The sequence below is a fragment of the Alteraquisediminimonas sediminicola genome (assembly GCF_019740335.1).
Taxonomy (GTDB): Bacteria; Pseudomonadota; Alphaproteobacteria; order Sphingomonadales; family Sphingomonadaceae; genus Alteraquisediminimonas; species Alteraquisediminimonas sediminicola.
Window position 1 is genome coordinate 57,672 of the sequence record NZ_JAHXZS010000008.1, and the last position, 57,671, is coordinate 115,342.

Here is a 57,671-nt window from a genome sequence, read left to right on the forward strand (position 1 = left end):
TTTGGGTCGTATTCCCGAACCGATATGATAGTTCAGGTCGCCCCCTTATTCTTGGGGCATCCAACTGTGCCTCTCCGGCTCTTGTTTAGCGTTTCGCGTAATAATCAGCGCGTGCCAAAGCGCATTCATGAAACATGTCGAATGCCCGGCGAGTGCGTGACACAGACGTCACGAATGGATTGATTTGCGTCGCCCCGCTGGCGAGCCTCGCTAATTTGACTTCAGTGTCATCGGCACTGGCATGGTTGGACAAAAACACATCCACGCCGCGTCTTTGGACCTGACCCTTCATGAGCGCCGCCGAGCGCGCATACGCCATATAGTCTTGGCGGATGTCAGTCCCTCCCCACAACACGGCCAATCTGGATCGGGCCCCCTCCCTTACCGGGAAAATGAGCGACAATGTCCCCTCTGTATGACCTGGCGTCATGTAAATATCGACTTTCGTGTCACCGAGAGTCAGCGATTCATTCTGTTGGATTGAACGATCCCGCTCCAGCCGGTCGGAAGCAGGCAAATCCTTCTGCAAATCAGCAAGGGCCTTCCAATCAGCATCGCCCATGACCACCTGCGGATGATATTTGCTCGCGATATACGCGGCTCCACCAGTATGATCCTTATGATAATGTGTCACGATCATCACCTTGATCTGACCCGGATCCAGACCGAGACTACGTAACCCGCTTTCGATATAGTCCTGAGCTTCTGCAGGACTATCGAGCGCATCAATAAGGATCAGCCCAGCCTTGGTCTCGATTACCCAAGCCGAAGCTTTCGCATGACCAACGAAATAAAGGTTATCAAAGGCTTTTCCGGCCGGAATCCGATGTGGCGGCGGTGGCACATCCACTCCGGAAATGGCTCGGGGGCGAGGCGGCGAACAAAGATAACGCGATAAAACGGGAAAATCTTGTGCGCCAGCCTGCAACCCTCGCGAAACATGGGGCGAGTTATACTGTCCTGCAACATTCTGAGCCGGTGCAGCAACGCAGGGCGCGTAGATCGCCAACATTGCCGAAAGGGCGAACTTCAACGTGCACCTTGTCATAACCACTCCAATCCTCACGACCAACATGACGCGCTGGCAAGATCAATCCAGCAAACCAGCGACATGGCGCCCTGCGACATAGCCGAACGTCAGGCCCGGCCCGAGCGTTGCCCCCGCGCCCGGATAAGCCCCACCAAAGACATTGTATTGATCGTTGCCAACGGCATAGAGGCCTTCAATCGCCGTCCCGTCCGCACGCACGGCCTGCGCATATTTGTTGGTACGGATACCGGCAAAAGTCCCAATCTCGCCCGCGAATATTTTCATCGCATAGAACGGCCCCTTTTCCAGAGGAGCAAGGCAATGGTTAGGCCCGGTGTGTTCATCATCACCCTGATAGGCATCATAGGCATTGGTGCCGCGCTGGAACTCTGTGTCGACACCCTTGCGCGCATCAGCATTGAATTTCTCAACTGTCTGAGCAAGAATCTCGGGATCAAGACCAAGCTTAGCAGCCAGAGCCGCCATCGTCGGCGCTTCGATCAAATAGCCCGATTTGATATATGATGCGCGCGGGAATGGGCGCGGACGCACCCGGCCGATGCCCCATTTGTTGACGGCACGACTGTCACCGATCAACCAGGCATAGGCCAGCGGATCCTTTTTGCAGGCCTCGATAATCATAGGGACAAAGGCCGAATAAGCAGCCGATTCATTGCCAAATCGACGGCCACGCGGATCGACCGCAATGAATCCAGGCTTGAGCCGATCAACCAGATGCGGCCAGACACTTTCCTGCCCCTCGACTCCGGGTACAACCGAAGTCGGCATCCACGCGCCGGCATTCGAAATTTCAGCACTGAAAACACCGCCGACATCTTCAGCCATGCGCGCACCATCGCCTGTATTGCCGGGATTGGCGACAGAACGGCACTGGCCATCATGGGCATTGGCGGGATAAGCCTCTTCGCGCCGCTTGTTGTCATGCGGAAAGCCACCACTACCCAGAATCACACCCTTACGCGCACGCACCAGACGCTCGCCTTCAGGTGTTTGTATCCGTGCACCGACAACGCGCCCTCCTTCGCTCAACAGACCGCGCGCCGGAGACGACAACATGATAGGCACGTTGCGTTCGAACAGTGACTGGGCCAGTCGCGTGATCAACGCCCGACCACGCACGACCCGGCGCGGCGCACCATGCAGGGCAGTATCAAAAAGGTGCCGGGCCATTTTGATGGCTACTGCCGCCATAGCCTTTGGCGAGCGTCCCGCCATGAAGAACTGCTTCATTTCCACGGACGAACCAATGGCAAAGCCGAAAAACAGCAATTGCGGCAGTTCACGTTTCAGCAACAGGTGCTTTTTCCCAAGCTTTGACGAGTCGTAATCCACCGAAGTCAGCGAACGAACCCGGCGCGCTTGAGGATGATCCATATTATAATCCGGATATTCCCAAGCCGCGAAACGAACATGGGAATTATCTTCCAGAAACTCGACCATCTCAGGGCCATAACGCAGAAACGCATCAATCCGATCGGCTTCACCGAAATTGCCAGCCTCTTCCTGAATATAGCGCCGAGCCGTCTCAAGATCATCGGCTTCGCCCAACTGCTGCTGCAAGGCGGCAGAGTGACGATTGCCCGGAATCCAGAGCATCCCCCCCGATGTCGCCGTCGTGCCGCCGAAAACAGGCTCTTTCTCGACCACCAACACATCTAGTCCCGCATGGCTGGCAGTGAGGGCGGCCGTCAGAGCGGCGCCGCCCGATCCCACCACCAACACATCGCATTCAATCGGTGCCACTGCGCCTTGTAGTGCCTGTTTCGTCATCGTCATCCTAATCCTCATTAATTATATAGCTCAAATTGCAGGAAATCCGCCCTGCATCCGAATTTCGGCAATCGATCTCGTGCCTGACAGAGCCATCGCGATCCGCAAATCAGCCTGTAGGTTGTCGACCATTTTCTCCACGCCCACCCTGCCTGCGGCCGCCAAGGCGAACAGCCAGGGACGTCCCACCATGACGGCATCAGCACCACGCGCCAGCGCCCGGTAAACGTCCAGTCCAGTGCGAATGCCACTGTCTACCAGAACCACGCCACGGCCCGTCACCGCACGGGAGATACGTTCAAGAACCGATGCCGTACTGGGCACCCCGTCGAGTTGGCGTCCTCCATGGTTGGAGATGACGATGCCGTCGGCCCCCGCTGACAGCGCGGCAAGAGCATCAGATTCGCGCAACACCCCCTTAACGAGAAGATTTCCACACCAGAGCGAGCGAACCCACTCGATCGTCGCAGGGCTTAGGTTGGTTTCAAGCGAACTGCTCGTGTACGCCATGCACGCAGCCAGCGACTTGCCGCCACCCAGCCCATGACTGATGTTGCCAAGCGTGTGTGGCTTACCGCCCAGACCCACCGACAAGGCCCAGCCCGGCCGCATGGCAATCTGTCTCGCGCGCCATATCGCTCCACCTATCCCGCGCTGATTCAGCCCGGAACGGGCATCGCGCCAGCGGGTGCCCAGAACTGGCAGGTCAACCGTCAACAGCAGCGTCCGGCAACCTTGCGCCTGCGCCCGATCTATCATGTCTGCCATGAACGCACGATCACGCATCATATACAGTTGGAACCACGGCGGCGCGATGTCTGCCACTTCGGCCATGTCACAGACCGATGTAGTTGATAGGCTGAAAGGCACTCCTTTGGCTTGCGCGGCAGCGGCGGCGGCCACTTCACCTCGCCGCCAAGCCATGCCTGCGAGCCCGATCGGGCTGAATGCAAGCGGCAAGGCGCATGCCTCGCCCAGCAAGCTGGTTGCAGTCGATACGCCACCAACATCGCACAACACCCTCTGCTCCATCGGCAAGAGCGAAAAATCGCGGACATTGGCCTCTGCCGTGCGGCCATCAAAGGCCGCGCCATCATAATATTCAAACAGGAAGTGCGGCAGACGCCGTCGTGCTACATCGCGGAAATCCACATAGCTGGGCAATGCGGTCATGGCGACGGCCTAGGCTTTCCGGTCGCCGCGACCACCGCGGCGTCCACATCTGCTCGGCTGGGGTTGCCGCGCAGTGTCAGGCCGCCGTTCACCTGCAGATTCTGTCCGGTCATAAAGCATCCGTCACCCGCCAGCCAACAAACTGCATCGGCAATGTCATTGCTGGTACCAATCCGCCCCAAAGGGTAGCGCGCACGATACGTCTCGTAGACACCCGGGATGCTCTTGGCCCCCGCCGTCATCGGCGTGTCAGTAAGCCCCGGCGACACCGAATTGGCGCGAATACCGCGCGGGCCACCAACCAGCGAGATGCAACGCATAACATGATCGAACCCGGCCTTGGTCCCCATATAGGGCGCGTGGTCATCAAGCATGATCGTGGCGGTTGCGGAACTTATCTGGATGAGGGAGCCGCCATCGCGAACAACCGGCAGCAGCGCCTGAAAAAACAGGAATGGACCGATGAACTGCAATTCGACAATCTTGCGAAGGTCCTCTTCAGTCACTTCCTCGAAAGGCCCTCGTAACCCCCAGCCCGTGGCATTGACGATAACATCCAGTCCACCCGCATCGCGAAAATAATCGGCGAGACGCAGCGAATCATCGCGTGAAGTAATGTCGGCAACCATGGCGGCACCGCCGATCTCGTTAGCCAGTGCATCGAGCGATTCCCGGTGACGTCCTGAGACGACCACATGCGCGCCTTCCTCGGCAAGGCGACGAGCGATAACCTGCCCCATATTATCGCGACCAGCCGCCCCCACAACCAGCGCAACCTTTCCCGACAAAGGCAATGTATCGCTCATATCGCAATCTCCCACTTCATGCTTTACCTAAGCGATACAAAGGTGCGCCGATACGGCAGATGTCAAATTTGGTATCTCGTGATACTTTTTGACATCGCCGGGCGCAACACCTCCTATACCTGACCGCGAAATTATACTACACAAGCTGAAAATTGCAACATGCATGAAAAAGAGGATGCGAGATGAAGCCTAACCGAGAACCGGTCACCAGCGAAGCAGGTTGGAACGACCAACCCCTTCCTGGTGCGTGGCGAAGTGTCGCAATCCTGACGTTGATTTACGCGTTTGGCACACTCGACCGCCAGCTCGCAGCCCTGCTTGTTCCGCATATCAAGCGCGATCTGGCCCTCAGCGACCTTCAGGTCTCGCTAATACAAGGGCTTGCTTTTGGATTGTTTTTCATGCTGGCCAGTCCACTGGTCGGCTGGTTAGTGGACCGCATAAATCGCCGCAAAGTGCTGTTCGTCGGAGTCACCGGTTGGTCTATCGGCGCTATGGTCTCTGGCCTGTCTAACTCTTTCGGCCAACTCTTCGGCGCCAGAGCGACCGTCGGCGCCTTCGAATCAACAATCAACCCCACCGCTTACTCCCTGCTGGGCAACCTATTTCCGCCACGCAAGCTGGCGCTGCCGCTCTCACTCTTCGTGCTTGGCGGTAATCTCGGCAGCGCCCTGTCGTTTGTCGCCGGTGGTGCGATCATCGCCTGGGCTGCGACCGCCCCGCAAGTCCTGCCTATACTTGGCTCTCTGCACGGCTGGCAGCTAGCCTTCATACTGACCGGCCTGCCAGGACTGCTGCTCGCCCCGACAATCATGTTCGCAATCGAACCGGCGCGCAAATGGGCCAAGTCTGGCGTGAATGAAGTGATCACCCATACCGGCTATGCCGATTTGTGGGTCTACATGCGCCGTCACAAAAGATTCTACACCGGCCATATTCTCGGTTTCGCACTTGTGATGGCGTTCATTGTCGGCCTGCAATCCTGGAACGCGACCTTTCTAGCGCGCACCTTCGGCTGGGACCTCTCACGGATCGGCTATATCATTGGCTGGACGCAGTTTGGGTCAGCGCTGTTCGGCCTCGCATTACATGGCTGGATCGTGGACAAGCTCTATTCCCGGGGCATCGCCAATGCGCACCTGCTCTACTTCGCAGGGGTAACGCTGCTGGCAGCGCCGTGCGGAATTTTCGCCTATCTCTCAGGCAGCGCGATCGCGATGGTGGTGCTGTATAACCTCGCATATTTCTTCGTGATGGGCTTCGCCGGCATCGGCCCGGCCGCGCTGCAGATTGCCACCCCTGCAAATTTGCGCGGCAAGGTATCAGCGGTTTACATGGTCATCCTGTCCATCGTTGCGAGTGTGCTGGCGCCGATCGTCGTTGCGTCTTTCACCGATATCCTGTTCGCCGATGAGGCAAAGCTGGGCCTGTCGATGTCCCTATTCGCAGGGCTTACCAGCATCATCGCCGTGTGCATGTTTCTCTGGGCTGCAGGTGCGATGCGCCGCGCCATTGCTGATGCCAGAGAGCAAATTGAAGCTTAGGTATTTTGCGCTTAGATCCTCATTGAACCGGTATGGATAGAGGCGTGGCACTCACCCTTGACCAAGGCTTAGAGATAGATGGGCGGGCTATTGCGCGCGCTATCAGCCTCTACCTTCTGGTAGACACTGACTCACAAATCACACAATCTGGACATCTTATTGATGGGTTGGTGACTTCGCTATCCGCATCTGCAGTTCGCAACGCAGAAACCTTGGCGCCGGAGATATTGCATCCGGCGCCAATACTCACGCCTCGCAGACGATCCGACGAGCAACTTCCCAGGCAAATGCCGTGGCTGGCGCATGCGTATTTCCGGATACCAGACCGGGCATGGCGGAACAATCAACCACACGCACGCCATCTACACCACGCACCCGACAATCGGAATCGAGTACAGCCTCCAGCCCACCCATGGCACAGCTGCCAACAGCATGCGTGCCGCAGCGCGAATAGCGACGGACGGAGGTCAGGATATCTTCGTCACTTTCGATATGCTTGCCCGGTGCAAGCTCAGCGACCAACAAGTCCTTGAGTGCCGGTTGCGAAGCGAAACGGCGCAGCATCTTGAACGAAGCAATCGCACATTCCTGGTCTTCCGGCGTGGTCAACCAATTGGGCTTGATCACGAGGCCGTCGGACATTGTCGCCCCACCGATGTCAATCGACCCGCGAGAGGTGAGCTGCAGCATCTGACCATAGACGGTAAATCCGGGCTCGCGTTCAACAACGCTGAGCTGGACAGGAAACTTGGGGTCGCCCGCTCGTGCGAATGTGAAGGCGCCTGCATATATCTGCAAGTCGGGATGAGGGAGATTCGGACGTGAACGAACAAACGCGCCAACCTCATACGGCCCCGTCGCCAGAGGCCCGCTGCCAAACATAGCGTATCGCAGGACGTTGGCTACCAGGCGCGGACCACGAAACTCGCGGTTATTGCCCGGCACGGACAAACGAAACGCAATCGAAAGACCAAGGTGCTCACGGAGGTTACGCCCCACCGCTGCGCGATCGGCCACCACCGGCACGCCCGCGCCTGACAACACTTCGCCTGGCCCGACGCCGGAGCGCTGCAAAAGTGCGGGGCTTTCGATGGCCCCTGCCGACACAATCACCTCGCCAGCTACGCCTATGCGCTGCACACCTGCAGCATTCTCCACCTCAACAGCAACCGCCCGGCCTTGTTCGAATATGATGCGGCGTACTAGAGTGTCAGTCATGACACTGAGGTTCGGACGTCGACGCGCCGGTTCAAGAAAGGCCTTGGCAGAGCTGACCCGTCGACCGTTGCGGATATTGTGGGCATAATAGCCTACGCCTTCAATGTCCTCTCCATTAAGGTCGTCGCGGCGCGGGAGGCCCATGCTCTCGCCTGCAGCAATCGCAGCCTCTGCAGCAGGATAGCGAAATTTACCGGGAGAAATCGTGACCGGCCCACCAACACCTCGTCCCCCGCCCAGTCCAAGCTCGTGATTCTCAACGGCGGCGTATGCATCCCGCATCACTGACCAGTTCCAGCCTGTAGCGCCAGCTTCGCCCCAGGCATCGAAATCCGAAGGCTGCCCACGCGACCAGATCATGCCGTTGATCGCAGACGATCCCCCCAAACCGCGCCCACGCACCCAGACTTCACTCGATGCCTCATCGGGTAGACGGGCCTGTGACACCGGATAATGCCAGGCAAAGCGAGGATTGAGCGCAAGCTTGCCGATTCCCTTGGGCATCGTCACAAGCGGCGAACGATTGTCCCCGCCCGCTTCGATCAAAAGGACATTGTTGCGCCCATTACGCGAGAGGCCCTCAGCCATAACGCAGCCGGACGAACCGGCGCCAACCACAATATAATCAAAAACAACGTCGGTCTGCGTAGTCACAAGATAATCGAAGACTAGGTCGGTCTTTACGGTCACAAGCGATCCTCTCGTCTGCGAGATGCAGGACATTATTATGCCATTCGCATCCGCCATGGCAGGGCAGCGACCTTAAATCGCGCCCCGATCCCCGCAGGTCCTCGCCCTGCATCTGGCACTTTCTAAGACGCGCCTTACAATAAAGCAAGCAAGCTTGACCTTATTTATGATGCGCGTGATATTTTTATGTTCACAGCCGGATCATCTGTCGTTATCAATACCGTCGAATCCCTATCTGAGCGAGGTCCGCAGTGCTAAACCAAGACGCCCAGGCTCGAGTTGGTATCGATGCCCTTATCGCAACCTACAGCGACGCGGTGAATCGCCGCGACGCCGATGCATGGGCGGCGTGCTGGGCGGAGGACGCGATCTGGCGTTTTCACGGCCACGAACTGGTGGGCCGCGACGCCATTCTTGCCGCCTGGCGCAAAGCGATGGCTAGCTACGAACATGTTTGGTTCATGGCCTTTGTTGGCCATATCGAATTGCACGGCAATAACGCCAACCTGCGCACCCACACATTCGAATATCTACACCCGGCCAGCAGCTCACCGAAGCTTCAATCCGGGCTGTATGATGACAGCGTCACCTTCCTGGATGGCCGCTGGATCTTCACCATTCGTAGTTTTTCATCTCAGGAGTTACCATTATGACCATTATCGTCTCTGCCGTTATGGAGCTTGATCCGGCGCATGCCGAACGCATCATTCTTGAAGCGCGGCCCCTGATTGAGGCCTCGCTCGATGAGCCGGGATGCCTCGCCTACAGCTGGTCGCTGGACCCGCTCAATCCGGGCACGATCAACGTTTTCGAAAAATGGACTGACGAGGCCGCGCTCGCCTATCACTTCACACTGCCCAACTACACCGAAATGCGCCAAGTGTTGCGTTCAGCCGGGCCAATCAAATCCAATAGCTGCAAATATCTGGTTGCCCGCGAAGAGCCTATCTACGATGCGGATGGAAAACCCCGCGCGGACTTCTTCAGCCAAGTCTAAAACCGTTCAACACGGAGGGCGGACAGAATATTCTGTCCGCCCTCCCGTCAGATTCAGCCCTCGTTGCTGCTGGCGAGAATAGCTTCCATTTGCGCGTGCTGCTTCTGCAACACAGCCTCATTGGCACCAAAGACCATGCGGAAACCTTCCGGTGCCCAAGCAAGGTTGCGCTGCCCTTCTGCCGAGACGCTATAGTCTTCTGTCGTCACCACACGCTCAACAAAATCATGTATATCCGCCCAATCCTGATCGGGGCGATCTTCGGTGGCATGCGCCGGACGATAAGTTGCCATCAGCGTAACGCATTCCTGCGGCGTTTCACCCGGGAACACCCGCGATACACCATAGAACATGCCGCCGCCTGGCAGGGTATTCACGTTGATGCTGACATTCGGAAACAGCATGTAGAGACCGCCATAATCAGACTTGGGCCATGTCTCTTCCGGCTGGCTGCCATATTCGATGAAATCAGCACGCGGAAAGCCGATACGCACGTGCAACCCTTGCGGGCTATAGCTCATGGTATTGGAAAAGGCCAAAGAGCCGATCGTGCTTGGATGCAGTGTCGCGAAATGATAGCTCTCGCCATAAGTATCGAATGCATATTTCCAATTGGCGCCCGTATGGACGACCGAGGACTTGATCGGCCGCGCCTTGCCCAATTCAAGATGCGCCAGTTCATCGCCCATCGGCCCCAGCCAGTCAGCCACATCGATAGGATCCCCACCCGGGGTCCCCCGGACAAAAATCATCCCATGCCATTCGGCAACGGGCACCGGAATAAGCCCGAGCTGTTCGCGCTCGATTCCCTCAAAACCTTCCTTGCCCGGCTGCCCGATCAGCTTGCCGTCAAGATCGAAGGTCCAGCCGTGAAATTTGCATGTCATCCGCGTACGTGCATCGCACTCGGTAACAAGCCGCGCAGCACGGTGCGCACACATGTTGAGAAAGGCGTTGAGCACGCCCTCCTTATTGCGCACAATCAGGATCGCCGGGCCAAGCACGTCGAACAGCAGCTTATCGCCGGGATTGGGGACATCGAGCGAGAACCCCGCCAAAATCGGCCGCTTAAGGAACAACTCCCGTCGCTCCGCCTGCGCCCGCTCGGGGTCAGCGTAGATGGCAGGATCAATACGTCGCGGCCCGTCCGACAGATCGGTAGTCTTCCCGAGCATGTGCGCGATTGTCTTACGGCGTAAATCTTGATGAGAGCGATCTCGGCGCTCTGCCATGCTCTGGGCTGTGGAATCAGACATATTGATCTCCTAAGGATCGATTGACGGAACTTTATGCAACTTGTATCAAAATTTCAAGCACACTTCTCCCAAATGAGCGAATGACTCATTGATCGACATCAAATCTGCGGGGGTGACGCCCCTTATTAAGAGACACAAAATGACCAAACCACCCGCGCCCCCCCCGATCACTTACGAGACTGACCAGCCGGTATTATATGAAGTCATCGACGGCATCGCCTGGGTCACGATGAACCGGCCCGATTTCAAAAATGCACAAAATGGGCAGATGACCTATGCCCTTGATGATGCGTTCATGCGGGCAGTTGCCGATGATGAGGTGGGATGCATTGTCCTTGCTGGGAACGGTAAGCACTTTTCCGCCGGGCACGATATCGGCACGCCGGGCCGGGATCTGATGCGACAGTTTGACAACCGATTAATGGTCCCCCCCCATGTCAACAAACCCGCCGCCGAATTGCTCTATACACGCGAACAAGAGCAATATCTGGGCATGTGCCGGCGCTGGCGCGACATCTCCAAGCCGACAATCGCTATGGTGCAGGGGGCCTGCATCGCTGGCGGATTAATGCTTGCCTGGGTTTGCGACCTGATCGTCGCCTCAGAAGACGCCTTTTTCCAAGACCCCGTCAATCGCATGGGCATCCCCGGAGTAGAATATTTCGCCCACGCCTTTGAACTGCCTCCCCGGGTGGCAAAGGAATTCCTTTTGCTGGGTGAGCGGATGACTGCCCATCGCGCCGAGCAATTCGGCATGGTCAACAAGGTCGTCTCACGTGACATGTTACGTGAAACCGTGGCTACCATGGCAGCAAAACTTGCTGCCCAGCCGCGCCTTGGCAATTGGTTGACCAAGCAGGCAATCAACCACGTGGAGGAATTGCGTGGCAAGCGCACCGCGATGGACGCCGTATTCCACATGCATCACTTCGCCCACGCCCAGAACGATCTGGTCCACGGCAGTGCGCTCGGCGGTTTCAGCGCCAAGGCCATGGCGAATACCAACAAGCGGCAAGCTGAAAAGCCCTGAACCCCATACCAACCAACATTCCCGAAACGCACAATCAAAGGATCAGCCATGCGCGCAGTTACCATTGAAGGGGGCAAGGGTCCCGCCGAAGCCATGCATGTGGCAGATGTACAAAACCCAACTGCTGGCCCCGGGGAAATCCTCATCAGGGTGATCGCTGCCGGGGTCAACCGCCCTGACATCAGCCAACGCGAAGGCAATTATCCCCCGCCGCCGGGCGCATCCGACATCATGGGCCTCGAAGTTGCCGGCACTGTCGCAGCACTTGGCGAAGGTGTGACGCAATGGCGTATCGGTGACCGGGTTTGCGCCTTGCTCGCTGGCGGCGGCTATGCCGAGTTCGCCCGCGTCGATGCCCGCCACGCCCTGCCTGTCCCGGCTGCACTAACGCTGATCAATGCGGCTGGTCTGCCGGAAACACTGTTCACCGTCTTCACCAACTTGTTTGAACGCGGCCATCTTGTCGCAGGTGAGACTGCTTTGATCCATGGTGGCAACAGTGGCATCGGCGTCACAGCCATCCAGATGGCCAAAGCGGCCGGTGCAAGGGTGATCACCACGGTCCGCGGCGCTGACAAGGCGGCTCGCGCCAAAGCGCTGGGCGCAGACATAGTGATCGACGTCACCACAGAGGATTTCGCCACGCGTTGCCGCGCAGAAGGCGGCGTCAACGTTGTGCTCGACATTATCGGCGGTGATTATTTCGCACGCAATATCGAAGCCCTTAACCCCGATGGGCGACTGGTCCAGATTGCAACAATGGGCGGGGAACTGGTCCAGACCAACCTGTTGACCTTGATGTTCAAGCGGCTGACATTGACCGCATCCACCTTGCGTGGCCGTCCTGACGATGAAAAGGCGCGGCTCGCAGCGGAAATTCGCCGACAAGTCCTCCCCTGGATTGAAACCGGTAAGGTGCGCATCCCGATCGACAGCATATTTCCGCTTGAACAAGCCACTGAAGCGCATCGCACCCTCGAACGATCACAGCAATTTGGCAAAGTGGTCCTGCTGGTAGCAGAGGATAATAGCTGAGCTTCACAGCACCGCGAAACGATGTCTCGCCGCGACGCCAAAATCGCTTGACCGTGCGCCCCGACAAACTTTATGCAACACATTATACTTTTTACCGAGCAGGACTCGGAATAGCTTGAACTCCGGAGAGATCGCAATGCCGCAGATGAAGGTTCACCAAGCAATCGCGCACGCACTTCACGATAATGGCGTGCGTGACCTGTTTGGGCTGATCGGTGACGCCAACCTCTATTTCTCAGACAGTTTCGTGCGCGATTGCAATGGCCAGTTCATCTCATCGGCCAATGAGGACGGTGCCACGCTCATGGCATTGGGCTACACCGTGGCGACCGGCAAGCTCGGCTGTTGCAGCGTCACGCACGGCGCGGCCCTTACCAACACACTCACCGCCCTTACCCATGGCACCAAAGCGCGCACGCCGATGCTCTTGCTGTGCGGCGACACGGCCGTGGCAGATCATGAAAACTTTCAAAACACCCCGCAACGCGATCACGTGCTTGCGACCGGTGCCGGCTTCGAGCAACTGCGCACGCCAGAAACCGCTGCGATCGATATTGCCACCGCTATCCGACGGGCATGGACCGAACGACGCCCCATCGTGCTGAACATCCCGGTCGAGTTCCAATGGCTGGACGTCGATTATGCGCCGGTCGTCTGGCGCAAACCGGAAATGCGCACCATTGTTCCCGAAAGCGAGGATCTCGACAACGCCATCGGCATCATCGCCGCTGCACGCAGGCCGCTCGTTCTTGCTGGGCGCGGCGCCATCGACGAAGACGCCGCTGCAGCCATCCTCCGCTTCGCCAAGCGGCTAGAGGCACCGGTAGCCACCACCTTGCAGGCCAAGGACTTGTTTGCCGATGACAACTGCAATCTGGGCATTTTCGGCACGCTCAGCCAGGATGTGGCGATTGAGCAAATTCTCGAAGCCGATTGCGTGATCGCCTTTGGTGCCAGCCTCAACCCCTTTACCATGTCGCAAGGCGCCTTTGCCAAGGACAAGCGCATCGTCCAGATCGACATTGATGCCGCCCAATTCGGGCGCTTCCTCCAGACCGACGCTAGCGTCCTTGGCGATGCTGGTCGGACCGCCGATTTGTTCACCCATTGGCTCAATGAGGCGGAAATTCCCGGATGCGGGTGGCGCGGAGACGAACTCGCCACCACCTTGGCAACGGCAAGGGCCGCCGTCATTTCTATCGATCCGCAAGATAGCGATCCCATCGACATGCCGCGGGCTATCAAGATTTGCAACGCCGCACTTCCCGCCGATCGAGTGCTTGTAACCGACGGCGGCCGCTTCCTCGGCGAACCTTGGAAAAATTTTCGCGTCTCCCACCCCCGCAATTTCACGATCACGCTGGCATTCGGATCGATTGGCCTCGGCATGGGCTATGCGATTGGTACCGCCGTCGGTCGCCCTGGCGAACCGGTGGTCCATTTGACCGGCGACGGTGGCTTCGTGCTGGGCGGGCTGACCGAATTTAACACGGCAGTACGCCACGGCCTGAACTTCACCACTATTGTGTGCAATGACGGCGCCTATGGCGCAGAGCATATCCAGTTCCGTCGCAAGAATATGGACCCCACGCTTTCGACCTTTGAATGGCCCGACTTCGCCAAGGTTGCCGATGCGCTCGGCGGCAAGGGCTTCCGGGTCACCACTTGCGGCGAACTGCGTCACGCGTTGGACGCAAGCAAGAACGCCACGGTACCGGTCTTGATCGACCTAATCCTCGACCCGGACAATATGCCCGAATTCCCGTGATCGCCTGAAAAGCCAGAAAGCCATGACCATGACAGCAAACCCTGAACTCCTGCGGGATGAACTTTTCGCTATCCTTGGCAGCCGTGGCTTGCTGGAGCCGGATGACTTTGCCGGAAGGTCCTGCGATCCGTTCCTGCATGAGCCGATTGCCTCGCCCTTCGTCACCCGTCCGGCCAATGCCGCCGAATTGTCTGAAGTGATTAAGGTTGCGGCACGCCATGACTGGCGCATCGTCACCCATGGCGGTGTGACGGGCATGTCCGGCGGTGCTTTCACACGGCCAGACACGATCGTCGTCTCGACCGAACGGATGCGACAAATCGAGGAGATCAACGAGATCGGTCAGTTCGCCGTTGTCGGTGCAGGGGTTTCCGTCGAAGAACTACAGAACGCGGTCGAAGAAAAGGGGCTGTTCTACCCCGTCGATCTTGGTTCAAAAGGATCGGCAACCATCGGCGGTACGATTTCGACCAATGCCGGCGGCAACCATGTGATCCGCTGGGGCATGACCCGGCAAAGCGTACTCGGCATCGAGGCGGTTCTGGCAGATGGCACGGTGGTCAATGCGATGAACCGCCTACTCAAGAACAATACCGGCTTCGACTTGAAGCATTACCTCATCGGTAGCGAAGGGACGCTGGGGATCGTCACCCGTGCCGTGGTGCGATTGCAGCCCTTGCCCACCAGCCAAGAGGTGGCGCTGCTCGGCGTGGAATCCATGGAAAAGGTGCTCAAACTGCTCATGGCAGCGCGCAACATGCCCTCGCTAAGCGCCTTTGAAGTCATGTGGCATGACTATTACGCACTGATGGCGGAAAGCGGCACTGGCCGCCGACCGATCGAACCCGACTTGCCATATTATGTGCTGATCGAATCCATGGGCTATGACGCCGATGCGGATCGAGCGGCATTTGAACGATTTATGGAATTGGCGCTGGAGCAGGGCCTTGCTGCCGATGGCGTCCTCGCCAATTCTGCACGTCAGAAACAAGACCTGTGGCATGTCCGGGAAGGCTCAGAAGTCACCCATCGCGAATTCGGTGCAATCGTCCCCTTCGACGTCTCAGTCGATCTTGAACATGTCGAAGCCTTTGTCTCAGATGCCTATCGGCTGCTGAGGGAACGATTTACCCATGTGCGCGGCGTCACATTAGGACATCTAGGCGACAACAACATCCACTTCGGAATCAACGTTGGCCCACAAACCGTGGAGCAGTTCCACGCCGTCGAAGATGCGGTGTTTGAAGCGCTGGCCCCCTATGGTGGCGCCATCACCGCCGAACATGGCATTGGCAGTCTAAAGCGCGAATTCCTGCACAAGTACAAAAGTGAAGGCGAATTGGAGATGATGAAGCGAATCAAGGCCGCGCTCGATCCGCATGGACGCCTCAACCCCGGCGTCATCTTCGAGGAATGATTGAAACGCGATACCGCCCCGGCCTGACAGGCTTGCTGTCCAATTCAATGGCTTTGCCAACGAATTAAAAACTGAATTACCGGAGGCCGCAACACACATATATATATGTGTCGTAGCTAGGGAAAAATAGGAGGCAAATAGCCAATGGCGCCGCGTTCGACTGACGCTATGCAGATCGTCCCATCTGGTGAGTTTACCATGGGCTCCGATAGCTATTACCCGGAAGAACGCCCGCTTCGGAGAGTTCAGGTCGACAGTTTCTGGATGGATGAAACGCCTGTCACCAACGCCCAGTTTTCCCGCTTTGTCAACGCCACAGGCCATGTAACCGTCGCTGAGATTGCACCAAATCCTAAAGATTATCCAGATATGCTGCCCGGGATGAATCGACCGGGTTCACTTGTATTTACAGGGACTGATGGTCCGGTGGATTTATCGCAGGCGCACCTCTGGTGGCAATTCGCCTTCGGCGCTGATTGGCGCCATCCCCTTGGCCCTGAAAGCTCACTGGATGGCTTAGCAGACCATCCAGTTGTGCATATTGCGTGGAGCGATGCCGCAGCATATGCAAAATGGGTCGGCAAAGCTCTGCCGACAGAGGCGGAATTCGAATTTGCCGCTCGGGGCGGACTGGAAGGAAAGGAGTTTGCTTGGGGTGATGAGCTTGCTCCGGCTGGCGCAATGATGGCTAATTATTGGCAGGGTACATTCCCTTATCATAATAGCTGCACCGATGGCTGGGAGCGTACATCGCCGGTTCGAAGCTTTCCTGCTAACAGCTATGGCTTGTATGACCTTATTGGAAATGTGTGGGAATGGACCCAAGACTGGTGGTCGGAGCATAGTGGCGTCGCCAAGGCCAAAGATTCCTGCTGTGGGAAGAAAAATCCCCGAGGCGGCAATATGCGTAATAGTTTTGACCCATCCCAGCCAGATATAAGGATAGGGCGAAAAGTAATAAAAGGTGGATCGCATTTGTGCGCCATCAATCACTGCCAACGTTTTAGACCAGCAGCACGTCATCCAGAAATGATTGATACTTCGACTACACACATTGGTTTTAGGTGTGTCATCCGGCGGAAGTGAGCGCCCACACCCCGAATCGTCCACATTTATTGGATTTGCGCTGGTTATCTGACCGAAGGTTGTCGAATTCGAACCTTTGGCACCCAATCCATTATTATTCTGTACCAAAGGTTCATTTTTGCCTTTTACTCAACCCGACAGCCCCCTGCACCATGATCGCACTGGGCAGTTCCGCTGTTCCTCATCTTTCTGCGCAATAGCCGAGAAGGTCAGCAGTTCAAACGTCGTCAATTCTGACACATGTCCGATCATATCGTCTTCCTGCAGACGTTGCATGACAATCCGACCGTTCTGCTTATCGTTGAGCCGCATGAACAATGTATGGCGCGCCCAATTATTAGCCCGTGTGCGCACAGTGGCGGACAACGCCTCCTCCGGCTTCATCAGAGCATCGACGATATCCCACCGTACCGCCGATCCACCTATTGGCGTCGTGCGATATCGAGATAATGTCGCAAGTTCCCAGCATCAACGGCGGCAAGGAACTGGACGACGCTATCGACCTGATCGTCATGCTTGCCCTGTGGGAAGGCGATCAATTCATCCTCAAAGGCGCGGAGCCAGGGTGCCTCAACAGGGATCCAGACCTCGCCGCGCTCGAACTTGGGCGACTGCTGGGAGGCTCGGTCCTGCTTTGACCCTAGAGGCGCAAGGTAGGTGATCCAGAAATTCCCGCCGTTCCTGCGGATATTCTGAAAGATGCTGATCCCCGATCCGGCTCTTTCCACGACCACAAGATCTGCTTTCCATTTTTCGCGCTGTCGATAGACGGCCTTTTGGAGTTCGGGGAAGGGTAGACGCTCACGATAGATATCGAGCAGGTAATAGCTTGTGCCTGAGAGCGCCCAAGTCGAACAGACGCTGTAATCATTGTGGCTCTCCGTCTCATAGGCCGTGTCCCAGCTCTGGATGATCGCTTCGACCTTATAATGCTCAGGCCGCGTCTCGTAGCGGCGCAGCCAGCTGAGCTGGAAGAGCGTGCCGCCACCTGCACATGGGCGCTGATTATATTGCGCTTCGAAGTCCCGCTCTCCCATCGCATGGCGGAGCCGGTCGATTTCCGCTTCATCGAACCGCTCTGGATGCAGGATACTGCCTGGAAAGCGCGTTATCTCACCGCCGTCCGATACTGGGATGGTCTGCTGTCGTGGTGCAATAAGTGGTAGGCAGAGCTCATCCCATCCACCGCCAGCCGCGAGTTGTCCGGGCAGGTCCTCCAGATGCAATCGCTGGGCCACCAGAAGGATTCTACCCGTCTTTGGATTGTTGAGACGACTCAGCACGGTACCGGTGAACCAGTCGATTGCGCCTTGTCGCGCGACCTCGCTATGCGCGTCCTTGGCCTTGATCGGGTCGTCGATAATGATGAAGTCACCACCCCGTCCAGTTAGCGTACCGCCGGTCGAGGTGGACATACGATAGCCGCCCCGTGTGGTCGCCAGCAGATTAAGAGCCTGCCGCTTGGGTTCAAGATGGGTGTAGGGGAACAGCCGCCTGTACCAACTGGTCTGCATGAGTTTACGCGTTTGATGCGCAAAATCTTCGGCAAGGTCCTGATTGTAGGATGCACAAATGATCTTTGCCCCCGGTTTATGACCGAGAATCCACGCGGGCAGACAAATGCTGGCGATGAAGCTCTTCATCGTGCGCGGCGGCATGGTGATGATGACCCGGGTCTTATCCCCACGCACCATGGCCATCAGCTGGGTACAGATTGCATCAATATGCCAGTTGGGCAGATACTCATCGTCATAAAGCTGACTGAACGCACCGGCGACAAACAACGTGAGTTCCGTGCGTGCGAGTTGGTCCAGCAAGGGCGAATAAGTCTTTTGGTCAAACATCATCATGCTCCCCATCGTCCGTATATGGAATGTCGCCCTGCATCTTCAAAAAGTGGATGAGATCCTTGGTGCTGACTGGTGCCTGGGCATCCGATGCAGAATCGTCCGTTGCAACCGGCCCATAGCGCTCATGAAGCTCAATGAGCTTTGCTATGGCCTTGAAGTTGCCGCTACTCGCCTGATTGGCCAATTGGTGTAAAGCCAGGCCGATCTTTGAGATGTTTTTCGTTTTACCATTGATTTTGGCAGGAACCTTGACGCTGAATGCCTCGTTGACGAGCGTCTTGATGTTCTTCGCGCCTTTTGGTCGCCCCTTACCCGGACCATTGCCTTTCGGGAATTGGGTGTGTTTAGGCGGTTTGCCATAACCAACCTCATAGGGTGCGGCTTCGCCCTCAATATTCTCGCTGCCGTCATTTTCCGGCGGCCCATCGTGTCCAGATATTGTCATGATCGCCTCCCAGAAACCTATGCGGCAGTCGAAGAACCCTCGATCAGCTCTTCATGCGCCCGGATGGTTGCCACTTCATCGAATGTTTGACCGGTTGTGATCAGGATCGGCATTTGACCTGTCAGTCGTTGCCATCGGCGCAGGCTGACATCGACAAACTGCGGTTCGAGCTCAATCCCAAAGCAGCGCCGACCTGTTTTCTCCGCCGCAATCAGTGTCGTCCCGCTGCCCATGAACGGATCGAGCACCGCCTCGTTGCGATTGGTCACATCAAGAATGGCGTCGCTGCACAGTTCGACGGGTTTGGGCGTGGCATGCTGTCCCAGCATTTCATGGGCCGAGGATCCCGGGCGATTGGCACCCGGCATGGACCAGACATTGGTGCGATCACGGCCATGTTTACCAAGCTGGACATTGTTGTTGCGAGGCGTGTCCCCGTTGCACATGACCGCTATCAACTCATGCGCGGAACGGTAAAAGCCGCCCATGGCACCAGATTCCTTGTACCAGACGATGAGGTTCAAGAGGCTGAGTTTGGATGCTGCGCCAGCGCTATAGAGCAGATCGATCGATCTCCAGTCCATGAACCCGAACAGGATCCCGCCATCCATCAGATGCTTTTTGGCACAACGGATCGCGGTTTCGAGGAACTGCGCGAACTCCTTATCCGACATCTCGCCAGACGCCATTTTGAATTCGCCATGCTTTTTCTTGCCGAGCCCACTGACATTTCCGCCGATACGGACATTATAGGGAAAGTCGGCGATGATCGCCGCGAGGCCCTCTCCTGACAGCAATTGCGCATAGGTTTCTGGCTCAAGGGCGCTGGCGCAGATGAGCCGATGATGACCCAGTTGCCAAAGGTCACCGGGCAGGGAGACGGGTGCGCCAGTTGCATCTTCCTCCGCTTCTTCTTCGGTCTGGCTATCCGCCGGATCCAGCAGGATGATATCCTGCTCTTGCAGGGTAAATCCTGTTGATGTCAGGTCGACATCCAGATCGATCAGCTCCTGAAATTCAATCTTGAGCTGATCCATGTCCCAGCTGCCGAGTTCGGCGGTCCGGTTCAGTGCTAGGGCCAGCTTGCGTATTTCAGTATCCGTCAGGTGCTGGCAGTCGATTGTGGGAATATGGGTCAGGCCCAGCGCCTGTGCCGCTTCCCACCGGACATGGCCATCGATGATTTCAAGGCCCTTGACCAGGATCGCGCCGCAGAAGCCAAGATCAGCAATCGAGGTCGTCAGTCGACCCAGCTGCTCCGCATGAGTGCGACGGGTGCGGTGTCGCGAGGGCTTTAGCGTCGCGATCTCGAGGCGCTCGATCTGGAGATCTGGCAACAGATCGTTCCGCCGCCGCTGGCGGATCGTTTCGGTCATCTGCCGATCGGCTGCCATGGCCTCACGCCGGTGCCGGGTCTTGCTCAGCTTCTGATTTTTAAACGCCTCGTTACCTATTTTCACCCCATGTTTCATCTCGACCTCCCAATACAAAAAACCCCGCCACCGCTAATGCGGGACGGGGTTTTCCAAGGAAGGAAACAGACCCGTCACGCAGCAGCGCAAATTCAGGTCGGCTAGTTCCATCCGTGGATTGCCGAGCGTCCATTTCTGGACTTATTACCAATGGATCATAGGTCCTATTTTGACGCAACATAAAAAATCATGTTCAGTTGAAATATTGCGGAGGGGTGATTTCAACAAATTGAAATGTATGGACTTCATCTGAAATTCGAGCAAACCTCGTCCGTATGAAAATAACTTCGAATGATGGCATCAGTGCCTTGGACGGGCTCAAAGTCCGCTGGCACCGGAAAAAGATTCTCAGTTTGGCTTGGCCATGCTTGGCCTAAAGCCTTTGGACGACGTTGACGCCTTTACCTGGCTGCAATTTACGTCTGCCGCACTGGAGGCAATGGAGTTGCCACTCGGCAAATATCCCATACGGACATCGCGTATGGAGGAGTCCATCCAGCGAGGGGGCAATCTTTCTGTCCCCGACCTCATGCGCGGCCTCATGGACTGGATGGATGTCACCGATGACCCCGTCTCGACCTCGCATAGCCTGCGCCAAATCCTCGACCGATATTTTCCTGACAATGGAGAAACGGCGCCATCATTTACGTTTGAGAATGAGCATGGCGGCAAGTTCAGATTTGGTCTTGGAATCGTCGACCAGGCGCAACCGCTGGTGGCCTGGCAAAGGCGCCAATGGGTGGTCGCGATTGGATGTCCACGCAAGATCGAACCAGGTCGTATGACCTTGGCGGCGCCGGGCCCCATTACCCTGCGCGTCGCCCAATCCATCATAGGGCATGCCGCGCTAATCGATATAGGCGGACCTATCGATAGCTATGAGACCGCACGCGCGAGTAGCCGACGCACCGGCAGTTTTTATAATTGGGAAAGCACAGCTGCGACAATTGTCGATTGGGAATTTGGCTATGCCATTACTGACCGCGACGGTGTGTTGGAACCTAACGACGCGATGGTGGCATTGCCGCCGGCCCATGAGTGGCTGTGCCCGCATCAACTGGCCACCCTCATCGCTATCGGGAACGGATATCTCTAGAACCTGCCACAGGCGAAGCGCGCGTTGTCAGCTGCCGCAGGGCATCGGTTTCGGGGGCTCGCAAGGCCATGCAGGCACCTCGGTGGCGGACCTTTCGTTATGGCGCACGCTGTCTGTTAAGTTGGCAGTCCGGAACGACACCTTTCAAAGCAGAAGGGGGGGTAAGCTGCCATGCCGCTATTCGATTCGGTTGCAGGCGCGCAAAATGCGGCCGCAAAGCTGCTAGCATCAGCAGGGTATTTCTGGTTAGCTTCCGCCCATCAGGCGGCGCGTCATCGTATCGAAGGAGTCCTCGGCATTCTCTGCATCATCAAAGCGGGTCGCGCGGAGCATTCGCTCAAGGTGCAACAGCGAGATGGTGAAGTCGTACCGGTCGGAAGCCAGTGCAATTTCCTCGCACGGCTCGGCAAACCAGACATCGCTGCCATGCGTCATCTGTCCCCGACTTTTCTCTAGAAGGTCAGACTGTGCCGCGAGCGATTGCGCGGGCACTGCGATGGGCGGCCGTCCTGCCGTCTTGATATAGACCCCTGTTCGCAGGGCTGCGGGGCTCGACCTAGCCCACAGGATGAAGCCATCGCGCGACACCACCATCACCGACCGGCGCTCAGTGTATTGCAGCCAGCGCAGCGTGACTGCGACCAGCGAGACGCCGTAACGCTCGGCACAGCCGCCGAGGTCATCCAGTGCCGGTTTGGCCTTGGCATCGATCTGGCGGCGGAAGTCGTCCAGCGGCATCAGCAGGCTTGCAGCGAACTCGTTGGCCTGTGCCTCAATCTGCCGGTATTCGCTTTCCCAGCGCATCATATCCTGCTGGCCGCATTCTAGGCCATCGGGAAAGCGCAGGCGGTGTAGCAGGTAGTGCCCGAACCGTGCTTCGCACATGGTGAGAATGTGCTGCGTGGCACGGCCCTAATGATATGCAAACACAACGCGAAGATCTGCTGCCCGCGCGAGGCATCGACTAGCAGGTCTCAATGAGTGAAGCCATGGCTGTCCATCGCTTGCCACCGCCAGTGAACAGGTAGTTTTACGACCGAGCGCGACGGGACGGATATGCGGCCAGCAAGCAGTGAGCGTAATCTTGCCGGCGGCGGTCAACTGCTCAGAACCTGCATATGCGCCTGCTATAGTCGTGGCACCAGTTGCTGCGCACAGGCCGCTCAGCCATCGGCGAAACCTATACCCGACAGCCCCCCCCCTGCATGATGATTGCGCTGGGCAGCTCCGCCTCGGTGACCAACAATGAACCGCGCCGGGGTTGCCCGAGGCCAATTGGTTTACAATACGCATAACGGGCTGGATGACTTGCGAGGGCGGGGCATGAAAGTGATCTGCTACCCGCCTTCTTAATAGCTGACTCTCGCACTGAAAATCATACGCCAGTCACCCTCATTGGTGCGCGGCGCAGATGTCATAGCGCGCGCAGCATAGACGCTACCCGCAAAAGCCCTGCCAAGCTGGTATTGCGCGCCCGCCCCCAGCGAGAAGGGGGTCATGTCTTTTTGGGTCCGCCACTGGCGGGCATATCCAGCATCGACAAAAAGATAGGGCTGCACAACCTGCTGTCCCGGCATCGACCACGAAGGCGCATAAAGCGCATTGCGCAAGACGACAGCGGCATCATAACCACCGTCATCAAGCGAATAGCCACGCACATAGCCCGATGCGCCGATGCCGAACTGCTCGCTGTCGGGCAACGGCCCGGTGGCCATATGTCCGATCAATTCGGTACTCAATCGGGCGCGCCCAAGCCTGATCGACCGGGCGTAACTGCCTTCCACATAGCCATAACGGCTATCCGTCACCCGACCATTGGTATGAATTGTCAGGGCCTTTGCACCATTGCGGCGACCGATCCCGCCTGGACTAACATGCACAGTCAGGCTGAGATAGGACGTGCCAAGCCGATCGGTCATGGCATTTTCAACATTTGCATAGAGTTGGATGACATCTATTTGAGCCGTGCTCAGCGCAATATCGCCAAAGGCCACCTGTCGCTTGCTGCGACGCGCCTCAACGCCAAATTCAAGGTCGCCCCATGCGCCGCTGGCCTGCCGCCAACCCAGCACAGCCTCACTGGTCTGTTGCGTGATATCAAACGGCCCATTGGCCTGTCTGGTCTCGATGTGCGCCAGCGTCAGGTCGATGGACTGCCGTGGCGCAATGCCGAAATTGACGATGCCGGCATGGCTGCGATAAGCGCCTGCATCACCGTCAAGCAGATCATCCGACCCAGTAAACTGATAGGCAATCCGCAAGTCAGGTGCCATGCGCACAGGTGCTGCTTCAAAACCGGCAAACAGCCGGTTCCTGCCTGTGGCCGACGATCCGCTGTTAGAAATACCCGCATACACACGCCAAGGCTTAGTATCGGCCACGGAGAGCGTAAGGTTAGTGCGGCCAAGCCCATCGCCCGGAGAGAACAGCGTCTCCACATTCCGAAATGGATTGCGGTTGAGCCAGTTGAGATCCTGCGAGAGTATCCGGACATCAATCGGCGCATTTGTACGCTGACGAATATGGTCCTTGATATAGCTGGCCGATGGCCTCGGATTGCCGACCACCTCGATCTCGCCAGCGGTAAATTCAATCACCCTGATCTGCAATATGCCTTGGGTTACCTCTTGTTCAGGGATCGACACCGACAGGAATGGAAAACCACGCGCGCGATAATAACGGGTGATGGCGATCTGCAACTCCCCAATCAGGCGGCGCGACAGCGGACGACCGAGATAAGGGGCCAGTATCGCGCGGGCAGCCGGATTGTCGAGACGCGCAACCCGATGCGTGTCGATACCCGACGCAGCGTCCACCAGCACATCACTGGACGTCGCCAGCAGGACGACCGCCTTCAGCGCCGCCCCAATCGGGCGATCGTCCTGATCGGAGGACAGCGGGCTGTCAGGCCCCATCGGCTGGCCATGAAGTGTCGGCGCAGGCGGCAGATTGCGTTCAAGCACCTGTGCAGCAACGCCGCTGCTGCCCAGCGCCAGCACCACGCCGGAGCAGAGCAACATTGAACGCAACACCGACCCCTGCCACGCGGCAGGCGGGCGATCATGCGTCATATCATTCATAGCCGATCCATTATGAGCGTCCGCAAACATGATCATCGAACGTCGCTCCAGCTCATTTTTGTTGGCGCCTTCATGGAAGGCATCCCCGAATTACGTGCGGCGGGCCCATATTGCGGACTCTGCCAGGGCTTCAGGCGCAAAGAACTGCCCGGCGCTGTCAGCGTGTCGGGCAAAATGGTCAGCAAGTCGAGCAAGCTGCCTTGGGTGGCGCGATGCGCACCCGTAGCGGCGTTGATCGTGACCGCCGTATACATTGTGCCGGTCAGATGATCATCATGGGCCAGACATGCATCGCCGATTGGACAGATCATATCCCGGTTCGCATCTTCATAAGAGCGACCCAAGCCATCGGCGGTGACCGTGATCGGCCGCACCGTGACCGTGAGCGTGCCATTGACGAAGCTAAGCTGATAATTGGCCGATGCGGCCAAAGTGCCTTGGGTAATATCATATGTGCCGATGGCGGCGCTAAGGTCGGCCAATGACGACAGTTCGCCGCTCAGCCTGTCCCCGTTCACAAGGTTCCCAGCAATGATATTGTAAGTCAGCTGCGGGTTCGCATCCCCGTACGCACGACTGAGATTATCCGCACTCACCGTGATCGGTCGGGCCGTGACCGTGAGCGCGCCATTGACCAAGCCAATCTGATAATTGGCCGATGCCAGAGTGCCTTGAGTAATATCATATGTGCCGATGGCGGCACTAAGGCCAGCCAATGACGACAATTCGCCGTCCAGACTGTCCCCGTTCACAAGATTCCCAGCAATGATATTGTACGTCAGCTGCGGGTTAGCATCCCCGTACATACGACTGAGATTATCCGCACTCACCGTGATCGGTCGGGCCGTGACCGTGAGCGTCGACGGTATATACACAATCCGGGCCGCGCCACCTTGGGTGCGCGTGGCGCTAGCGCCAATGCCGGAAATGTCATAGCTGCCGACATTGCTGGTTGCATCTGCGCTGGTGGCGATGGCCGGATCACTAGTCAGTGTGTTCCAATAGCCTGTGCCCAATATGCTGTAGGATAGACCGCCAAAATCAGGGTTGCTGTCACCATAAGTACGTGAATAATCACCGGCGAACTTGATCCCGACGACCCCAGATACGCCATAAATCTCAGGGTGATAGCCTGCGCTGGCCGGTGCCCATATTGTGTCAAAGTCGAAGCCCGAATAGGCGGAGGACTTGAACGCGTAATTGGCCGCAGCCGACTGGGAAGGATCACTGGTCACAGCGGCAACACCAGCTACCGAACCGTTACCCACGCCATTTACCTGCCCGGTCGTATAGCTATCCCAAAAAGCGTTGCTGATCGTGCCCGGATTGTAGCCAACAAGCCCGCCAACATTAGAGCTTCCGCTGACCACGCCAGTCGCATAGGCATTGTTGACCATGCCGCCAGCGTAATTCCAACCAACAAGCCCTCCTACTTTATCGACCCCGCTGACCACGCCGGTCGCATAGGCATTGCTGATCGTGCCATTATAGTCATTATAACCAACGAGCCCACCGATACTGCTCCATCCACTGACCGCAGTTGTAGCATAGGAAGTGCTAATCGTGCCGGGGTTCACACCGACTAGACCGCCAACAGAATCAGCGCCGCTGACCACGCCGGTCGCATAAGTGTTGCTGATCGCGCCTGTGTTGAAGCCAGCCAACCCGCCGACAAAATATGACCCGCTGACATTGCTATCCTGCAAGCCTACATCGTCAATGATGCCGCCATTCCAACCGAAAAGACCGACATAATTCTGTGACGACCGCGCAATGGTCAGGTCGTTGATGACATGGCCGCCACCCGACAGCGTTCCCGTAAAAGGATTGCCCATACGACCCAGCGGTGAAAAACCGGATGCATTCCACATACCCGAATGGTTCGTGGCAAAATTACCAGTTTCCGAAGCGTCAATATCATTTGCAAGCGTGTAGCTCGCGCCCAGGTCCATCTCCATGAGCTGAAGTTGGTGGGCATTGGTAATTGTGGTCGACCATTCAGAACGCAAGAACGGCCGCGTGCCATCCGCCATGAACCACGTATTGGTAAAGTCGAAGCCCGAATAAGCGGCAGGATTGAACGCGTAGTTGCCGTCTTCGGATTTCGTCGGATCGCTGGTTATGGCTGTAAGGCCCGATGACAAATTATACCCGGAGCCATTCAACCGCCCAGTCGAATAGCTGTCCCAATATGCGTTGGTGATGTTGCCATAATAAAGGCCGACCAACCCGCCAACAGTATTTACGCCCGTAACGGCCCCAGTTGCATAAGCATTGGTGACAGAACCACCTGCATCATTTGTACCGATCAGCCCGCCAACACTACCAGATCCGCTGACAGCACCAGTGGCATATACGTTGGTCATGGTGCCGTTATTGTAGCCAGCCAATCCGCCGACAGCTCCACTCGCGCTGACCGACCCGGTCGCATAGGCATTGGTCAGCATCGTGCCACTGAAGTTACCGAAGAGACCGCCGACAGTTTCATTACCCGAGACCGCACCGGTCGCATAGACATTGCTAATTTCGCTGAGGCCCAATCCAACGAGACCGCCAATGATTCTCGTTCCACTCACCGAGCCGGTGGCATAGGCATGATTGATCGTGCCCTCGCTCATACCAGCCAGCCCACCGACATAATTGGTGCCATTGACCGCGCCGGTCGCATAGACATTACTGATCGTGCGATAGTTCACGCCGACAAGCCCGCCGACAAACTCCAACCCGCTGACAGCACCGCGGGTATAGGCTTTACTGATCGTGCCATAATTAACGCCGACAAGCCCGCCGACCCAATTACCAGTGGCGACGACCGTGCCAGTGGCATGGGCATTGTTGATCGTGCCGCCTGACAGGCCAACAAGGCCACCGACATACTCCACCCCGCTGACCGCGCCGGTCGCATAGGCATTGCTGATCGTGCCAGTGTTCACGCCAACAAGCGCGCCAGTATAACGGTTACCGCGGATACTGCCGCCTAGCATACCGATGTCACGAATAGCGCCACTATTCCAACCAAATAGACCGACATAATTCTGTGTTGGCCGGTTAATGATGAGATCGTTCACCCCATGCCCGAGACCCGCCAGTGTCCCCTCAAATCGATTGACATTATCGCCGATCGGCGCAAATCCAGCACCACCATTCCACCCAGCCGTAGCGGCTGCGTCAATCCCATTGCCCAGCGCATAATAGCCGGTCAGATTGCTTGCCATAGCCTGAAGCTGGTCGACATTATGGATTAATATATAGGCATTGCCATCAATGTTCAGGCTGGCATTATCCCCTGACAGCGTGATGGCGCCACTGTTCAGCTGATAGTCGCGTCCTGCGCCAAAGGCCATCACCAGTCCAGCGCTTGCTCCGGTTGCCGTGATATCGCGATTAATCACAATGTCCCGTTCAGCCGTCAGCGTCAGCGTCGTATTCGCGCTCCAGTTGACGCTATCGCTGACAATGATATCGCCATTGCCCTCCGTCGCACCATTGGCGCTCTGGATTTCGACATTGGACGTTGCCAATTGCGCTGACAATGTCGCGCCGGTCACGTCACCACCCGTGGCAGCAATCGTAAAGTCCTTGGGGTCGATCAACCAACTGCCCGCGCGCGCGCCCGCACCGAGCGTAGAAATGTGCACATCGTCCGCAATCGTCACGTGCGCGGCGGATGTCTCGATAAAGCCGCCATCGCCCTGAAGCGCGCTCGCATCGAGAACTGTGCCCGCAATAAGGCTGGTTTGGGCCGTGTCAGCTGACCCGATCAGGATCATCCCGCCCGCCCCTGTCGATGTCCGGGCGGTCAGGGTGCTGTCGGCCACTGCAATTGCGCCGCCCGTGCCTGCCGTAAGGTAAATGCGGCCATCATTCGTACCAATGCCGGTCGCCTTGATCACACCGCGGGTGTCACCCGCCAACGCGTATATACTGCCCCCATTGGCGCGCAGTTCAACCGTTGCAGCCTCAACCCCGCCAGCGTTGAGCGCGTTTGTCCCGGCACCGCCAATCAGCACCTTGAAGCGGCCATCGCTGTCGCCCCGATCGACCAGCAAAATCGTGCTGCCGGCGAGCAGGGCAGCCGTCCCGTAGGGTGCTGCAATCGCACCTTGGTTCACCGTATGAAATGCCGCCAGCACGATGTCACCGCCAAGCGCCCCGATCCGGCCAAGATTGACCACAGATGCAGTCGAGGAGCCAGCCAGCGTCAAATCGCCGCCCCCCATAAAGGCATCATTGGACAGTGAGAGTGTCGAGGCGACAAAGCTGCCGCCCACATCAACAACGCCATCCTTGCCAATAATCACCCCATTGGGATTAAGCAGATAGACCGAGCCTGAAGCGGACAGCAGACCATCGATGGAGGACACGCCTGAGCCCGTCACGCGATTAAGAGTCGCCCCAGATCCGTTGTCAAAATGAACACTGCCATTTTCACCGATAGAAAAGGCGCTCCAATCAATGACGGCCTTGGATGTGCTCTGCGTAATATTGAGGCCGCCTGAAGCAGATGAACTGATTACAGCCGATCCGGCGACGATATTGCCATTCTGGGGCAGCACGATAGCAGCATCGAACGACTGGGCGGCGGCCTGACCGGATAAAACCAGCGCAGGCGCGATCAGCGCAGTCGTAAACAACATACGAGTCATGCGCAGACGCGAGAAAGCTCGCCTCCCCCAAGTGGATGCCGCGTCACGCATATCGATGCCCCTTATGCCCATCGTAAATTAAGGCTGAGCCAAGGCGCAGCATTTATAATTTGTTAAATATTAATATTTTCCATGATTTCGAGTCCAGATAAGGCCAATCTGATCCGAACCACGCGGTGGATCTGTGCAGGTGCGGTATATGCCACCATGCGAAGGTCGTCTTCGCCGACACCAGACCCGCGCATCAAGGCCAGCACCCGGCGCCGTCATCTCGACGGCTGCTCAGACACACCAATGCACCGAAACAAACGGAAATCGAGCGCTTTGGTATAATACGGACTGACAATTTAAATAGTACAAGTGCACAGTCTGACGTAGGACCGTGGAGTGGAATGTTTCCGTATTCGGATTCAGGCAGCGCCTTCTTTGCGCATGCGGCGAGGGGGCTTGCCAAATACTTTTGCATGCCAGCGTGTGAAGGCGCCGATCGAATTGTAACCGAGCACATCGGCAATATCAGTTATGCGCATACGCGGGTTGGCAAGGTGCTGAATAGCAAGCTGCATGCGCGCCTCATTCAGCAGGCAGCTGAAGCTCATCCCTTCTGCATCAAGCATGCGCTGCAGTGTTCGAACCGTTACGCCAATCGATGCGGCGCACGTCTGGATTGTCGCGCGGCCTGTAGGCAGGAGCAACTTGATGAGTTGATCCACATCTTGCGCAGTCGTGTGCACGCCGGTGTTCATCACCGATTCCAAAAGATGTCGCGCATGTTTGGCAAGTTGATCGTCTGCTGTCGGGTTCGGAATATCTAGGTCGTGTGCAGACAGGACTATACCATTAAACTCACAATCGAACTCTGGCTTGCAATGGAACAGGCGTGTGAAGATGGGTAGTTCTGCGGGCGGCGGCGCCTGATGCGAAAAACAAACCGCTTGCGGCTTCCATCTTGGACCCTGCACAGCGGCGCACAGCTTCGCCAGAACACCTAGCGCAAGATTGGACGATTGTCGCGACGACTCGGGACGGCGAAGGGAAAAATCCTCTCGCAGGATTACTTCGTCACCGAATTCCTCAAAATTGAGGACAAGAGTCGAATTGATGCGCGCCCGGAATTCTGAAAGCGCCGTCAATGCCTTACGCAGGGTTGGCTGATGCGCAATCAGAAGACTTGAAACGCCCAGGTTGGCCAGCGTGCGCCCTTCGGCCATTCTCAGCCCGAATGTAATGCAATTGGTGACTTGTGCGCTGCGTTCCAGCAGGCGGATAGCCGATCTGGCAGAGATAAGATGTTCGGGGCTTGCAAGCTGATCGGCAGTCAACTCCTGCTCCTTGAGGAGCGGACGAGGGTCGATCCCGAAACTGGCCATTGTCTCAAGATAGCCCGTCAGCGCAGCCACGCGAACCAGTTCCGCCATCCTCTCGCCTTCCTCTGCCGATGCTCTGATGGCGTCGATTGGGAAAAGTCTGTCACGAAATGTGAAGAAATGCAATGCGCCGTCCGATGGTGCTGTGAAGGTTGCGGCGTCGATAAAGCCATCAGGACGCAATAAAGAACGGGAGGACAAGGCTTCCACCAACGGACCCCATCGGCATCCGGCATAAGGCTGGCATCGAATGGGAAAACTTTGTCACGAAATGTGAAAAACAAAATCCTCCGTCCGCCTACCCGGTAAGGCAATGAGAGGAGATAAAGGCAATGGCCAAGGTAGTGCGGTTCCATGAGTGCGGCGGCCCTGAAGTACTTCGGGTCGAGGAGGCTTCGGTCGGTGAACCCGGTCCCGGCGAAGTCAAGGTGCGCCATGTCGCGATCGGCTGTAATTTCGCCGACACTTATTTCCGATCCGGCTATTATCCGGTGCAACCGCCCTGCGGTATTGGTGTCGAGGGTGCGGGAACGATCGAGGCCGTGGGCGCAGGCGTGACGTCTTTCGCGGTGGGAGACCGGGTGAGCTATAATGGCGGGCCGCTTGGTGCTTATAGCACCGAACGGGTCATGCCTGCTGCGCCGCTATTCAAGCTTCCCGACACGGTTTCGCTGGAAACAGCTGCTGCCTCGACCATGCGCGGACTTTCGGCGACTTACTGGCTGATGAAGGCAGATCCCCGCCTTAAGGCCGGGGACACGATCTTGCTGCATGCTGCGGCAGGTGGCGTTGGCCTGCTCGCGGTGCAGGTCGCCAAAATCCTAGGCCTGCGGGTTATCGGTACGGTGTCGAACGAAGAAAAGGCCGCAAAGGCACGCGCCATGGGTTGCGATGAGATCATTTTCTACCGCCGCGAAGATGTGGCCGCACGGGTAAGGGAGTTGACCGGCGGCGAAGGCGTCCAGACGGTATTCGACAGTGTCGGCAAGGACACGTTCGAGGGCTCGTTGAAATCTTTGAAGCGGCGCGGCGTTCTGGTGGGTTGCGGCACAGCTTCCGGTCCTTTTCCGTCAATAGAGGCGATGCAATTGATGTTGCAGGGCTCGGTCTATTTCATCCGTCCCGCTTTCGCCGATTTCTATGCTGATCCGATCGAGCGCGCCGAACTTTCAAGTTTCTGGTTCGAGCACCTCGCGGCAGGCCGCATCAAGGTTGAGATCGGCCAGCGTTACGCGCTCGAAGACTGCGTTCAGGCCCATAGCGACCTTGAAGGCGGCCAGACGATCGGTTCATCAATCTTCGTGATCTGAGGAGGTTTCGACCATGCGGATCGAAAAGCTTACCACCCATATTGGCGCCGAGCTTTCCGGCATAAATCTGGCCGATGCAGCCCGCGACGACGATCTGTTCTCGCAAATTCATGCTGCATTACTCGAACACAAGGTGCTGTTCCTGCGCGATCAGGACATGTCACGCGCCGAACATGTCGCCTTTGCCGAACGCTTCGGTTCGCTTGAGGATCATCCGGTTGCCGGTAGCGATCCCGAAAATCCGGGGCTGGTGCGTATCTATAAAGATGAAAATTCGCCGCCGGATTATTACGAAAATTCATGGCATTGCGATGCGACATGGCGGGTGGCGCCGCCGATGGGCTGTGTGCTGCGGTGCATTGTCTGTCCGCCCGTAGGCGGCGACACGATGTGGGCCAATATGGCAAAGGCTTATGCCGACCTCCCCGATCATGTGAAGGAAACGATTGAGCCTCTCAATGCCCGTCATTCGATTGAGGCAACTTTTGGCGCCCGAATGAGCGAGGAACAGCGCCATGCACTCAAGGTACAATATCCCGATGCCGAGCACCCGGTGGTACGCACGCATCCGGAGACAGGTGAAAAAATTCTGTTCGTAAATGGCTTTACCACGCATTTCACGAACTTTCACACCGCAGATAATGTCCGTTACGGGCAGGATTATGCTCCCGGCGCCGCTAATCTTCTGCAATATCTAATCAGCCGCGCAGCAATACCCGAATATCAGGTTCGCTGGCGCTGGCAGCCCAATTCCATGGCGATATGGGATAACCGCTCGACCCAGCATTATGCCGTGATGGATTATGCACCAACCGTGCGCCGGATGGAGCGCGCCGGCATCATCGGCGACAGGCCCTACTGAAATGTCAGACACTCCCATAAGCGACGCCATGAAGGAGAATGGCAGCTGGAATTCAGCATGGGATGAGGCCAGCGCCCTTGATCCGGAATGGATGGAGGATTTTCTGAAGATGGGCACCTCCATCTGGCGGCACAATGTTCTCTACCCCATGACCATCGAGTTCATTGCCATCGCCGTCGATGCCGCTTGCACACACATGTATGCACCGGGAACGCGTCGCCACATCGCCGCCGCACTTGATTTGGGTGCAACCCCACAAGAAATTATATCTGTTTTGCAAGCAGTTGCTGCTCTGGGCATCCATTCCATTGCCATGGGCGCACCGATATTAGTCGAAGAAATGAAACTACGCGGGATGGCAATCACCGCAACCTCAAAGGAGATTTGAAATGCAATTCCTTGACGATTCTCTGCTGCCCAAGAACCAGGACAAGCTGGTTATCACTGTGGCTCCCTATGGCCCCGAATGGATGCCCGAGGATTTCCCCGAGGATATCCCGGTCAGCATGGAAGAGCAGGTGCAAAAGGCGGTCGACTGCTACAATGCAGGCGCCACTGTTCTCCACCTGCATTGCCGGGAACCCGATGGTCATGGCTCAAAGCGCCTGTCCATGTTCAATGAGATGATCGACCGGATTCACACGGCGGTGCCGGGGATGATTGTTCAGGTCGGTGGTTCGATTTCCTTCGCGCCCGAAAGTGATGAAGAAGGCGCAGAAGCCAAATGGATGACCGACGAAGTGCGCCATCTGCTGGCCGAACTGAAACCGACGCCCGAACAGGTGACGATCGCGGTCAACACGACCCAGATGAACGTCATGGACCTGATGACCGAGGAAGAATACGGCCCGACTTCGATATCGAACCCGGCCCTGTATCATGCCTATCGCGAGATGGTCGTGCCGGCCGGTCCTGCTTGGGTCGAGGAGCATCTGAAGCGCCTGCAGGCCAATGGTATCCAGCCGCATTTTCAGCTGACCTGCATGCCGGACATGGAAACGGTGGAACGCCTGGTCCGTCGTGGTCATTACAAGGGGCCGCTCAACCTTACCTGGGTGGGAATCGGCGGCGGCTTCGACGGACCCAATCCGGCGAACTTCATGGAATTCATCCGTCGCGCGCCTGATGGTTCGACAGTCACGCTGGAAAGCGTGATGGGCAATGTCTTGCCGATCAACACTATCGCTATCGCACTGGGCATGCATGTTCGCTGCGGCATTGAGGACACGATTTACGATCCCTATGGCAACAAGATGGGGTCGATTGCGCAGATCGAACAGCTCGTGCGGATTTCGCGCGAACTGGGACGCGACATCGCGAATGGCGAAGAAGCACGCTCGATCTACAAGATCGGCACGCAATATAATTCGACCGAGGAAACGCTCAACCGTCTGGGCATGGCACCCAACCGCGAGCGCGGACAGCTTGCGGTGCCTATCCGTCAAGTGGCCTGAGCGCGATCATGGTTGATCTTGGCAATGTTACGGCGCTTTTTGTGCCGGGCCTTAGGGACCATGTCGAGGATCACTGGCAGACTCATGCCGCGTGCGACTTCCCCGGCTCAGTCACTGTCGAACCCTTGCGGATTGACGGGCTGAGCCGGGCCGCCCGGATTGATGCGCTTGACGAGGCTATAAGGGCGATCGACGGCGATGTGATCCTCGTCGCGCACAGTGCGGGCTGCCTGATGGTGGCACATTGGGCGGCGACGCGCGCTGTAGATATGCTGTTGAAGAAAGTGCGTGCCGCCCTGCTTGTCACCCCAGCCGATGTCGAAAGACCTTTGCCGGAAGGTTATCCGAAAATGGCCGACCTTGACGCCAATGGCTGGCTACCGATCCCGCGAGCAGCACTGCCATTCCCGACAACAGTCGTGGCAAGCCGCAACGATCCATTGGCCGAATATGGACGCGTGAAAGAACTGGCGCATAACTGGTGTGCGCGTTTGATCGATGCTGGAGAGGTCGGTCACCTCAATCCGGCTGCCGGCTTTGGACCGTGGCAAAAAGCGAACGACCTTATCAAGCAACTGGCGCGCGAGACGCCATAATGGAATGACGGCCCAAAGGCCGCATTATGTAGGAGAATAGGAGATGGCAGGACAAAGCCCGTACACCGGCAGTCTGTCAGGTGGGCCGCCACGCGCGACCTTCTATGGCTGGTTGATTTTCGCGTTGAGTTTTGGCCTGTTGATTTCCGACTATATGGCGCGTCAGGTGCTGAACGCCGTGTTTCCCCTGCTGAAGGCCGAATGGCAGCTCAGCGATACGCAGCTCGGGCTGCTTTCTGGGGTGGTTGCGGTGATGGTCGGGGTATTGACCGTTCCACTGTCACTCTTCGCGGATCGTTGGGGCCGCGTTCGCAGCCTGACGCTGATGGCTGCCCTATGGAGTTTGGCCACGCTGTTCTGTTCGGTGGCAAACGGGTTCGGGCAGATGCTGCTGGGTCGCGCTTTGGTTGGGCTGGGTGAAGCGGCATATGGAAGCGTGGGCATTGCACTGGTTATCAGTGTCTTCCCGCAACGAATGCGGGCCACGCTGTCTTCCGCTTTCATGGCCGGCGGGATTTTTGGACAGGTTCTCGGCGTTGCGCTTGGCGCGCAGATCGCGGCGGACCACGGTTGGCGTATGGCTTTTGTGGCGATTGGCCTGTTTGGGCTGACGCTTGGCATTCTGTTTCCGCTGGTTGTCCGCGAACAGCGCGTTTGCGCGCTTGCTGGTGGAGCACTGGTGGGGACGGCGCAAAAGGCCCCGCCCTTGCGTGCCTTATTTACCAGCCGGTGCGTACGATTTGCCTATGTCGGCAGTGGCCTGCAACTCTTTGCGGCGGGGGCGCTGCCGGCTTGGCTACCGAGTTTCCTCAACCGCTATTATCACATGCCGATAGACCGCGCCGGACGGACTGCCGCAATTCTGCTGCTGGTCTGCGGGTCGGGCATGATTTTGTGCGGCATGCTCAGCGACCGTCTGGCGCGGGATCGTCCTGAACGCAAGATCACGCTCTCATGCGCCTATTCGCTGGGGACGGCGGCAACCCTGTCACTTGCCTTTTACCTGTCACCGGGGTTGCCGCAACTCATATTGCTTGGTCTGGCCTTGTTTCTGGTCGCGGGAACAACTGGGCCGGCGGGCGCCATGGTGGCAAACCTGACTCCGCTTGCAATTCACGGTTCGGCTTTCGCCACGCTGACATTGGCCAACAATGTGCTGGGTCTGGCCCCGGGTCCGATCCTCACTGGCCATCTGGCGGATAGCCTCGGGTTGATCGGCGCTTTTCGCCTCCTCCCGATTCCTTGTGTAGCGGCAGCTTTCGTCTTTGCGCTCATGCGCCGCAATTACCTTTCCGACCTCGGCATCAACGCTGACAAGGCTTATAAAAAGGACTGACCATGAAAAGTGGTTTTGACGGCGTCCGAATGATGGCGCCAGGCTTTGGCCTTGCGTTGCTGGTTGCAGCGGCGGCGACATTTTTATCGGAACATTATTCGTCTCCGGTCATGCTTTATGCATTGCTGCTGGGGATGGCGTTCAACTTTCTGACCGAGAACGAACAAACCCGGGCGGGTATAGAGTTTACCTCAAAGGCCGTGCTGCGCAGCGGCGTTGCGTTGCTTGGCATGCGGATCGGCTGGGGGCAGGTGACAGCGCTAGGTTGGGAACCGGTGGTGATGATCGTCGGGATTGTCGCTGTGACAATCGCCGCGTCTGTCGTCATGGCGCGTCTGATGGGTTTCAATCCGCTGTTTGGTTTCCTATCGGGCGGCGCCACGGCGATTTGTGGCGCGTCTGCAGCACTGGCACTTTCCGTTGCGTTGCCCCCGCATGAAAAGCGTGAACAGGCCACTTTGTTCACGGTGATTGGTGTCTCGGTATTCTCGACATTGGCGATGATTGCTTATCCGCTGATTGCGCATGCAACCGGCTTATCGGACCATGCCGCCGGTATATTCATCGGCGCGACGATCCACGATGTCGCACAGGTGGTCGGTGCAGGTTATGCGATCTCACCGGATGCCGGGGATACAGCGACAATCGTCAAGCTGCTGCGCGTTGCCACATTGCTGCCGGTGATTCTGGTTGCAGGACAGATTACGCGCAGCCGCAGCGCACCGGGCACAGCACGTCCACCGCTGCTACCCTGGTTCGTGGTGGGGTTCGTGGTGCTGGTTTTCGTCAACAGCATTGTTTCGATTCCCAAGCCGATCGGCAATTTCGCCAACGATGTCTCGCGCTGGTGCCTGGTCACCTCAATTGCGGCCATCGGCATGAAAACCCGGCTGGGAGAGATCGTGAAGGTGGGCATTCGCCCGGTGATTCTGATGTTCGCCGAGACTGCGCTGCTCGCGGTAATGGTGCTCGCCTTACTCAAGACCGGGATAGTTTGACACCGATTGCAAAAATGCTGTCGTGAAATGTGAAATAACTCGGCGGCCACAGGCATAGTTTCCACAAAATAAATTCGATTGGGGAGGAACTGAAATGTCTATCAACACAGCGCGTCTTTGCGTCAGCACTCTGGCGCTGCTTGCGACAACCAATCTGGTAAGTCCTGCATATGCGCAGGAAATTGTCGATGACACTGCCGCCAGCGACGATATTGTCGTCACGGCGCAAAAGCGTTCGGAAAGCGTACAGCGCGTGCCGATTTCCATCGCGGCCTTCAATAACGCTGCGCTGACCAAGGCGAATGTCTCTAATATTCTCGATCTAGGTCGGATCGCCACCAATTTCCAAACCGTGCGCTCATCCAACACCGGCTCGACCCGCATCGGTATTCGTGGTGTCGGATCTCTGGCGAATACGCTGATTGAACCCAGCGTCGCGGTCTTCCTCGATGGCGTCTATGTGCCCCGTTCAGCCTCGGTGCTGGGCGCCTTTCTCGACATGGAGGGTGTCGAAGTACTGCGCGGCCCGCAAGGCACGCTGTTCGGTCGTAACGCGAGCGTTGGCGCGCTTTCGCTGCGCAGCGCACTTCCACGTCACGAACTCTCTGGCGAAGTGACCGGGGAACTGGGTTCATTCGACCGCTACAAATTGTCTGGCAACTTCAATATGCCGCTGGGCGAAAATGTCTCGATGCGCATGGCTGGCATGGGGCAATGGTTCAAGGGGGCATGGAAGAATCGGCTCGATGGCAAGCGTTACGGCGGATCGGACGATGTCGCGTTCCGTGGCACGGTCAAGGCCGATCTCGGCAATCTCGAATGGATTGTGCGGGCCGACTACACCAAGCTCGACGGTGACGGGGTCGCCAATTTCGACTTCGACCCCAATTCCGTCAGCCCGGCGCGGCTTGCCTTCATCAAGGCCAATTTCAACGGCGGACCGGACACCAATCTCAACGATCGCTATATGAACCAATATATGGCCACCGGGATGGAGGACAAGAATTGGGGCGTATCGAGCACCGCTTCGCTCGATATCGGCGGGTCGACACTCAAGCTGATCAACAGCTATCGCGTCTGGACCAACGACCAGCTTGATGGGGACATCATCTTTTTCCCGGTCTCGTTGGTCGATCGCACCAGCCTCTTCGATTCGAAGAGCCACAATCACGAATTGCAGTTTATTTCGCCCGAAAAGGAATGGCTCGGCGGCATGTTCGACATGGTCGCGGGCGTCCATTATTTTCAGGAAGACTTCAAGATCGGCGAACGGCTCGGTCTCGGCACTAGCTTTTGCGGCGTGCTTGTCCCGGCAGGTGCGGCGCGCACCGCGTGCAACACCTATTATGCGACCAACAACGGCCGGAGCGCAACCGTGCAGGACGTATTCCAGAATGCGAAAAGCATAGCCGTCTATGGGCAGGGCAACATCCATATTGCCGACCAATTGACACTGACTGTGGGTGGTCGCTGGACCAGCGACAAGAAGCACGGCCGCTTTGCACAGGCATCCAGCCCTTTCACCCAGACCCTGCGCGCGACCGAAGCACTTGTCTTCCCCGGGCTCAAGGATGATCGCTTTACCTATCGCATCGGCCTCAACTACAAGCCCAGCGACGATGTAATGATCTTCGCCACACACTCGACCGGATACAAATCGGGCGGCTATAACTCGGGTGGCGGCACGCCTTCTTTGTCCACCTTCGATTCTTCGGGCAATCTGATTTTGACCCGGCGCATTTTCGACCGTGAAACGGTGAAGAATTATGAAATGGGTATCAAGTCGAGCTGGCTCGACCGCGCGCTCAAGGCAAATCTCACCCTGTTCCGTATGGACATCGCTGGTTTTCAGGACCGTGCATTTGACGGTGTCAGTTTCGTGATCAGAAATGCGGGCAGCCTGAGGCAGCAAGGCTTCGAATTCGACCTGACCATGGCACCGACCCGCAACTTCTCGGTCAACGGATCGTTTGCATATCTCGACTCCGAGTTCACCGATTACATTAACGGCGCCAATCTTCCCGGATTGACCGGCACCCAGAACCTCACCGGCAGGCCCAACACCTTCTCGCCGAAATGGTCGGGGAATATTGCAGTCGATTGGTCTGGTGATATCGGATCCAGCGGCATGAGCTGGGCGATCAACGGCAATATGTCGTTCATCTCTGACCAATATATCGGCACCGCGCTTGATGCCAATCCGCAGACGCTCGCCGATGGTTATGTCCTGATGGGTACGCGCCTGACGCTCAACGGACCGGACAATCGCTGGGCGGTTTCCGTGTTTGGCCGCAATCTGGGCAACAAGCATTATCGCCCGCTGGCGGTCTATCAACCACTGGGCGCAGCTCTTGGCCTCAACAACACGGTATTCTCAGGAAGCAGCCCCAACCGCATACAGGCCAGCGAACCGCGCACTTGGGGCGCGTCAGCGACATTCCGCTTCTGATCGCCTGAATTCATTCGAGAGGGGCACCTCCCGGCGCGCGTTCCGCGCCGCCGGGAGAGTTGCGCCCAACAAGGAGCAACCGATGCGCGGACTTATGCAGGACTGGTCGCTTACCGTCGATCGCATCATCGATCATGCTGCACGCGTTCACGCCACGCGTGAGGTGATCACTCGTCGCACGGATGGCACGATCCACCGGACTGATTATGCGACGATCCGCCACAGGGCGAAGCGGGTTTCTGCAGCGCTCCGAAAAATCGGAATTGGCCTTGGCGATCGGGTCGCGACACTGGCTTGGAACAGTGAGCGACACATGGAATGCTGGTATGGTGCAATGGGGATCGGTGCCGTGCTGCACACCCTCAACCCGCGCCTCCACCCCGATCAACTCGCCTGGATATCGCATGACGCTGGCAGCCGGATTCTGATCCTCGATACCAGCTTTATCGGCCTGATCGAAACCGTGCGCGAGCAACTGCCGTTCGAGCACTACATCGTCATCGCCGATGCGCAGACGCTTCCGGACAACAGCCTTGATGCAATGCCCTATGAGGAATGGATCGCAGGTGCGGACGATGCGCCCGAATGGGGCGGCTTCGACGAAAAAACGGCCTGCGGCCTGTGCTACACATCAGGGACCACGGGCAATCCCAAAGGCGTGCTCTATTCGCACCGCTCAAACGTGCTCGTTTCGCTCATGGCCTTGGGCAAGGGCGCGCTGGGCATCGCACCGGACGATATCGTCATGCCGATTGTGCCGATGTTCCATGCCAATGCCTGGGCGCTTGCCTTTGCCGCGCCGGCGGCGGGCGCCAAGCTGGTTATGCCAGGTGGTCAGCTTGACGGTGCCTCGGTTTTCGAACTGCTCGACAAGGAGCGCGTCACCTTTGCGGCGGCAGTGCCAACGGTCTGGCTGTCATTGCTCCATCACCTGCGCCAGCACGGGCTGGCACTACCATGGCTGAGGCGTGTCGTGATTGGGGGAGCCGCCCTGCCCGTGGCGATCCTGCGTGCTTTTGAAGAAGATTATGACGTCGAGGTGGTGCACGCGTGGGGCATGACCGAAACCTCGCCTATCGGCACCATCGGGGGCGTCCCGGCGGCACTCGCCCAAGCCGATGAGGCAACGCATGTCGCGCAGCAGCTCAAGCAGGGGCGCCCGCCGTTCGGGGTCGAATTGCGGATTACCGACGAGAATGGCCGCGACCTGCCTTGGGATGGCGCATCGCCCGGTCGGCTGATGGTACGAGGATTTGCCGTTGCCGGGGCCTATTTCAATGGGGCAGGCGGCGAAATTCTCGATGAACATGGTTTTTTCGACACGGGCGACATGGCCACCATCGACACGCATGGCACAATGCAAATCACCGATCGCGCCAAGGACGTCATTAAATCCGGCGGCGAGTGGATCAGTTCGATCGAGATCGAAAATATCACATTGTCGCATCCCGCCATCGCCAACGCTGCTGCTATCGGCGTGCCGCATCCCAAATGGGATGAAAGGCCGCTTCTAGTTGTCGAGTTGCGCTCCGGACATTCTATCGGTGCAGACGAACTGCGCGCTCATCTTGATGGCCGGATCGCCCGCTGGTGGATGCCTGACGAATATGTGTTTCTCAATGCGATCCCACTGGGCGCGACTGGCAAGGTGAACAAGGCTGCGCTGCGCAAAATAATACGCAACCGCTGAAGGAACGGAAAGAATGACATACCGACCCGTAACCCGCGAACAGGTTTTCGCACTCGAAGTGAGCGCGGGAATCGATGAACTGGCGCAATGCGATTATTTCTCCGCTGCCAGCCCCGACATGGTCAAAGCCATTGTCGAGGGCGCGGGACAGTTCGCACAGGGGGAATTCGCCCCGCTCAACCGAATTGGAGATGTTGAGGGCGCACGCTTGCTGGACGGCAAGGTCTGTTTGCCTGATGGCTATTTTGATGCCTATCGTGCATTCGTGGCACAGGGCTGGAATTCGATTTTCGGCCCTGTGGAATTTGGTGGGCAGGACCTGCCCTTCAGCCTCGCAGTGGCAGCGTTAGAAAGCCTCGGCACCGCAAACCTCGCCATGGCCATGATACCGAATTTGACACTGGGCGCGATGGAAGCCCTGCACATGCACGGTAATGATGCGCAGAAGGCGCTCTACCTCCCGAAATTGATAAGCGGCAAATGGTCGGGCACCATGAATCTGACCGAACCGCATGCAGGTTCTGATGTCGGGGCGCTGCGCACCACCGCGACACCCATCGCCGAAGGTCCGGACGCGGGGAAATATCTCATCAAGGGCACGAAGATATTCATTTCCTGGGGTGACCACGAACTCGCGGAAAACATCATCCATCTGGTTTTGGCGCGGCTTCCCGGCGCACCCGCCGGTTCGCGCGGGATCAGCCTGTTTGTCGTCCCGCGCTATCGTCCGACACCGGATGGCCGCCCCGGCTCGCTGAACGATGTTAAAGCCGTCAGTCTGGAGCACAAGCTCGGGTTGCGCGCATCGCCCACCTGCGTAATGAGCTACGGAGATAATGACGCCTGTGTGGGGGAGTTGGTCGGGGCCGAGAACGAGGGCCTCAAATGCATGTTCACCATGATGAATTCGGCGCGGATCACAGTCGCCGCGCAAGGCGTGATGATCGCGGAGGCGGCGCAGCAGAAGGCGGCGGCCTATGCCCGGGAACGCATCCAGTCGGCCCGCGCTGGATCGGCAGACAAAAACCCCGTGCCAATCGTGCAGCACCCCGATGTGCGGCGAATGTTGCTCCGGATGCGCGCGCTGACAGAGGGCGCGCGCGCCTTGCTCTACCACACCTGTGGTCAGGTTGACCGCGCGGCGCTGAATGAGGAAAACGCCCGCTTGCGCGCCGATCTGCTCGTCCCTCTCGCCAAATCATGGTGCACCGATATTTCCTGTGAGGTCGCAGGGCTTGGCGTTCAGGTGCATGGCGGCATGGGCTTCATCGAAGAAACTGGTGCCGCACAATATTGGCGCGACGCCCGCATCTTGCCCATTTATGAAGGCACAAACGGCATTCAGGCCGCCGATCTTGTTAATCGCAAGCTCGTCGTCGATGGCGGGGCGGCGCTGGCGGCGCTGATGGCGGATATCGAACGCGATGCGCACGACAGTCCTGAATTGGCTGGACTGGCCCGCGATTGCGCTCAGGTCGCCAAATGGATGCTGGACAGGCCGGACATTGATGATCGTCTTGCCGGTTCGGTTGCCTTCTGCACCATGTGCGCGGTGGCGGTCGCCGGATGGCAATTGCTTCGTCAGGCGGAAGTTGCGGGCAAGTCGGGTGGGGTGCTGTCGCGGACCAAGCCTGCAATTGCCCGTTATTTCATAGAGCATATCGTGCCTGAAGCGCGCGGCCTCATGCAATCATCGCAGGCCGGCGCGGAACTGCTTTACGCGCTCAGCGACGAGGAATTGACCGATGAGAACTGAGGCGGGTCTGTTCAATTTCGATGGCAAGGTGGCGATCGTCACGGGATCGTCACGGAGCATCGGTCGCGCCATTGCCGAGACATTCGCCGCCGCTGGCGAGCGCGTGGCGATCTCCAGTCGCAAGCAGGACTCCTGCGAGGCGGCCTATGTCAATGGCCAGTCGATCGTCGTGGTTGTCGGCGCCACCGTGCGGGGAACCTTATGAGCGGAAGGTTCGCGAGAAAAAGCGTTGTCATCACCGGTGCCGGATCGGGCATCGGGCGGGCGGTGGCGCATCTATTTGCCAGCGAGGGCGCCCATGTGATCGCCTTTGATCGCAATGAAAGCGTGCATGAAACCGCCGCCGCCCATGACTCCATCCATGCCGTGATCGGGGATGCGGGAAGCGAGGCCGATGTGGCCGCGATGATCGCGTGCGCAACCGAGCGCCATGGCGGCATTGACATATTGTGCGCCAATGCCGGGATCAGCGGCGGCATGGCAGGTCTGTTCGATCAGGCTGCAAGCGACTGGGAGGCTGTGCTGCGCGTCAATCTGATCGGGGCCTTTCTGGCGATCCGCTTCGGTGCGCGTGCCATGCTCGATGCCCAAAGGCCCGGTGCCATCATTTGCACTGCCTCTGTTGCTGGCTTGCGCGCAGGTGCCGGTGGACCGGCCTATTCCGCATCCAAGGCCGGTGTCGTTAATCTGGTGCAAACCGCTGCGCAGCAGCTCAGCGGTACGGGCATCCGGATCAATGCCGTCTGCCCCGGCCTGATAGAGACGGGCATGACAGGGGCGCTTTTTGACTCTGCGCGGGCGAAGGGCCGGGAAGATATGATTGGTCAGCTCAACCCGCTGCGCCGGGGCGGTGAGTCTTGCGAAATCGCTAGGGCAATCGCCTTCCTTGCTTCTGACGAGGCGAGCTATGTCAACGGCCATGCACTGGTGGTGGATGGCGGCCTTTCAAGCTCGCTTCCCTTCGCCAAGCCCCGCGCCCTTGGCGAATCATCATTTTGACTCGCTGCTAGGCTTTGGTCTCCCCGCTGCATTGGGCAATTTCTATCGGCTAGCAGTGCATGGCGTGAATACCGTTCACCGGAATACCTACAAACCAAGCTTGGAGAAGAAAAATGCGTGACGCCGTGATCATATCCACCGCACGGACACCTATTGGCCGCGCTTTTCGCGGGGCGTTCAATGCTACGCCGCCTGCGACACTGGCGGCCCATGCCATTCGCGCGGCTATCGAACGCGCCGGGCTGGAAGGCGGCGAAATTGATGATCTGGTCTTTGGTGCCGCGCTGCCGCAGGGTGGGCAACACACCATCGGCCGAACTGCAGCCCTGCGTGCGGGACTTCCCGTCACGGTCGCAGGCATGACTATGGATCGCCAGTGCGCTTCGGGCCTGATGGCGATCGCTACCGCCGCAAAGCAGGTTCTGGTCGACCGGATGGACATCGTGGTGGCAGGTGGGGTGGAGTCGATTTCGCAGGTCCAGACAGACGCCCTGCGCATCGATCCGGACCCGCAATTACTGGCAATGGTGCCGGATATCTACATGCCGATGCTGCAAACAGCCGAAATCGTGGCAAATCGTTACGGAATCCGGCGTGATCGGCAGGACGCTTATGCGCTTCAGTCGCAAAGGAGAACGGCTGCCGCGCAGGCAGCAGGAGCATTTGATGAAGAGTTGGTCGCGGTTGCGACCTCCATGACGGTCATCGACCGGCAAAACGGAGAGGCTTCGCAACGCGAAGTGATGGTCACGCGGGATGAAGGCAACCGACCAGAAACCACCGCCGAAGGGCTGGCTGCGTTGAAGCCTGTGGTTGAAGGTGGGTCTATTACCGCTGGCAATGCGTCCCAGCTATCCGATGGCGCTTCGGCCTGTGTCGTGATGGAAGGGGCGATGGCGGCAAGACGTGGCCTTGCCCCGATTGGTCGCTATCTGGGCATGGCTGTGGCAGGCACCGAACCTGACGAAATGGGTATCGGGCCCGTTTTTGCCGTTCCAAAGCTCCTCAAACGTTTCGGCCTTGGGATCGAGGACATCGGCCTTTGGGAATTGAACGAAGCGTTCGCGGTTCAACTGCTCTATTGTCAGGACAGGCTTGGCATTCCTGATGATCGGCTCAACGTCAACGGCGGCGCCATTTCGGTCGGCCACCCCTATGGCATGTCAGGCGCGCGTCTGGTCGGCCATGTCCTGATCGAAGGAAAGCGCCGAGGCGCACGCTATGTCGTCGTAACCATGTGCATCGGGGGTGGCATGGGAGCTGCCGGACTTTTTGAAGTGTTATAGGCGGAGAGAAATTAGAAAATCCAATCACAGGCTCGCCCTCGATCTTGCCAGTCAGGCGGATATATCGTGAAGCGCTGCATCCCGCACCGTATCTACAGGGCCGAATTCGGGCACGATGCTGGAGAAAAATTATACACGGTTCAATATTTTAACTCCCATTAAAGCGGAGAGGCTCGCAACAAGAACACCCGTTGCGAGCCTCCCATTGACTGTTACCAAGGGTGGGTTTCGCCATTCCATTTCAGGAAATCGCCGCTGCGTTCAATCGTCCAGTCAGCCGTGACCTTACGGATGCCGATTGCGCTTTCTACTGTGGTGATTTCGGCGTCAGGGCCGCCCATGTCGGTCTGCACCCAGCCTGGATGGACGAGGCCGATGATGATGCCGCGATCCTTGAGATCAAGAGCCGCCGAACGCATCACGCGGTTGAGACCGGCCTTTGCCGCAACATAGGCATAATAGCCGCCATAGGGCCAGGTCGACGCCGCGAGCTGGCTTGAGAAGTTGATCACCTTCGCACCGGCCTGCATGCGCGGCAGAAATGCCTGCATCACGCGCAGCGGCCCCATGACCATGATATTGAGCGCATCCTGCCAAGCCGCCCAGTCAGACGAACCGAGTTCCAGTTCCGGCTCGGTCGGACCAGTGACCCCAGCCACATTGAGCAGCACATCGATATTATCGGTGCCAGTGCTGGCAGCACCAGCCTTCACCGATTCGTCACTACCGACGTCCAAATCATGGATCGTGACCTTGCCGCCCGAAGCAGCCGCCACTGCGTTCAACGCCTCAGATGGGGTGCGGCAGAGGGCAAAAACGCGATCGCCATTGGCGGCATACTGACGTACAAGTTCAAGTCCGATACCGCGTGCGGCACCGGTAATTGCGATATTGGCCATGGGGCATTCTCCTTGCTGATAGTTATAAGGGTTAAGCCGATCTCACTGGGGTAGAGTTTGAGATCTAAAATGGTACGAACATACTGTAATATTATGGGAAAGCATAAGACTGCCCATGTGCGTAAACTTCGCAACATGAGCAGATGATGCACGCATCGCGCTGGAAACCCAGCCACATCATCAATTTTCATTGCCCAAAAACAGGAATGAAATGGTGGATTTCAGGCTGTATTCGAGATGGTTGGCGAGCTGGTCTCCATCAATGCGTCCAATCGCCAGATCATTCACCAAGGCATAGCCCGTGTTGGCGAATTGATGCTGCGCCATTTCAAGGTCGCCCGCCCGCAATATGTGACTGTCTGCGACCATGAGATCGACCGCCAGTCTCAGATGCCGCAAGCCGATATCATGCAGGCGGTGATAGGTCGCAGAATCGGATTTTTCCGAGAAATATAAATGCGCGATCGCCCCTGACCAGCGGGGATTCTGCCCCAGCTCAAGCGCGATGCGGCGCACGGCGCGCAATATGCCCGCCATCGTGCTTTCGTCTTCTTCCCCCATCCGACCGATCAGATCTTGCTGGTACTTCTCTACCAATTTGGAAAGGAGCTGGTTCTTGGATTTGAACAGATTGTAGACCGTCATCTCCGTTACCCCGGCGGCCTTGCTGATCTCCACCATCGTCACCGCCCCGATGCCGTGCGCGGAGATCAGCGCATAGGCAGCATCAAGCACGCGCAACGGCGTGGCACTGCCGCGCGACCGCACAGTCTTCACGGTGGGCTTTAAGGCTGGCTTCACGGTGGGCTTCATAGCGGGAACATTCATTGAATCAGTCGGCATCGGCGCTCCTTAACAACCTCCTAGCCAAAGTAGCAGCATCGTACCGCTAGCCGTTATTATAGTCTACCATAATTAAGGATGGCGCCGCAGTGAAACAGCGCATCACAATGGAGAGGTTGTCATGAGTGAATGGGAAGACCGGGTTGCCATCAATGATGTGCTGGCACGTTATGCCGATGGCGTAAATCGTCGCGATGTCGACCTGTAGGCATCGTCTTGGGACGAGGATGGCGAATGGTTCCTCTTTGGCCCCGACCCTGTCAAAGGCCGCGATAACATTGCATCCACTTGGAAAGAGGCGATTGCCGGCTATCCTTTTGTCGTGATGTTCGCATCCCAGGGCGAAGTGGTGATCGAGGGCGATCACGCGCGTGGCATTTCCTATACCAATGAAGTGGCGCGTACCGGCGATGGCACCGAATTGCGCGTCACCGGCACCTATGAAGACCGCTATATCCGCCGCAATGGCCGCTGGGGCTTTTCGTTCCGCAAATTTACCCAATTGCACAGTCAGACCATTTGATCTGCTAATGCCCGCAGGAGGGATCATGACCCCAAAATTAACATCGCCAATTTCGGTGATCCAGAACTGCTATGTGGTGCGCGACCTCGAAGCCGCATGCCAGCAGTTCCACGATCTCTATGGCATCGGGCCGTTCGTCGGCGGGGTCGAGGGCGTACTCGACAACCATGTCTATCGCGGCCAGCCCGCGCCCCCAATCCACCTCAAGGCCGTGTTCGTCCAGTCCGGCGATCTGAACATCGAACTCGTCCAGCTCCTGTCGCCGGGGCCAAGCGCCTTTCACGACATGTTTCCGAATGGCGAAGAAGGCCTGCACCATGTGGCGATCTTTGCCGATGATTATGAGGCCGTACGCGATAGCTTCGTCGCGCGGGGCATGCCGGTCGCCAGCGAGTTCACCGTGTCATTCGGGGCGCAGATCTGCTACATAGACGCCCGCGCCACGCTGGGCCACATGATTGAAATTTATCCCGAAAACGAGATCATCCGCAACATGTACGATCAGGCGCGCCAGGCGTCGATAGGCTGGGATCGCCAGCAATTGATCGTACCTTGGCAATGATGCGGTGATGACCGCCTAACAGGACTATTATCATGAATCAGCAATCGAAAATTGTCCGCAATGCCCATCCGGCGATTGCGCCCGACGTCACCATCCGTGGCGACAAGATCACCGGCGATCGCTATACTTCGCGCGAGTTTGCGAAGCTGGAATGGGATAGCGTGTTCCGGCGCGTCTGGCATATCGGCGGTCGCGTCTCGCAACTGCAAGAGTCCGGCGATTTCTGCGTGCAGCATTTCGGGCGGGAATCAATTTTGATGACCCGGACGGCGGATAACGAGATCAAGGCATTCTATAATTGGTGTCCGCATCGCGGGAACCGATTGATGCATGTCGATGAAGGTTTTGTCGAAAAGTTCGTCTGTTCCTATCATGGCTGGCAGTTCGATCAGCAGGGCGAGGTCATCGCCGTGCAGGATCCGCTCGATTTCCCGCAAGGCTCGCCATGCGGCAATGCCCGGCTGAAGGAAATCCGCTGCGACACATGGGGCGGGTTTATCTGGTTCAACATGTCGCCCGATGGGCCATCGCTGCATGATCATCTCGGCGCGCTGGGCGTTGAATTATCGGCCTATCAGACCGATGACTGGGTGCGGGTATTGTGGGTGACAGTCGAGGTCGACTGCAACTGGAAGATCATCCACGACAATTTCAGCGAGTCATATCATCTGCCGACGATCCACCCGGAACTCGCCGATTTCGTCGAGGAGGATTTTGCCCAGACGAAGTTCGATATGTTCCCCGGCGGTCACAACCGGATGCAGCAACGCGGTTGCCTGCCATCCATACGCAATGGCAATCAGGAAGAGATCCAGGAACCGCTGGCGCAGTGGATGCGCGACTGGGATCTCGATCCCGAGGCTTTCCGCGGCAGGGTGCGCGATGCGCGCGAGGCGCTTCAGCAGCAACGGCGCAAGCTGGGGCCTGCGCGCGGCTATGACTATTGGCACGGCCTGACCGACGAGCAACTGACCGACTATAATCACTGCACGTTGTTCCCGAACTTTTCGCTGACCATGGCGCCGGACGGGTTCCAGTTGTTGCGCCCGATTCCGCACCCGACTGATCCGGAAAAATGCCTGTTCGAGCATTGGTACATGGTGCCGCGCCTGCCCGGCCAGACCGAGGTCGACACCCCGCTTGGTCGCTGTCCGGTGGAACCGGCGGAACATGAGCGCTTCCGCCATGGCGATACCTCTGCGGGCTATGTCGCGGATCAGGATCTGAGCGTGATTGTCGGGCAGCAGCTTGGCCTGCGTTCGGATGCCTTTCCGGATTTCTACCTGCCTGCGCAGGAAACCCGCATCCGCCGCTATCACGAGGTCATCAACGATTATATCGAAGGGCGGGTGTGACTGGTTATTGGCATCTTCAAGGCCAAGCACGCCACAGATGTCGCCTAAAACCACTGGCGGCATCTGTGGAATTTAAACCGCACGAACGACACATTACAGAACAGTTTTGTAATAGGTCGTTCGTGCGGCAACGCGAGGGCGGGGCTTGACGCTGATCAGCTTGTTGATCAAATGTGAAAATATGAGCATTATAACAACCACGCTCCCCGACGATGCTATCGCCTCTCCTGTGGCCGACGCCAATCCCATCGACATTCGCAACAACCGCACATTGCGGCCTAAAGGCTTGGCTCGGCGTCAGAAGATCATGGATGCGGCCGAAGAAGTCTTCTCGGAACGTGGCTATTATGGATCATCGCTGCGCGATGTATCGGCTAGGTCTGGCGCCAGCCTAGGCGTACTTACCCACCATTTCCCCTCTAAAGAGCTTCTTTTTTACGAAGTCGTTGATCGAAAGCTCGATCTCCTGAAAGAAATCGTGAGATCAAGTTTGGATACCGCCAAAAATGAGGGCGGAAATTACACCGATATAATTGAAGCATTTATCAAACCATTTTTACGCGCTTGCGTAGATACGCAAAGTGAAATCAGGAATTATATAAAACTGACATCTCACTTTATGAGCTCCTATGAAGTGGCGGAAATTAACCCCGCCCTCTCGCGCCTCCTCAGTATCACGGAAGTCTTCTCCGATGCGCTGCGCGATTCAATGCCCGACATGCCGGAAAAGCAGCTCAGAATTGCTGTCTATCTCATTGAAGCAGCACTGATCTTCATGGTGCAGGATAATGGCTTCATCGGACGCATCACCAAAGGCGACCTCTCCTCTCAAGCCATTAATGAACTGATTGCGCCTGCGGCTGCCTTTTTCAGCGGTGGGTTGCGCGCACTTCAGGCATGACGCTCCAAGCCTAAAAACAAGTCAATCGTACGACTGAATCGGAAGCTTGGCAGCGCAACACCCAATTATATCAATAAAATAGATCGAAAATACGTTACGCCGCTTTTAAAGTCGGCTGTGCCGTACGGGCGATTCCGATACAGCCGAGCATCAACATGCAGCAGGCAAAAAGACCCATGCTCATAAAGGCAGCGCCCGTGAAATTGTCTCCGGTGATGGCCATCGACGCCGCAAGCGGACCAAGCGCGACGCCACCCAATTGCGCCGTACTGATGAAAATGGCCGAATTGCCTGTCGGATCGAGCTTCAAGATCATGGGCATATGGAATGAGGGCGTGAACATCCATACGAATGAAATCGCACTTGTTGCCGCATAAAGCACCCATGGCTGGGGGATATACAGCAAGGACAAGACGCTGATTCCAGCAATGGCCGCTGCGATTGCCGTCGTCGTTGCACCGTTCCATTTATCGGCAAGGCGCGTCGCGGCTAGCCCGCCAACAATTTGAATCCCGATCGCTATGCTAATCGCTGTGCCGATGCTGGCTGTCGAATGCCCCAATTGCTTTGCCAGCGGCGCGACATAAATCCAGATGGAGAAAATGCCTGCCATGAACAACATGACAGCGATAAGGCCTGCGCCCCCTGAAATAGTCGGGCGCTTCGTCACAGCCGCGCCTGCAAGCGTGTCATACTGTGCAGGCACAAAGCCCGCCAGCAACAGCGTTACGCCGCCAAGCGCCAGCAGAGAGAGATAGCCGCCAGACACCCCCCAATGAGGCACCAGCACCGCCGTCATGAGAGATGACAATGCAAATGCCAGCACCGATTGGGCCGTCACATAGATCGCAAATAATTGCCCCGGACGTGCCGCGCGGGAGAGAAGGCCCACCAATATCCACAAAATCATGCCGGAAGCGGCACCATTGCAGAAGCGCGCGATGAAGATACCGCTCGCATCGACATAAGGCGTCACCCCGTTCGCGACGATCATCGTCAATGCGGCGATCGCGGCAATGGCACGCAGGCGCTTTGGCTGCAGCAGCGCACCGGCCAAGGCGGTGGCCAGCACCATGCCCAGCGCCTCAATGGTCGCTGCTTGGCCAATCTGATCTGCGGTAATGCGATGTGCATCAAGCAGGCCGCCAAGCAAGATCGGCTGCAATGCAGGTACACACCCCGCCACAATGGCCGCCAAGATGACGGCTGTAACCTGGATTGGTCCGAATGAAGATGGCGTGGTCATTGTTGGTTGATCCCCTCCTTATCGCTGCCATCCTTCAAACCTGATGCGACAGGGATGGCAGCGTTTTTTTCTGGCGATGCTTACGTATCAGATATCTACCTCAAGCACAGATTTTCCGACGATTGCACCTGACATTACATCGCAAAACAGTGCGACGGCATTCGCCATGCCGATCCGCTTGTTATCGATCACCTTGATGTAGCGGTTAAAATCCATCGTTCCAGCGTATGATGCGCGTGATGTCTTAACGCCAGACTAGGATTGCAGCTTATCCGCATAGCCCGCAAAAAAGGCCGGATCGGCGAAAGTGGTCTGAATATGCACAGACTGAAAGCGCCATCCCTGCGACGTACGCACATAAGTATCGCTATAAATATTCGACAGCCAGATCGGTGCAGGATTTTCTGCCGAGACAAAGGCAAAAAGGCCGGACACCTTGCCACTGGCCCGATCGCCATCCAGTTCAATCACTGGATTGAGCATGTAATGCATGGCGCATTTCCACTGGGTGGTCAGGCCCTTCATCATCGCTTCAATTTCAGCCGGACCGGTGGCCACACCCATGCCGACATCGAAAATACCATCATCGGCAAACAGCGCGGCAAATGCCTTCAGGTCGCCGCTCTGGCCATCAATGATATTCGCGCCATAGGCATAACGATAGCGCAGTTCCTTGATATTCTCGATATCCTGCAATCGCAGCAATTGTGCCTCAATCGTCATGTCCATCCTCTCCTCTATGTATGTTTTCATTATAGGCATGGGCGGCCACAACGCACCGCCCATGCCGACGCCCTTATCGGCGGCCTTCGAGATAATCGTTCAGCACTTCATGGAAGAAGCGCACACGCGTTTCCTGATGCGTCAGATACGCATCGGTGTAGCCGCGCGAGTGCATGCCCGCTTGGCTAGCCTCGGCCAGCATCATATCTTGATAAACAATCTGGCCTTCCAGTTCGGGGATGCCCTTGCCATTGTCAAAATCGCGATGTTCGCAATGCTCGACCTCGCGCAACGGCTTGCGTCCCGCCATGATGGATTCCACCTCGGTCTGGCCCGCCACAGGGAATGCCATGCACCAAAGATCGAAATAGCATTTTTCCGGATCATCGGGATGCGGCTCGGAGCGGAAGAAAATAATATTATCCGGCAAGAACGAAATAGTGACATTCGGGAAGAAGACCGTGTGTGGGCTATCCGTCAGCTCCTCATCGTTCATATGTTCATAATGAACATAGCCGCGCTCTTTCCAGAGCCGCTTCTTGGCAGCTTTGAGATCGAGCCAGCCCTGCATCGCCTTTTCTTCGTAGCTGGCATAGCTTTCAGGATCGATCCCCCATTCGCGCAGCACGAAATCATACGGATGCTGCACCCCAGCCGGTAGACGATCCGTCAGCGACGGACGCATTGGTTGTACCGTACGGCCATGGCCAGCAGGGAACATTTCATGACGGGCAGAATCCACGTCTTGATCGATCCAGGGCGGCACCTGCGGATGCGCCGTTCTCGTATGGTAGGACTCGCTGAAATTGTCGGTGACGAATTTCCAATTGGCATTCAGCTCGATCCGATACCAAGCGACGCGGACACCCGTCTCCATCGGATAATTTTTGTAAATTTCCGGCATGGGATGCAGATATTCCATCAATGATGGCGCATCCTTGTCCATTGTATACCAGATGAAACCGCCCCAACTGTCACAGCGCAGTTCATTCAGTTTCAGCTTGCCGCACGGATTGCCCTGCGGAAAATCCTCTGGGTCCTGTGCATGATTCAAGACGCCATCCTTACCGTAGCGCCAGCCATGATAAGGACAATGAAACTCATTGGTAGACGATGTTTCATGCACCAATCGCAGGCCGCGATGCAGGCAAGTATTATAAAATGCCCGCACAGATCCATCGTCCTGACGCACGCAGATCACGGATTCCTTCAGGAAATTGTGCACGAGATAATCCCCGGATTCAGGGATTTCAGCGGCGCGGCCAGCGACATGCCAGATGCGCGTCCACATATGACCCCATTCTTTCTGGGCATATTCACGGGAAAAATATTGATCGCCGGAAATCTTGTCACCGCGCAGGATAGATGAGTCTCTTCCATCCATGGTCAGCGGATGATGGATCGCTTCAGTCATGACATCCCTCTCAAATTTGTCTGCTTTTCTTAATCGCTACCGCCTCACAACTCATGCAGACCATGAGTCTCTGACGCCAAGCGCATATATATAACGGAACGATCGACCCGTTATAATGGGCTTTTGTGATAGGGGCAGAGCCGGGCGCGTAACATCGGCGCGCAAACAGATGCTTATCATCGGCGTTACTCTGGTTTAACCTGATTTTATGCCAAGTCAGATGCCATCAGGCCGCCCATACGCATCAATCAAAAACCAGGCGCAACAGACCGAAACGCCACTGATCCGCACCTATCGCATCTATCAGTGGAACGAACGTACCATCATGTCGATATTCACCCCCATAATACAGGCATGGTCGGCGATGCATGGAGGAAGTCCGGGCTGGTTCGGCATTCTTTAGAAAAGCCAGCGCGCTTACAATTTAAGGATGGATCAAATAAATATTTCGATATTCCAGTGGATTTGAATTTATTTCGATACGCATTTCTATAATACGCGCCTTGAGGATTATATAACCCTCTGTGCATGCAGTAATAATCAAACAGGTTGAGAGCTAAAATGGCATCAGTGTTAGGTAGCAACGATGTTGCAACCACCAGTTCAATGGCGAACGAAATCCGCTCGAACCCGTTGAAAAACAAAGTGCAGCAACTGCACTTGGGGAGCGCCTCGCTGCTGCTATCGTTGCTCACATTGTCGGCGCCAGTGGCAGCCGCGCCCCTGCATGAGACCCCGGATGACATCATCGTCAATGGACAGGGCTTGCCATCGCCTGCAGGCACGCCCGCTTATGGCATGACGATCATCGCGCATGATCGGCTGGTCAACAGCCCATCGGGCCGCATCGAAACTGTGCTGACGGATGTCGCGGGCTTCCAGCAGTTTCGCCGCTCCGACAGCCGATCGGCCAATCCGTCCGCACAGGGCGCAACGCTGCGCGCACTTGGCGGCAATGCGTCCAGTCGCACCCTTGTCTTGCTCGATGGCGTGCCGGTCGCCGATCCCTTCTTCGGTTACATCCCGTTTGATTCACTCGTGCCAGATCGGCTTTCCGACATACGTATCACGCGCGGCAGCGGGGCTGGCGCGTTCGGCGCAGGTGCCGTCGCAGGCACCATCGAACTCACCAGCGCCAACCGGCGCGACCTCCCGCGCTTTTCTGCCAGTGCTTTTTACGGCAGCCACGATGCCCGCGAAGTCTCCGCCGCCATCACGCCTGATGTCGGCGGCGGATTTGTCTCCGTCTCTGGGCGATGGGACCGCGGCGATGGCTTTCACACAACACCCCCCAGCCAGCGCGTTGCCGCAACCGCCCGCGCTGCCTATGAAAGCTGGTCCACCGGCCTGCGCGCGGTCGCCCCTGTTTCCGACATAATCGAACTGCAGGCCCGCGCGCTGATCTTCCGTGACGAGCGCACATTGCGCTTCAAGGGGGCCGATAATAGCAGCGAAGGGCAAGATGCGAGCATCCGTCTCGTCTCACGCGGACCATGGGCGGTGGATGCGCTTGCCTATCTGCAAATGCGCGATTTCTCGAATGTGGTGATCAGTTCCACCTCGTTCCGCAAGACGCTCGACCAGCGCAGCACGCCTTCGACCGGGCTTGGCGGCAAGATCGAACTGCGCCCACCCGTCGGCGAGAACCATGAACTGCGCATCGGTGGCGATATTCGCCATGGCGATGGGCAGACCAATGAAGACGCCTTTAATGGCGGCACCGGCCTGTTGACCGAGCATCGCCACGCCGGGGGCGCGCAGACGACGGCGGGCATGTTCATCGAGGATGACTGGACCATCGGCTCACTCATTCTCACTGGCGGCGTCCGCGCCGATCACTGGTCGATTGCCGATGGCTTCACCCGGAAAATTTCCGCTGCGGGCGTGGCGACGACGACCAGCTTTGCCAACCGGCGCGATTGGGCATTTTCTGGCCGCGCAGGGGCGTTGCTCAAGCTATCGGACGGGCTGACACTGCGCGGTGCCGGCTATACCGGATTCCGCTTGCCGACGCTCAATGAACTCTATCGGACATTCTCGGTATTCCCCGTCACCACACAGGCCAATGCGCTGCTCGATCCAGAAAAGCTGAAGGGCGTTGAAATCGGCGCCGAGGTCCGGCCCGTGGCGGGTGTCATTTTTGCGGCCACGGCCTTTTACAACCGGCTCGATAATGCCATCGCCAATGTGACGATTGGCACGAACCTGCGCCGCCGCGATAATGTCAACGCCATCGTCGCCAAGGGCATCGAGCTCAACGCCAACATGAACCTCACCGATGTCTCGCTGTCTGCATCCTATGCCTATAGCCACAGCGTCGTGGACGCACCCGGTCAGGCGTTCGACGGCCTTCGCCCCTCCCAAAGCGCGCGCCACGCGGCAAGCGCCACATTGGCATGGAACCCCGCATTCGGTGCGGGCGTGTCGACGACCTTACGCTATGTCGGCAAGCAATATGAAGATGATCTCCAGACCGATGCGCTGCCCGATGCGCTCACCTTGGATGCCGTGGCGCATGTGCCGCTAGGCGGTGGGTTCACCCTTGTGGCGCGCGGCGAAAATCTATTCGATAGGAAGGTCATCACCCGAAATCAGGGTGGGTCGATGGATTATGGCACGCCGCGCACGCTCTGGATCGGGCTGCGCTTCAAGGGATAAGGTGCGCGGCACGTTCAACGGGCACGCAATCGTGTGACGGGCACAGCAATAGGTCGATCTTCAATGCCTCAATGGGCGCAAGGATCAAGCGCGCCGTCTGCCGCCATTTCTTATCATTCTTGTCCAGCCCATCTTTACGGGGTGCGGGTCAGCCAGTCCCACATGCGTTCGACAACCCCGCCTGCGAAAACCTGTCGCGCATGAATTTCAACCTCATCCAAAAGGCCGTTTGATGGGTCGAAACCCATTTGCCGCACGTCGCGCTCGACCCTGGCTGCATCTTCGAGAAACCAACTGAGCGTCACCGCCTTTTCAAGCCCATCAGCGACCACAACCGCACCATTGCCGCGCATGACGACGGCATGGTGCGACCCCAGACAATCGGCGAGCCGCGCCGCGCTGGCATCATCGCGCAACAACCGGGGATCATCCCAAAATGCAGGGCCGGGATGGAAATACGCGCCAATCCCATGGCGTGGTGCGGGCACGATCCGCTGGGTTGAAAGCGCCATCAGCGCGGGCGACATGAAACGGCATATTGCCTGCACATCTGGCCGCCGTGCATAAATTGCCTGATGGACGCGCACTTCACCCAAAACCCCATCGGGCAATGGCCCATGTATCGGCACGATTAGGCCGGGTTCATCGCTAATCAGCCCCATCGGCATCGCGGCGCAGACAAGCAGATGTTCATCATCAATCCGCAATGAACAATGGCCATAGGCATGGACCAGACCCGCGCCGGCAAGAGCGCGCGCCGCCTGCTGGACCCGGCGTTGATCGGCAGCATGAGGGGTTGGCAAGGTCATGCGCCTGACGCCTTCAACATATCGAGGGCGACATCGACGATCATGTCTTCCTGCCCGCCGACCATCTTGCGCTTGCCGAGTTCGACGAGGATGGCGCGGGTATCAAGGCCATGGTCGGTCGCCGCCTTTTCGGCATGGCGCAGGAAGCTGGAATATACCCCGGCATAACCCAGCGTCAGCGTTTCACGATCGACCCGTACCGGGC

At 57.5% G+C, this 57,671-nt stretch carries 48 protein-coding genes and 1 pseudogene (1 of these 49 only partly in view); 27 read left to right on the forward strand and 22 right to left on the reverse strand.

Annotation, left to right across the window (positions count from 1 at the left end; genetic code table 11):
• Nucleotides 1-85: 85 nt before the first annotated feature.
• The 4 genes from K6117_RS13540 to K6117_RS13555 all read right to left on the reverse strand — a co-directional run bounded on the left by K6117_RS13540 (nt 86) and on the right by K6117_RS13555 (nt 4,800).
• On the reverse strand, nt 86-1,012 hold the full coding sequence (locus K6117_RS13540; RefSeq protein WP_221796298.1) for an MBL fold metallo-hydrolase: 927 nt from the start codon (nt 1,010-1,012) through the stop codon (nt 86-88).
• A gap of 78 nt (nt 1,013-1,090) precedes the next feature.
• Nucleotides 1,091-2,827 (reverse strand): FAD-dependent oxidoreductase, encoded by a 1,737-nt coding sequence (locus K6117_RS13545; RefSeq protein WP_246605109.1) that lies wholly within the window; start codon nt 2,825-2,827, stop codon nt 1,091-1,093.
• A gap of 24 nt (nt 2,828-2,851) precedes the next feature.
• A complete protein-coding gene (locus tag K6117_RS13550; RefSeq protein WP_221796301.1) occupies nt 2,852-3,994 on the reverse strand; it encodes an L-lactate dehydrogenase in 1,143 nt (380 codons plus the stop codon).
• On the reverse strand, nt 3,991-4,800 hold the full coding sequence (locus tag K6117_RS13555) for an SDR family NAD(P)-dependent oxidoreductase (protein ID WP_221796304.1): 810 nt from the start codon (nt 4,798-4,800) through the stop codon (nt 3,991-3,993). The genes K6117_RS13550 and K6117_RS13555 overlap by 4 nt, the downstream gene beginning before the upstream one ends.
• Nucleotides 4,801-4,982: 182 nt before the next feature.
• Between K6117_RS13555 and K6117_RS13560 the strand changes: the two genes are divergently transcribed.
• Complete coding sequence (locus tag K6117_RS13560) at nt 4,983-6,344, forward strand: MFS transporter (protein ID WP_221796307.1); 1,362 nt, start codon at nt 4,983-4,985, stop codon at nt 6,342-6,344.
• 246 nt (nt 6,345-6,590) lie between these two features.
• Here K6117_RS13560 and K6117_RS13565 read toward each other — a convergent pair whose 3' ends face one another.
• Nucleotides 6,591-8,252, reverse strand: a complete 1,662-nt coding sequence (locus tag K6117_RS13565) for a GMC family oxidoreductase (RefSeq protein ID WP_343211799.1) — start codon at nt 8,250-8,252, stop codon at nt 6,591-6,593.
• 251 nt (nt 8,253-8,503) lie between these two features.
• Here K6117_RS13565 and K6117_RS13570 point away from each other — a divergent pair, with 251 nt between their 5' ends.
• Both K6117_RS13570 and K6117_RS13575 read left to right on the forward strand, forming a co-directional pair.
• Entirely contained in the window at nt 8,504-8,905 is a 402-nt protein-coding gene (locus tag K6117_RS13570) for an SgcJ/EcaC family oxidoreductase (protein ID WP_221796310.1), read from the forward strand.
• A complete protein-coding gene (locus K6117_RS13575) occupies nt 8,902-9,249 on the forward strand; it encodes a putative quinol monooxygenase (RefSeq protein WP_221796313.1) in 348 nt (115 codons plus the stop codon). Before K6117_RS13570 ends, K6117_RS13575 begins: the two co-directional genes overlap by 4 nt.
• Nucleotides 9,250-9,302: 53 nt before the next feature.
• Here K6117_RS13575 and K6117_RS13580 read toward each other — a convergent pair whose 3' ends face one another.
• On the reverse strand, nt 9,303-10,424 hold the full coding sequence (locus K6117_RS13580) for an aromatic ring-hydroxylating oxygenase subunit alpha (RefSeq protein WP_221796316.1): 1,122 nt from the start codon (nt 10,422-10,424) through the stop codon (nt 9,303-9,305).
• 220 nt (nt 10,425-10,644) lie between these two features.
• Between K6117_RS13580 and K6117_RS13585 the strand changes: the two genes are divergently transcribed.
• From K6117_RS13585 to K6117_RS13605, 5 genes are all read left to right on the forward strand, one after another.
• The gene (locus K6117_RS13585) at nt 10,645-11,535 is read left to right on the forward strand and encodes an enoyl-CoA hydratase (RefSeq protein ID WP_221796319.1); all 891 of its coding nucleotides are present in this window, start codon (nt 10,645-10,647) and stop codon (nt 11,533-11,535) included.
• Between the two features lie 48 nt (nt 11,536-11,583).
• On the forward strand, nt 11,584-12,570 hold the full coding sequence (locus K6117_RS13590; protein WP_246605110.1) for an NAD(P)H-quinone oxidoreductase: 987 nt from the start codon (nt 11,584-11,586) through the stop codon (nt 12,568-12,570).
• 145 nt (nt 12,571-12,715) lie between these two features.
• Entirely contained in the window at nt 12,716-14,338 is a 1,623-nt protein-coding gene (locus tag K6117_RS13595) for a thiamine pyrophosphate-binding protein (protein WP_221796322.1), read from the forward strand.
• A gap of 22 nt (nt 14,339-14,360) precedes the next feature.
• Complete coding sequence (locus tag K6117_RS13600; protein WP_221796324.1) at nt 14,361-15,755, forward strand: FAD-binding oxidoreductase; 1,395 nt, start codon at nt 14,361-14,363, stop codon at nt 15,753-15,755.
• Nucleotides 15,756-15,923: 168 nt separating this feature from the next.
• A complete protein-coding gene (locus K6117_RS13605; RefSeq protein ID WP_221796327.1) occupies nt 15,924-16,841 on the forward strand; it encodes a formylglycine-generating enzyme family protein in 918 nt (305 codons plus the stop codon).
• A gap of 129 nt (nt 16,842-16,970) precedes the next feature.
• Here K6117_RS13605 and K6117_RS13610 read toward each other — a convergent pair whose 3' ends face one another.
• Genes K6117_RS13610 through K6117_RS13625 form a run of 4 tightly spaced genes read right to left on the reverse strand, consistent with a single transcriptional unit; the run spans nt 16,971 to nt 20,530 of the window.
• Nucleotides 16,971-17,225 (reverse strand): hypothetical protein, encoded by a 255-nt coding sequence (locus K6117_RS13610; RefSeq protein ID WP_221796331.1) that lies wholly within the window; start codon nt 17,223-17,225, stop codon nt 16,971-16,973.
• Between the two features lie 38 nt (nt 17,226-17,263).
• Complete coding sequence (gene terL / locus K6117_RS13615; RefSeq protein WP_221796334.1) at nt 17,264-18,691, reverse strand: phage terminase large subunit; 1,428 nt, start codon at nt 18,689-18,691, stop codon at nt 17,264-17,266.
• Nucleotides 18,678-19,136 (reverse strand): DUF5681 domain-containing protein, encoded by a 459-nt coding sequence (locus K6117_RS13620; RefSeq protein ID WP_221796337.1) that lies wholly within the window; start codon nt 19,134-19,136, stop codon nt 18,678-18,680. Before K6117_RS13620 ends, terL begins: the two co-directional genes overlap by 14 nt.
• Nucleotides 19,137-19,153: 17 nt before the next feature.
• Nucleotides 19,154-20,530 (reverse strand): DNA modification methylase, encoded by a 1,377-nt coding sequence (locus K6117_RS13625; protein ID WP_221796340.1) that lies wholly within the window; start codon nt 20,528-20,530, stop codon nt 19,154-19,156.
• A 460-nt stretch (nt 20,531-20,990) separates the two neighbouring features.
• On the opposite strand from K6117_RS13625, the gene K6117_RS13630 reads away from it, so the two are divergent.
• Nucleotides 20,991-21,704: a hypothetical protein gene (locus tag K6117_RS13630; protein ID WP_221796344.1), complete on the forward strand. Its 714-nt coding sequence runs from the start codon at nt 20,991-20,993 to the stop codon at nt 21,702-21,704.
• A gap of 246 nt (nt 21,705-21,950) precedes the next feature.
• Here K6117_RS13630 and K6117_RS13635 read toward each other — a convergent pair whose 3' ends face one another.
• From K6117_RS13635 to K6117_RS13650, 4 genes are all read right to left on the reverse strand, one after another.
• Nucleotides 21,951-22,589 carry an ImmA/IrrE family metallo-endopeptidase gene (locus tag K6117_RS13635; protein ID WP_221796346.1) on the reverse strand — a complete coding sequence of 213 codons (639 nt, stop codon included), beginning with the start codon at nt 22,587-22,589 and terminating at the stop codon, nt 21,951-21,953.
• A gap of 464 nt (nt 22,590-23,053) precedes the next feature.
• Nucleotides 23,054-24,784 (reverse strand): ShlB/FhaC/HecB family hemolysin secretion/activation protein, encoded by a 1,731-nt coding sequence (locus K6117_RS13640; RefSeq protein ID WP_221796349.1) that lies wholly within the window; start codon nt 24,782-24,784, stop codon nt 23,054-23,056.
• Nucleotides 24,785-24,816: 32 nt separating this feature from the next.
• Nucleotides 24,817-29,430, reverse strand: coding sequence for a beta strand repeat-containing protein (locus K6117_RS13645; protein ID WP_221796352.1), 4,614 nt, complete (start codon nt 29,428-29,430; stop codon nt 24,817-24,819).
• A 410-nt stretch (nt 29,431-29,840) separates the two neighbouring features.
• Nucleotides 29,841-31,007 (reverse strand): AraC family transcriptional regulator, encoded by a 1,167-nt coding sequence (locus tag K6117_RS13650; protein ID WP_221796355.1) that lies wholly within the window; start codon nt 31,005-31,007, stop codon nt 29,841-29,843.
• A gap of 122 nt (nt 31,008-31,129) precedes the next feature.
• On the opposite strand from K6117_RS13650, the gene K6117_RS13655 reads away from it, so the two are divergent.
• The 13 genes from K6117_RS13655 (at nt 31,130) to K6117_RS13715 (ending at nt 45,533) form a co-directional block, all read left to right on the forward strand.
• Complete coding sequence (locus K6117_RS13655; RefSeq protein ID WP_221796358.1) at nt 31,130-32,107, forward strand: quinone oxidoreductase family protein; 978 nt, start codon at nt 31,130-31,132, stop codon at nt 32,105-32,107.
• A 13-nt stretch (nt 32,108-32,120) separates the two neighbouring features.
• Nucleotides 32,121-32,969 (forward strand): TauD/TfdA dioxygenase family protein, encoded by an 849-nt coding sequence (locus tag K6117_RS13660; RefSeq protein ID WP_221796362.1) that lies wholly within the window; start codon nt 32,121-32,123, stop codon nt 32,967-32,969.
• Nucleotides 32,970-32,997: 28 nt separating this feature from the next.
• A complete protein-coding gene (locus K6117_RS13665; protein ID WP_221796366.1) occupies nt 32,998-33,357 on the forward strand; it encodes a carboxymuconolactone decarboxylase family protein in 360 nt (119 codons plus the stop codon).
• 1 nt (nt 33,358) lies between these two features.
• Entirely contained in the window at nt 33,359-34,423 is a 1,065-nt protein-coding gene (locus K6117_RS13670) for a beta-keto acid cleavage family enzyme (protein ID WP_221796369.1), read from the forward strand.
• An 8-nt stretch (nt 34,424-34,431) separates the two neighbouring features.
• Nucleotides 34,432-35,019, forward strand: coding sequence for an RBBP9/YdeN family alpha/beta hydrolase (locus K6117_RS13675; RefSeq protein WP_221796372.1), 588 nt, complete (start codon nt 34,432-34,434; stop codon nt 35,017-35,019).
• A gap of 43 nt (nt 35,020-35,062) precedes the next feature.
• Nucleotides 35,063-36,355, forward strand: a complete 1,293-nt coding sequence (locus K6117_RS13680) for an MFS transporter (RefSeq protein WP_221796375.1) — start codon at nt 35,063-35,065, stop codon at nt 36,353-36,355.
• Nucleotides 36,356-36,357: 2 nt separating this feature from the next.
• Nucleotides 36,358-37,353, forward strand: coding sequence for a YeiH family protein (locus K6117_RS13685; protein WP_221796378.1), 996 nt, complete (start codon nt 36,358-36,360; stop codon nt 37,351-37,353).
• A 94-nt stretch (nt 37,354-37,447) separates the two neighbouring features.
• Nucleotides 37,448-39,802, forward strand: a complete 2,355-nt coding sequence (locus K6117_RS13690; protein WP_221796381.1) for a TonB-dependent receptor — start codon at nt 37,448-37,450, stop codon at nt 39,800-39,802.
• 82 nt (nt 39,803-39,884) lie between these two features.
• On the forward strand, nt 39,885-41,492 hold the full coding sequence (locus K6117_RS13695) for a long-chain-fatty-acid--CoA ligase (protein WP_221796384.1): 1,608 nt from the start codon (nt 39,885-39,887) through the stop codon (nt 41,490-41,492).
• Between the two features lie 13 nt (nt 41,493-41,505).
• On the forward strand, nt 41,506-43,248 hold the full coding sequence (locus tag K6117_RS13700; RefSeq protein ID WP_221796387.1) for an acyl-CoA dehydrogenase family protein: 1,743 nt from the start codon (nt 41,506-41,508) through the stop codon (nt 43,246-43,248).
• Nucleotides 43,238-43,453: an SDR family NAD(P)-dependent oxidoreductase gene (locus K6117_RS13705; protein WP_221796390.1), complete on the forward strand. Its 216-nt coding sequence runs from the start codon at nt 43,238-43,240 to the stop codon at nt 43,451-43,453. The genes K6117_RS13700 and K6117_RS13705 overlap by 11 nt, the downstream gene beginning before the upstream one ends.
• Entirely contained in the window at nt 43,450-44,247 is a 798-nt protein-coding gene (locus K6117_RS13710) for an SDR family NAD(P)-dependent oxidoreductase (protein ID WP_221796392.1), read from the forward strand. The genes K6117_RS13705 and K6117_RS13710 overlap by 4 nt, the downstream gene beginning before the upstream one ends.
• 113 nt (nt 44,248-44,360) lie before the next feature.
• Nucleotides 44,361-45,533, forward strand: a complete 1,173-nt coding sequence (locus K6117_RS13715; protein WP_221796395.1) for an acetyl-CoA C-acyltransferase — start codon at nt 44,361-44,363, stop codon at nt 45,531-45,533.
• Nucleotides 45,534-45,745: 212 nt separating this feature from the next.
• On the opposite strand, the gene K6117_RS13720 is transcribed toward K6117_RS13715, so the two are convergent.
• Nucleotides 45,746-46,432 (reverse strand): SDR family oxidoreductase, encoded by a 687-nt coding sequence (locus K6117_RS13720; protein WP_221796398.1) that lies wholly within the window; start codon nt 46,430-46,432, stop codon nt 45,746-45,748.
• Nucleotides 46,433-46,612: 180 nt separating this feature from the next.
• Complete coding sequence (locus tag K6117_RS13725) at nt 46,613-47,275, reverse strand: TetR/AcrR family transcriptional regulator (protein ID WP_221796401.1); 663 nt, start codon at nt 47,273-47,275, stop codon at nt 46,613-46,615.
• A gap of 223 nt (nt 47,276-47,498) precedes the next feature.
• On the opposite strand from K6117_RS13725, the pseudogene K6117_RS13730 reads away from it, so the two are divergent.
• The 4 genes and pseudogenes from K6117_RS13730 to K6117_RS13745 form a co-directional block, all read left to right on the forward strand.
• Nucleotides 47,499-47,798, forward strand: a pseudogene (locus K6117_RS13730) (nuclear transport factor 2 family protein); the annotation flags it as partial.
• 25 nt (nt 47,799-47,823) lie between these two features.
• Nucleotides 47,824-48,360: a VOC family protein gene (locus tag K6117_RS13735; protein WP_221796405.1), complete on the forward strand. Its 537-nt coding sequence runs from the start codon at nt 47,824-47,826 to the stop codon at nt 48,358-48,360.
• 32 nt (nt 48,361-48,392) lie between these two features.
• Complete coding sequence (locus K6117_RS13740; RefSeq protein ID WP_221796408.1) at nt 48,393-49,715, forward strand: aromatic ring-hydroxylating oxygenase subunit alpha; 1,323 nt, start codon at nt 48,393-48,395, stop codon at nt 49,713-49,715.
• 145 nt (nt 49,716-49,860) lie between these two features.
• A complete protein-coding gene (locus K6117_RS13745; RefSeq protein WP_221796411.1) occupies nt 49,861-50,616 on the forward strand; it encodes a TetR/AcrR family transcriptional regulator in 756 nt (251 codons plus the stop codon).
• A gap of 94 nt (nt 50,617-50,710) precedes the next feature.
• Here the strand turns inward: K6117_RS13745 and K6117_RS13750 are convergent, their stop codons facing one another.
• The 4 genes from K6117_RS13750 to K6117_RS13760 form a co-directional block, all read right to left on the reverse strand.
• On the reverse strand, nt 50,711-51,862 hold the full coding sequence (locus tag K6117_RS13750; RefSeq protein WP_221796414.1) for an MFS transporter: 1,152 nt from the start codon (nt 51,860-51,862) through the stop codon (nt 50,711-50,713).
• Nucleotides 51,863-51,949: 87 nt separating this feature from the next.
• Nucleotides 51,950-52,078 (reverse strand): hypothetical protein, encoded by a 129-nt coding sequence (locus tag K6117_RS14575; protein WP_281422154.1) that lies wholly within the window; start codon nt 52,076-52,078, stop codon nt 51,950-51,952.
• A 39-nt stretch (nt 52,079-52,117) separates the two neighbouring features.
• On the reverse strand, nt 52,118-52,585 hold the full coding sequence (locus tag K6117_RS13755) for a nuclear transport factor 2 family protein (protein ID WP_221796416.1): 468 nt from the start codon (nt 52,583-52,585) through the stop codon (nt 52,118-52,120).
• 73 nt (nt 52,586-52,658) lie between these two features.
• Complete coding sequence (locus K6117_RS13760; RefSeq protein ID WP_221796419.1) at nt 52,659-53,999, reverse strand: aromatic ring-hydroxylating oxygenase subunit alpha; 1,341 nt, start codon at nt 53,997-53,999, stop codon at nt 52,659-52,661.
• A 606-nt stretch (nt 54,000-54,605) separates the two neighbouring features.
• On the opposite strand from K6117_RS13760, the gene K6117_RS13765 reads away from it, so the two are divergent.
• Nucleotides 54,606-56,657 carry a TonB-dependent receptor plug domain-containing protein gene (locus tag K6117_RS13765; RefSeq protein ID WP_221796422.1) on the forward strand — a complete coding sequence of 684 codons (2,052 nt, stop codon included), beginning with the start codon at nt 54,606-54,608 and terminating at the stop codon, nt 56,655-56,657.
• 134 nt (nt 56,658-56,791) lie between these two features.
• Here the strand turns inward: K6117_RS13765 and K6117_RS13770 are convergent, their stop codons facing one another.
• Entirely contained in the window at nt 56,792-57,466 is a 675-nt protein-coding gene (locus tag K6117_RS13770) for a class II aldolase/adducin family protein (RefSeq protein ID WP_221796425.1), read from the reverse strand.
• Nucleotides 57,463-57,671: the 3' portion of a 4-hydroxy-2-oxovalerate aldolase gene (gene dmpG / locus K6117_RS13775; protein WP_221796427.1), read on the reverse strand. 823 nt of this gene lie beyond the right edge of the window; the window shows 209 of its 1,032 coding nt (coding positions 824-1,032); its start codon lies beyond the right edge, outside the window; it ends in the stop codon at nt 57,463-57,465. Before dmpG ends, K6117_RS13770 begins: the two co-directional genes overlap by 4 nt.

Coding starts and splice junctions, on each gene's coding strand:
- K6117_RS13545 (WP_246605109.1), bottom strand. CDS start 2,827: ATGACGATGACGAAACAGGCACTACAAGGCGCAGTGGCACCGATTGAA.
- K6117_RS13675 (WP_221796372.1), top strand. CDS start 34,432: ATGGTTGATCTTGGCAATGTTACGGCGCTTTTTGTGCCGGGCCTTAGG.
- K6117_RS13605 (WP_221796327.1), top strand. CDS start 15,924: ATGCAGATCGTCCCATCTGGTGAGTTTACCATGGGCTCCGATAGCTAT.
- K6117_RS13760 (WP_221796419.1), bottom strand. CDS start 53,999: ATGACTGAAGCGATCCATCATCCGCTGACCATGGATGGAAGAGACTCA.
- K6117_RS13560 (WP_221796307.1), top strand. CDS start 4,983: ATGAAGCCTAACCGAGAACCGGTCACCAGCGAAGCAGGTTGGAACGAC.
- K6117_RS13665 (WP_221796366.1), top strand. CDS start 32,998: ATGAAGGAGAATGGCAGCTGGAATTCAGCATGGGATGAGGCCAGCGCC.
- K6117_RS13620 (WP_221796337.1), bottom strand. CDS start 19,136: ATGACAATATCTGGACACGATGGGCCGCCGGAAAATGACGGCAGCGAG.
- K6117_RS13550 (WP_221796301.1), bottom strand. CDS start 3,994: ATGACCGCATTGCCCAGCTATGTGGATTTCCGCGATGTAGCACGACGG.
- K6117_RS13705 (WP_221796390.1), top strand. CDS start 43,238: ATGAGAACTGAGGCGGGTCTGTTCAATTTCGATGGCAAGGTGGCGATC.
- K6117_RS13740 (WP_221796408.1), top strand. CDS start 48,393: ATGAATCAGCAATCGAAAATTGTCCGCAATGCCCATCCGGCGATTGCG.
- K6117_RS13725 (WP_221796401.1), bottom strand. CDS start 47,275: ATGCCGACTGATTCAATGAATGTTCCCGCTATGAAGCCCACCGTGAAG.
- K6117_RS14575 (WP_281422154.1), bottom strand. CDS start 52,078: ATGGATTTTAACCGCTACATCAAGGTGATCGATAACAAGCGGATCGGC.
- K6117_RS13680 (WP_221796375.1), top strand. CDS start 35,063: ATGGCAGGACAAAGCCCGTACACCGGCAGTCTGTCAGGTGGGCCGCCA.
- K6117_RS13575 (WP_221796313.1), top strand. CDS start 8,902: ATGACCATTATCGTCTCTGCCGTTATGGAGCTTGATCCGGCGCATGCC.
- K6117_RS13715 (WP_221796395.1), top strand. CDS start 44,361: ATGCGTGACGCCGTGATCATATCCACCGCACGGACACCTATTGGCCGC.
- K6117_RS13590 (WP_246605110.1), top strand. CDS start 11,584: ATGCGCGCAGTTACCATTGAAGGGGGCAAGGGTCCCGCCGAAGCCATG.
- K6117_RS13720 (WP_221796398.1), bottom strand. CDS start 46,432: ATGGCCAATATCGCAATTACCGGTGCCGCACGCGGTATCGGACTTGAA.
- K6117_RS13655 (WP_221796358.1), top strand. CDS start 31,130: ATGGCCAAGGTAGTGCGGTTCCATGAGTGCGGCGGCCCTGAAGTACTT.
- K6117_RS13610 (WP_221796331.1), bottom strand. CDS start 17,225: ATGAAGCCGGAGGAGGCGTTGTCCGCCACTGTGCGCACACGGGCTAAT.
- K6117_RS13710 (WP_221796392.1), top strand. CDS start 43,450: ATGAGCGGAAGGTTCGCGAGAAAAAGCGTTGTCATCACCGGTGCCGGA.
- K6117_RS13765 (WP_221796422.1), top strand. CDS start 54,606: ATGGCGAACGAAATCCGCTCGAACCCGTTGAAAAACAAAGTGCAGCAA.
- K6117_RS13690 (WP_221796381.1), top strand. CDS start 37,448: ATGTCTATCAACACAGCGCGTCTTTGCGTCAGCACTCTGGCGCTGCTT.
- K6117_RS13595 (WP_221796322.1), top strand. CDS start 12,716: ATGAAGGTTCACCAAGCAATCGCGCACGCACTTCACGATAATGGCGTG.
- K6117_RS13670 (WP_221796369.1), top strand. CDS start 33,359: ATGCAATTCCTTGACGATTCTCTGCTGCCCAAGAACCAGGACAAGCTG.
- K6117_RS13700 (WP_221796387.1), top strand. CDS start 41,506: ATGACATACCGACCCGTAACCCGCGAACAGGTTTTCGCACTCGAAGTG.
- terL (WP_221796334.1), bottom strand. CDS start 18,691: ATGATGATGTTTGACCAAAAGACTTATTCGCCCTTGCTGGACCAACTC.
- K6117_RS13770 (WP_221796425.1), bottom strand. CDS start 57,466: ATGACCTTGCCAACCCCTCATGCTGCCGATCAACGCCGGGTCCAGCAG.
- K6117_RS13585 (WP_221796319.1), top strand. CDS start 10,645: ATGACCAAACCACCCGCGCCCCCCCCGATCACTTACGAGACTGACCAG.
- K6117_RS13750 (WP_221796414.1), bottom strand. CDS start 51,862: ATGACCACGCCATCTTCATTCGGACCAATCCAGGTTACAGCCGTCATC.
- K6117_RS13735 (WP_221796405.1), top strand. CDS start 47,824: ATGACCCCAAAATTAACATCGCCAATTTCGGTGATCCAGAACTGCTAT.
- K6117_RS13600 (WP_221796324.1), top strand. CDS start 14,361: ATGACCATGACAGCAAACCCTGAACTCCTGCGGGATGAACTTTTCGCT.
- K6117_RS13695 (WP_221796384.1), top strand. CDS start 39,885: ATGCGCGGACTTATGCAGGACTGGTCGCTTACCGTCGATCGCATCATC.
- K6117_RS13625 (WP_221796340.1), bottom strand. CDS start 20,530: ATGGCAGCCGATCGGCAGATGACCGAAACGATCCGCCAGCGGCGGCGG.
- K6117_RS13555 (WP_221796304.1), bottom strand. CDS start 4,800: ATGAGCGATACATTGCCTTTGTCGGGAAAGGTTGCGCTGGTTGTGGGG.
- K6117_RS13635 (WP_221796346.1), bottom strand. CDS start 22,589: ATGTGCGAAGCACGGTTCGGGCACTACCTGCTACACCGCCTGCGCTTT.
- K6117_RS13755 (WP_221796416.1), bottom strand. CDS start 52,585: ATGACGATTGAGGCACAATTGCTGCGATTGCAGGATATCGAGAATATC.
- K6117_RS13645 (WP_221796352.1), bottom strand. CDS start 29,430: ATGACTCGTATGTTGTTTACGACTGCGCTGATCGCGCCTGCGCTGGTT.
- K6117_RS13660 (WP_221796362.1), top strand. CDS start 32,121: ATGCGGATCGAAAAGCTTACCACCCATATTGGCGCCGAGCTTTCCGGC.
- K6117_RS13685 (WP_221796378.1), top strand. CDS start 36,358: ATGAAAAGTGGTTTTGACGGCGTCCGAATGATGGCGCCAGGCTTTGGC.
- K6117_RS13580 (WP_221796316.1), bottom strand. CDS start 10,424: ATGCTCGGGAAGACTACCGATCTGTCGGACGGGCCGCGACGTATTGAT.
- K6117_RS13540 (WP_221796298.1), bottom strand. CDS start 1,012: ATGTTGGCGATCTACGCGCCCTGCGTTGCTGCACCGGCTCAGAATGTT.
- K6117_RS13640 (WP_221796349.1), bottom strand. CDS start 24,784: ATGAATGATATGACGCATGATCGCCCGCCTGCCGCGTGGCAGGGGTCG.